This is a genomic window from Saccharopolyspora sp. NPDC045839 (assembly GCF_056431645.1).
Genome location: NZ_JBWKKH010000051.1, coordinates 1 through 49,832 on the forward strand (window position 1 = coordinate 1; position 49,832 = coordinate 49,832).

Here is a 49,832-nt window from a genome sequence, read left to right on the forward strand (position 1 = left end):
GTCGACGATCCATCTACCAGGAGCTTCACTATTTCCCCCGCAACGACACGCCCACCCGGCCCCTCACCTGCACAGACCAGGATGAAAAAGGCTCATTGAAATTGCGGGACACCGGCGTGTCGGGACACGACACACCGGAGGATGTGGACGACTTCTACGGTTTCAAAATGGAAATCGGGCCTTCGATTTCAATGGAAGTTGCGGGGCACCTGGGGTGGACCGGACGCGGACGTGGGCGACCGCGGCGGCGATCAGGAAGCCGATGCCGATCAGCGTGTAGGCGTTGCCGACGATCTGCTGCGAGAACGTCCAGTCCAGCTCGCGGTCCTCGGTGTTCGGCAGGTACCACTGCGGACCGACGAGCACCGTCAGCGCGCACAACACGACCATGAGCAGCACGCCGTGCCAGCGGTGCCGCAGCGACATCGCGAACAGCAGCGCCAACGCCGGCCCGGCCCAGACCCAGTGGTGCGACCAGGAGATCGGCGAAACCAGCAGCACCAGCACTGCGTTGAGCACCAGCGCCAGCGGCACGTTGTCCATCCGCAGCGCGTACCGCATGCCGAGCACCGCCAGCACGAGCAGCAGCACCGAACCGAGCAGCCACAGCGAGTTCAGCTCGAACCCGGTGAGCGACTGCTTCGCCAGCAGGCTCCGCAGCGTGAGGTTGCCGGCGTAGACGGTGCCGAAGGAGTCCCCCGTGGACAGCATCCTGTCCAGCCACCAGTCGGCCGAGTCCTTCGGCGCGGCGATCCACCCGATCAGCACGGTGGCGGCGAAGGTGGCGCCCGTCACGGCCATCGCCCGGTAGTCCCGGCGCAGCAGGAACAGCAGCAGGAAGCCCAGTGGCGTGAGCTTGATCGCCGCCGCGATGCCCACCAGCAGCCCGCGCGGCCACCGGGTGCGCGGCAGCAGGCAGTCGGCCGCGACCAGCGCCATCAGCACCAGGTTGATCTGCCCGTAGTTGATCGTCTCGCGGGACGGCTCGATCAGCGTGAACCACGGCATCAGCACCGCCGTGGCCACCGCGACGTGCCCGGCGCGCGGCGCGAGGTAGCTGGACGAGCGGGCCAGCGAGTAGGCGGTGACGAGGATCGCGATGTGCGACAGCACCGCCACCAGCACCACCGCGCCGTCCACCGACAGCCAGGTCAGCGGGATGAACAGCAGCGCCGCGAACGGTGGGTAGATGAACGGCAACGTGCCGTAGTCCGGCGTCTCCGGCGTCAGGTCTCCGCCGTACACCGGGTAGCCGTTCAGCCACGCGCGGGCACCGAGCCGGTAGATCTCGGTGTCCATGTAGCCGCGGGTGTCGATCCAGTGCACGAACCAGATCGCGAGGATCTCGACGATCACCGCCGAGACCAGCAGTACCCGCCCATCACGTGCGCGTGCCAAAACCGATGCTCACCGCCCCTTGGGATGCGGCGCGGCGCACTCGCGTCGCGCCGGGCGCGATGTTATCGAAGGCACGACACGCCGGCCGGGTCGCCTGACGAGTAATAACATTCGGGAATAGCTGCGAACGGTACTGCCGGAATCACCCGGTGTTGCGAAAAATGCCTGATCAAAGGCGAAAATGCGCCCCGCTGACGCGATATCGACACGCCCCGTAGCCATGCGTAGCCTGGAACGTCAACGCGGTTTCGGGCCGGTGGTTCGTCCCCGCTACCCTCGACGGCTGTGAGCTTCGCAGGCTATGACCTGATCGTTGTTGGTTCCGGATTCTTCGGCCTCACGATCGCAGAGCGCGCCGCCACCCAGCTGGACAAGCGGGTGCTGGTGCTGGACCGACGTGACCACATCGGCGGCAACGCCTACTCGGAGGCGGAGCCCGAAACGGGTATCGAGGTGCACCGCTACGGCGCACACCTCTTCCACACCTCGAACAAACGCGTGTGGGACTACGTGAACCAGTTCACCGAGTTCACGGACTATCAGCACCGGGTGTTCACCAAGTACCAGGGGCAGATTTACTCGTTCCCGATGAACTTGGGCCTGTTGGGCCAGTTCTTCGGCCGCTCGTTCACCCCGGACGAGGCCAAGGCGCTGGTCGCCGAGCAGGCGTCCGAGATCGACACGGCGGACGCGCAGAACCTGGAGGAGAAGGCCATCTCGCTGATCGGCCGCCCGCTGTACGAGGCGTTCGTGCGCGGGTACACGGCCAAGCAGTGGCAGACCGACCCCAAGGAACTGCCCGCGGCCGTCATCAGCCGCCTGCCGGTCCGCTACAACTTCAACAACCGGTACTTCAACGACAGCTTCGAGGGCCTGCCGGTCGACGGCTACACGGCCTGGCTGCAGAAGATGGCGGACCACCCGAACATCGAGGTCCGGGTGAGCACCGACTTCTTCGACGTGCGCGCCGAGCTGCCCGCCGACGTGCCGGTCGTCTTCACCGGCCCGCTGGACCGCTACTTCGACTACGTCGAGGGCGAGCTGGGCTGGCGCACCCTGGACTTCGAGACCGAGGTCGTGCCGACCGGGGACTTCCAGGGCACGTCGGTGATGAACTACGCCGACCAGGAAGTCCCGTACACCCGGATCCACGAGTTCCGGCACTTCCACCCGGAGCGCGACTACTACCCGAAGGACAAGACGGTCGTCGTCCGCGAGTACTCGCGGGCCGCGGAGAGCGGCGACGAACCGTACTACCCGATCAACACCCCGGAGGACCGGCAGAAGCTGGAGGCCTACCGCGAGCTGGCCAAGAAGGAGGCCAAGGAGCGGAAGGTCGTCTTCGGCGGGCGACTCGGGACCTACAAGTACCTGGACATGCACATGGCCATCGGTTCGGCGCTGAGCATGTTCGACAACAAGATCGCCCCGTACTTCACCGAGGGGCGCTCGCTGGACGGCTCGCTGGAGGACTGACGTGACCGACCGGACCCCTCGAGAGGACCGTGCCGCCGCCGCTGGCGAGAGCAAGCTCAGCGACGTGACATCGATGCGCACCGGGACCGCCGACGTGGCGCCCGAGCAGGTGCTGCAGCGCGTCGTGTTCCCGCGCGGCGAGGACCCGCTGGACGTGCGCCCGCTGTACATCGACGAGCCCACGGCGCTGAACAGCTCCGCGACCGTCGTGTCGCGCCGCCGCCTGGTGGTGCCCGCGAACAGCAAGATCTCCCTGGCCTCCTACTTCAACGCCTTCCCGGCCAGCTACTGGAAGCGTTGGACCAAGGTCGACGAGGTCGTGCTGCGGCTGAAGGTCAAGGGGGCCGGTCGGCTCGACGTCTACCGCTCGAAGGCCAACGGCGACAGCGTTCACCTGCAGGGCAGCCCGGTCGACAGCCCGGACTGGACCTCGCTGGAGTTCCGGGTGGCGCTGACGCCGTTCGAGGACGGCGGCTGGATCTGGTTCGACCTGTTCACCAACGACGCCTCGCTGGAGATCGACGAGGCGGCGTGGACCACCGACGTGCCGCTGCCCAAGCAGAAGGTGCTGATCGGCACCACCACGATCCGGCCCGCCGACTGCGTACTCGCCCTGCAGACGCTGGGCGAGGACCCGGATGTGATGGCGGTCGTGGAGCGGGTCGTGGTCGCCGATCAGGGCCCGCAGAAGATCCGCGACACCGAGGGCTTCGACGAGGCAGCCCGCCGGATCGGCGACAAGCTGCACGTCATCGAGCAGGACAACCTCGGCGGCTCCGGCGGCTTCACCCGCGTCATGTACGAGGGCGTGCACAACTCGGACGCCGAGCAGGTCATGGTCATCGACGACGACATCGCGCTGGAGCCCGACGGCGTGCTCCGCGCGAACGCGTTCGCGCGCGCGGCGTCGAACCCGGTGATCGTCGGCGGGCAGATGCTCAACCTGCAGGCCCGCTCGCGGCTGCACACCATGGGCGAGGTCGTCGACCTCGCCCAGGGCGTCTGGCGGGCCGCGCCGGGCGCGGTCACCGACCACGACTTCGCCAAGAAGACGCTGCGCAAGACGGCCAAGCTGCACCAGCGCATTCACTCCACCTACAACGGCTGGTGGATGTGCCTGTTCCCGCGCGAGGTCATCGAGCGCACCGGGCTGCCGCTGCCGCTGTTCATCAAGCACGACGACTCCGAGTACTCGCTGCGCGCGGGCGGGCACGGGTTCCCGACGGTGACGCTGCCGGGCGCGGCGATCTGGCACATGCCGTGGACCGACAAGAACGACGCCACGGACTGGACCGCGTACTTCCACACCCGCAACCGGCTGATCCTGGCCGCGCTGCACAGCCCGGAGGAAGTCAAGTCCAACATCGTCAAGCAGGGCCTGAAGCTCACGCTCCGGCACCTGCTGTCGATGGAGTACTCCACGGTCGCGGTGCAGCAGAAGGCGCTCGAGGACTTCATGGCCGGCCCGGACGGGCTGTTCGAGACGCTGCGCACGGCGCTGCCGGAGGTCCGCGAGCTGCGCAAGGACTACGACGACGCCAAGACGCTGCCGTCGGCCCGCGAGTTCCCGCCGCCGTCGGCGGACCCGATCATGGCCGAGGGCCTGCTCAAGCCGCCGGTGAACCCGGCGGTGATCGCGGCCCGCGCGTCCAAGGCGCTGCTGCACAACCTGAAGGAGCCGACGAAGACGGCCTCCGACAGGCCCCAGCTGAACGTGCCCGCTGCCGCCGCCCGGTGGTTCCTGCTGGGCAACCTGGACAGCGCGACCGTGTCGAACGCCGACGGCAGCGGCGTGGCGTTCCGGCGCCGCGACCCGGAGGAGTTCCGCCGGCTCGGCCTGCGCGCGCTGGCGAACTACAAGCGGCTGGCGCAGGAGTGGGCCCGGCTGCGGTCGGCCTACCGCGCCGCGCTGCCCGAGCTGACCAGTGCGGAGTCCTGGAAACAGGTCTTCGACAAGAAGTGACCCCGACTCACCCGGAGACGATGTGGCAGAGCTGACGACGGCGACCGCCCCCGAAGAACTCGCTGAAGAGGCATCGGCGGCGGCGGTCACCCCCGAGACCGTCGCGCTGCGCAAGGTGCAGGGCGCGCTGGCGAAGCCGGCGGTGGTGAAGACCGCGCGGGCGATGTCGCTGTTCGGCGAGCACGCCGGCGGCTGGCTGGCCATCGGCGCGGTCGGCGCGCTGGTGGACCGCAAGCGCCGCGGCGAGTGGCTGACCGCCGCCGCCGGGGTCGCCGCCGCGCACGCGGCGTCGATCGCGGTGAAGCGGGTGGTGCGGCGCCGGCGGCCCGCCGACCCCGAGGTGCAGGTGCTGGTGGGCACGCCGAGCAAGCTGAGCTTCCCGTCCTCGCACGCGACGTCCACGACGGCCGCCGCGGTGCTCTACGGCGGGATGACGGGCAAGAAGCTGACCCCGGTGCTGGTGCCGCCGATGATGGTCAGCCGGCTTGTCCTGGGGGTTCATTATCCGAGCGATGTGGTCGCCGGCTCGGCGCTCGGCGGTGCCGTGGCGTGGGGCGTGCGGCGATTCATGAGACGGCGGAGGAACCGTGGCTGACAAGAACGAAACCGAGGTCGACACCGGGAAGCCCGATGCCTCGGCCGAGGCCGAGGCGGAAGGCAGCAACGGTGCCGCCGTCGGCGACGCGGTGCTGACCGGCACCGAGAAGCCCGACACGGACGAGTCCGGTGCCGACAAGTCGGATGCCGACAAGGCCGCTGACGTGTCCGGCAGCGACGAGTCCGGTGCCGGCAAGGCCGCGAAGGCCAAGCTGGCCGAGGTCGAGGCGGACGCGGAAGGCACGATCGGCGCCGAGTTCGGCGACGAGGTGCTGGAGACCGCGCCGGTCAAGTCCGACGACATCAAGGACAAGTCGTCGGACGCCTACCACGCGAAGGTGACCGCGAAGGCGGGCACCACGGCGGGGCTGGTCTCCGGCCTGATCAAGGAACTGCGCCCCAAGCAGTGGGTGAAGAACGTCCTGGTGCTCGCCGTGCCGTTCGGCGCGGGCGAGATCCTCAACCCGGGCGTGCTGTGGCACTCGGTCGTCGCGTTCATCGTGTTCTCGATGGCGGCGTCCGGCATCTACTTCGTCAACGACGCGATCGACGTCGAGGCGGACCGGCAGCACCCGACCAAGCGGAACCGCCCGATCGCCGCCGGCCTGATCCCGGTGCCGATCGCGTACGCGGTGTGCGTGCTGCTGCTCGGCGGCTCGCTGCTGATCTCGGCCGTGACCAGCATGCAGCTACTCGCGGTGATGGCGGTCTACATCGCCGTGCAGCTGGGCTACTGCTTCGGCCTGAAGCACCAGCCGGTGATCGACCTGTGCATCGTGGCGTCCGGCTTCCTGCTGCGCGCCATCGCAGGTGGTGCCGCCGCGAACCTGGTCATCACGCAGTGGTTCTACCTGATCGTCGCGTTCGGCTCGCTGTTCATGGTGGCGGGCAAGCGCTACGCCGAGGTGAAGCTGGCGGCGGAGACCGGCGCGAAGATCCGCAAGTCGCTGAAGGCCTACTCGCCGTCGTACCTGCGGTTCGTGTGGGCGATCGCGGCGGCGATCACGATCATGTGCTACGCCCTGTGGGCGTACGCCATCCAGGAGGACGAGTCGTCCCGCTGGGGCCTGATCTCGATCATCCCGATGGTGGTCGCGATCCTGCGGTACGCGGTGGACATCGACAAGGGCGTGGCCGGGGAGCCGGAGGAAGTGGTCCTGAAGGACAAGGTCCTGATGGTCCTCGGCGTGATCCTCGCCGGCTGCCTCTTCCTGGCGTTCTACCTGTAGCCAAGCAGCACAGCGGCGCCCCCGACCGAACCAGGTCGGGGGCGCCGCTGTGTTTCCGCGTTGTTGCCGCGGTGAGGTGCTGGTTGTTCATTTCCTGATCACCCGGTGGGCAGGGTGCCTTCATCGTTCGGGGCGAGAGTTGGGGCGATTCCCGAACGATGGAGGTCGTCTTGTCTGAACCCACCGGCGTCTCGCGGCGCAGCGTGTTGCTCGGCGGCACCCTGGCGGGTGCCGCCGCACTGTCCACTGTGGCCGTGTTGCCGGCGGTCGCGCAGCCGGGTGCCGGCGTCGCCCGGCGGGGCGAGGTCTTCGCGCTCGGCGTCGCGTCCGGCGACCCCGCGCCCGACGGCGTCGTGCTGTGGACCCGCCTGGCGGTGAACCCGCTGGCCGAGGACGGCATGGGCGGCATGCCGAACCGGACCTTCCCGGTGCAGTGGGAGGTCGCCGAGGACGAGCGCTTCAAGCGCGTCGTGCAGCGCGGCGAGGCGCAGGCCGCGCCGGAGCTGGGGCACAGCGTGCACGTCGAGCTCTCCGGGCTGCGCCCGGACCGCGAGTACTTCTACCGCTTCCGCGCCGAGGGCTCGCTCTCGCCGACCGGCCGCACCCGCACCGCGCCGCTGCCGGGCGCGCTGACCAGCCTGTCGATGGCGTTCGCGTCCTGCTCGCAGTACGAGCACGGCTACTTCACCGCCTACCGGCACCTCGCAGAGGAGCACCCCGACCTGGTGCTGCACCTCGGCGACTACCAGTACGAGTACAAGGCCGGCGTCTACGTCGCGCCGGGCGGCAACCCGCGCGACCACGCCGGGCCGGAGACCGAGACGCTGGCCAACTACCGGCAGCGGCACGCCCAGTACAAGGCCGACCCGGACCTGCAGCAGGCGCACGCGGTGGCCCCGTGGGTCGTGGTGTGGGACGACCACGAGGTGGACAACAACTGGGCCGACGAGATCCACGAGAAGCCGGAGATCCCGCAGCCGGACTTCCTGGAGCGCCGCAAGGCCGCCTTCCAGGCCTACTACGAGAACATGCCGCTGCGCCGCGCGCAGGTCCCGCACGGCATCGACCTCCGGCTGCACCGCCGCGTCCAATGGGGACGGTTGGCGACGTTCCACATGCTCGACACCCGGCAGTACCGCGACGACCAGGTCGGCGGCGACAAGTTCCCGACCCAGGACCCGGCCCGGCTGGACCCGAAGCGCAGCCTCACCGGCGCGGAGCAGGAGCGCTGGCTGCTGCACGGCCTGCGCCGCTCCAACGCCAAGTGGGACGTCCTCGGCCAGCAGGTCATGTTCGCCGAGATCGACTACCTCAACGGCCAGGACAAGGCCTACAACCCGGACGCCTGGGACGGCTACGTCGGTTCGCGGACCCGCGTCATGAAGGGCTGGGAGCAGGCGAAGACCCGGAACCCGGTGGTGCTCACCGGTGACGTGCACACCAACTGGGCCAACGACATCCACGACGGCGACAAGATCGTCGGCACGGAGCTGACGACCACGTCGATCACCAGCGGCGGCGACGGCTCGCCGAACCTGACGAACAAGGAGAAGGGCTACCTGGCGGAGAACCCGCACGTCCGCCTGTACAACAACCAGCGGGGCTACATCCGGACGAAGTTCACCGCGGGCGAGCTTCGGGCGGACTACCGAGTGGTCCCGTACGTCTCGAAGCCGGGCGCTCCGGTGGAAACCCTGGCGTCGTTCGTGGTCGAAGACGGCAAACCCGGCCTCAACAAGGCCTGATCCGGAGGTGGCGCGCAGCTCCACCGGGCTGCGCGCCACCTTCATCGGCCGCGTTGGGTGGCGGCGAGCGTGCCGAGCAGGGCGAGGGCTTCGCCGCTCGGCGAGCCCGGCTCGGCGTGGTAGACGACGAGCTCCTGTCCGGGGCTGGATCGAACGTCGAAGGTCTGCATGGTCAGCGTCAGCGCTCCGACGTCGCGAGCTTCATCACCGGAGCCCTCATCGCCGTGGACGGCGGATTCACCGCCCGGTAAGCGCTCCCGCCCCGCCGCACCGGCGGACGTCACCCGGCCGTCAGCCGTGGTTGAGGCCGAGGTGGCGGGTCACTTCGTGGGCCATTGCGATGGCGTAGGACTGGCCTCGGTCCTGGGGGTAGATCTGGGACATCGTCGCCAGGGTCACTCCCGGCATCGTCGTCCGGTGGCCCGGGATCAGGGCGCGGTACTGCGGCGTCACGATCGGCTGGGCGAAGCCCGCCTTGGAGAAGTGCCAGTCCAGGATCCAGGAGCGGTCGAAGTCCGGGTTCAGCTTGCGCAGCCACGGGATGTAGCGCTCCAGCAGCTCGGCCGGATCGGTGGTGAACCGCCAGTCGTCGCGCGGCACGTAGTTGCCGACGTACACGACGTGCCGGCCGCCGTACTCGCCGCGGTCGACCATGTTCGTGTGCTCGACGACCGCCAGGAACGGGAACGCGGTGTCGTTGATGTTCAGCCAGTAGTGCGGGATGACGCTGCGGTCGCACTCCAGGATGAAGCAGGTCGCGCCGAGGTACTGGTTCTGCCACAGCACGTTGTCGTCGTCGATGCCCGCCGCCTTCGCGAACACCGGCTGCGGGACCGTCACGATCAGCCGGTCGAACTCGTAGCTGCTGCCGTCCCGGGCGCCCACCAGCACCGTCGCACCGGGCTGGCGGATCGTCTCGACCGGCTTGCCGAACTCGACCTTCCCGCCGCGCTCGGTCACCGCGTCCAGCAGCGCCCGGTACACCCGCTCGAAACCGCCGTGCACGTAACCGAGTTCGAAGGTGCGGTAGTGGATCCGCGCCCACAGCCAGGCCATCGAGATCTGCTCCGCGTGGGCGCCGAACTTGCCGGTCAGCAGCGGTTCCCAGATCTTCTCGGTGACCCGCGGCCCGGCCCAGCGGTGCATCCAGTCCAGCGCCCGCACCGAGTTGAACCGCTGTCCATTCCGGACGAGCTTCAGCGCCGCCGAGGACGCCCCGAAGCGGAACCGGTCCAGCAGCGAGAACTTCGGGAACCGCAGCATCTCCTGCGGCGTGCCGAAGTCGTGCAGCTCCCCGTCGACGTACACGCCGGTGCTGGGCCGGTGGAAGCGCAGCAGGTGCCCGAGCCCGAGCTCCTCGACGAGCTCGATCATCGCCCGGTCGGTCCGGAAGCTGTGGTGGTAGAAGCGTTCCAGCGGCGTCCCGCCGACCTCGACCGACGCCGCCAGCCCGCCCAGCTCCGCCGACGCTTCCAGCACCGTCACTTCGTGCCCGGCCTTCACCGCGTCGAACGCCGCGGTCAGCCCGGTCGCGCCCGCCCCGACGATGCCCACTCTCATCCGAAGCTCCACTTCTTGTTGATCGTGTACTGGAAGATCAGCACCACCGGCAGCGAACCGGCCTTGACCAGGTTCGGATCGATGCCCAGCCAGCCGGAGAACACCTGCAGTAGCACGAACGTCAGGCCGATCCCGGCGACGCCGACGGCGTAGAACCGCAGGAATCGCACCGCTATCCGGTCGCGCTTGCGGAAGTTGAACAGCGTGTTGAGCACGAAGTTGTTGGTGATCCCGGCCGTCGTGCTGATCGCGTTCGCGAGCTGCTCGTGCAGCCCGGCCGCGTTGAACAGCAGCAGGAACAGCAGGTAGTCCAGCAGCACGCCGCTCGCGCCGATCACCGCGTACAGCAGCAGCGACCGGCTGATCAGCCGGTCGCTGGCCTCGGCGTGCTCAGTCTTCGTCATGCGATATCACGTTCCGCACGATGTAGAGGGGGCGCTGCTGCACCTCGTGGTAGATCCGGCCGACGTAGCTGCCGATGACGCCCAGCGACACCATCTGCAGCCCACCGAGGAACAGCATCGCGACCATCAGCATGGTCCACCCCGAGACGGTGATCGCGGGGAAGAACAGCCGCAGCGCCACCGCGTAGACGATGCCGAGCATCGCCAGGACCAGGGTGATGAAGCCGATCCGGGTGATCAGCTTGAGCGGCACCGTGGAGAAGCTGGTGACCCCGTCGGCCGCCAGCCGCAGCATCTTGCGCATCGGGTACTTGGTCTCGCCCGCTACCCGCTCGTCGCGGTCGAACAGCACCTCCTGCTGTTCGAAGCCCATCGACGCGACCATGCCGCGGATGAACCGGCTGCGCTCCCGGAAGCCCCGCAGCTCTTCGGCGGCCCGCCGGTCGAGCAGCCGGAAGTCGCCGGTGTCGACCGGGATGTCCACCTCGGCGCAGCGCCGCAGCACCCGGTAGTAGGTGTGCGCGGTGGCGCGCTTGAACGGCGTGTCGCGGCGGGTGCGCCGCCGGGCGGACACGATCTCCGCGCCGTCCAGCCACGCGTCGATCAGCTCCAGGCTGACCTGCGGCGGGTCCTGCAGGTCGGTGTCCATCACGATCACCGCGTCGCCGCCCGCGTGGTCCAGCCCGGCGGTGATGGCGATCTGGTGGCCGAAGTTGCGGGCGAAGTCCACCACCCGGACCCGCGGGTCGTTCTTGGCGACGTCCTTCAGGACGCCCAGCGAACCGTCCGAGGAGCCGTCGTTGACGTAGACGAACTCGAAGTCGAACTCGGCCCGCGTGGCGGTGGCCGCGGTGAGCTCCTCGTGGAACCGCTTGATGCCCGCGACCTCGTTGTAGACCGGCAGCACGTACGAGATCAGCGGCGGCGCGTCCTCGCCGGTGGCTCTCCGCTGCTGTTGCGGGACCGGAACCCGGACCTGCTGGTGCATCGTGTCGGCCATGGTCACTCCCCTCGCCAACCTCACCGTGGAACAGGAACGCCCCGCGCGCCGGGGGCGTTGCCCGGCAACGGGTAATCCACCCCGATCAGGTGGTCACGTTCGGCGTAGTCGGGGGTTCTTCCGGCCTCGGACGGCCCGGGCCTGGGCGCTTCGGTGGAATTGCCGCCGGCCGGCCGGATAGACGAGCAGATCGAGATCGCCACCGCTACCCCCCGCTGCTCATGCGCCGATCACGGTGCGAAAACCGCCGTCAGGTTAACGGCCCCGACTCCGCCCGGCGCGCCGAAACGATGCGCCCGATCGGGCGATGTCGACGCCGTTGGAGTGATCGTGATCGACGGCTCCGGGGCCGTGCGCACTTCGTGTCGCTCTGGCAGCACAAAATACGCACGACCCTTGACCAGCGGAAACGGCGTCAGTGTTCTTCGAAGGGGTATGCCGGGTCGCCTGCGGCGCCGCCGATTCGCTCGCGGTGCTGCGTCGTCGCGTACACGTCGCGTTCGATCGGGTAGCGCGCGTAGAGGACGTGGCCCCAGGTGTTGCCGGGGGCGCCGCGCAGGCGGCTGGGCAGCTCGTAGCGCTGGGAGAGCATCGGAACCCCGGCGAACACGCCGCCGATGTCGGGGCCGAACGCCATCGAGCCCTCGCCGAGGGGCGGCGTGATCAGCATCCGCGGGGTGCCGGCGACGCCGTGCGACACCCGCGGGTAGTCGGACAGGCAGGGGAACACGAAGCTCATCGTCCAGTCGATCAGCACCGGTTCCCGCTCCGCGAGTGCCTGCCGCAGCGGCACCACGTCCCGCACCGCCGGGCCGCTGACCGTCAGCCAGCCCTGCTGGTCGGTGGTGCGGTCCTCGGCGAGCACCCGGACCCGGTCGGCCCCGGCCGGGATCTGCCCGGGCTCGACGGTGAGCAGCCGCCAGCCGCGGAAGTTCCGCCAGTCGATCGGCCTGCCGTGGCGCGGGTCGTCGAACGCCAGCTCGGTAGGCGGCGGATCGCGCAGCTCGCGCGTCGCCACCGGCCCGCCCGCGGTGCCGAACTCCAGGGCCAGCGAGTTGCCCTGCTCGGGCCGGCCGGACACCCACACCGACAGCGTCTGGTCGCCGGTGAGCCCGGGCAGGCCGAACCAGGCCGAGGTCAGCGAGCCGGTCGTCTGCGGCCCGCCCGCCGTGCTGGTCCAGGCGAACTGGCTCGCCGCCGTCGTCGCCACCTCGCCCTCGGGGGCCTTCGGGTCGTCGGGCCGCTTCGCCAGCAGCGGCTCGCCCGGGTGCTCTTCGCGCAGGTCGGGCTCCTGCGGCGGCCCACCGGCCGCGGTGAAGCCGTCGAGTTCGGCGGTCCCTGCGATCGGCGCGAGCCGCTCGTCGATCGGCAGCGCCTCGACCTCGTTCTCCAGTCCACAGCCGCTGCCTCGGATGCTCTGCGAGTTCATCCGCGCGATCGAGAAGCGGTCGCCCATCGTCTGCGGCGCGGCGATGAACGATCCGAGCAGCACCGCCACCGACGCCAGCGCGGCCGCCCCGAACACCGACATCGGCATGACCGTCCACATGAGACCGCGGGGGGCGGGGCGCGACAGCATCGCGCGGATCCGGACGAAGCAGAAGGCGAGCACGCCGACCGCCGCGCCGGTGGCGAGCCAGAGCGCCGGGCTGTCCAGCGGCAGGCCGGGCCGGACCGGCGTGTCCGACCACGGCATCGCCAGGTCGGACTGCATCGGCCACACGTTCGGCCCCATGAACGCCAGGGCCGCGGCCACCGACGCGGCGATCCCGCCGAACACGCCGACCAGCCGCGCCTCGCGCCTGGCCCGCTCTATCCTGCCGATCCGCCCCAGCAGCACGACGGTCACCGCGAGCAGCGCCGAGCCGACCCCGGCGAGCGCACCGAAGTGGTGGGTCCACTTCGACGGCGTCAACCACAGCGCGACCAGGACCGCGACGACGGAGCCGAGCACCATCGGCAGGTCGGGCAGCTCGGTCCAGCGGTGCACCTGGCGCATCGCGCACGCCGCCGCGATCAGCACGGCGGCCACCACGAGGAACACGACCAGCCGTTTGGTGGAGGTGCCCCAGATGTTGGTGCCCAGCAGGTTCGCGTACCGGTCGATCTCCTGGTACCAGCCGAGGCTCGGCCCGAACTCGTCGTGGATCGCGGTCGCGCTCCGGACGCCGTTGAGCGTCGAGTCGGCGAACATCGCCACCAGGCCGACCGAGCCCACGCAGCAGAACAGCACGACGCGCGTGGGCAGGCTGACCCACCGCGGCAGGGTGCCGTGCTGCGCCAGCACCCGCCAGATGCGCGGCGCGAACACGAGCACGGTGAGCAGCGCGCTCACAGCGGTCGGCGTGACGGAAATCGTCAGCCCGGCGATCAGCGCGGCGACGCCCAGCCAGAAGTGCGGCGCGCGCGTACGGCCCATCTTCAGCAGCGCCGCGACCAGCGCGGACGTGCCCAGCGCGACGAACGGCTCCGGCCGGATGCCCAGCCCGAACGGCAGCCAGCAGGCCAGGAAGAACACCGCGGTGAGCAGGTGCAGCGGCAGGCGCCGGGTGCCCCGGCACACCGGCAGGACGATGCCGCGGCTGACGACGAGCCAGGTCAGCAGCCCGGCGATCGCGCTGGGCACGCGCAGCCACGCGGGCGCGAGGCTCTCCTCCGACACCCACCGCATCAGGTGCTGGACCAGCGTGAACGGCGTTTCGGAGGCGTTGAACCAGCGGTAGTAGTTGCCGATGTCGCCGGCGTCGTCGTAGTTGCGGACGGTCATCATCGCGAAGCCGTCGTCGTCGGTGAGCGGCCCGATCACCAGCCAGCCCGCCAGCACCGCCGCGACCAGCGCGTCGACCGGCAGGAGCAGCGGCGACACGCGGATCCGACCGAGGGCGGGCGGGGCGTGGACGAACAGCAGGACCAGCGACACGAGCGCGAGCACCAGCGTGGTCGTGATCAAGGTGCTCTTGATGTCGGTCGGCGAGGTGTCGAACCAGGAGAAGGTGCGCGCGGTGACCGAGATCCCGGCGAGCTCCTCGGGTTCGAGGTCGGTGGCGAAGGTGAAGATCTCCGGCGCCGCCATGCCGGGCAGCACGATCGGCGGGCGGCCGCCCGCGGTCACCACGGATCGCGTCGAGTCCGCGTGGATCGACAGTTCGCAGGTGCCGGGCGGCAGCGGGACCTGGTGCTGGTCCAGGACGAGCTCGGGCTTGCCGTCGCGGGTGGTCAGGACCAGGCCTTCGCGGTCGCTGCCCGGCGGCAGGGTGGTCAGCACGGTCGTCCGCGCCGGCCGGTCGAGCGCGGCGCGCAGCACCGGGCACGGCACGAACGCGTCGAACGACGCGGGCCGGTAGGGCGCGAAGAACGCCGTGGTGGACCGGGCCTCCGCGGCCGGCCAGCTCACCTCGGTGCGATCCACCCAGACGGGCGCGAACGGCAGCGCGAGCGCGCAGCCGAGGCCGACGACGCCGATGCAGCACGCCAGGAGGTGCGCCACCCACAGGCCTGCGCGGGATCGCCGCGGGCGGCTGGCACCGGTTCCGTCGGTCTGCGGCTCGGCCGGCGGATCGAGCTGCGCCGGACTGCTCAAGTACTTCACCGCGCTCCTCGCAGATCGGAATCTTCCTCGCCTGCTCAATCCTGGCCAACGCTGCGCGCGACGCACGGCGGCGGCGCGCCGAATTCGTCCAGCCGATTGACGATCGGGGCGCCGCGCAGGTTGCCCGCGGCGGGCAACCCGTCGCCCCGCTCCGGCGTGCACGTGTCGGACAGACAGGAGCGGGCACATGGTGGGCGTTGCGGAAGTTGCGGTCGCGGAGGAGCAGCGGGAGCGGACTCGGCCCGCGGGCTCGTTCTGGATGCCGCTGGTGGTCGGCGTCGTGGCCGGCGCGCTGTTCTGGGGCGTCCACAGCGCGCTCATCGACGACAGCTACATCACCTTGAGCTATGCCCGGAACCTGGCGTTCCACGGCCACTGGGGACTGATCGGCGCCGAGGTCTCGAACTCCGCGACCGCGCCGCTGAACGTGCTGGTGCTCGCCGCGGTCACGGCGGTGGTGCGGCAGCCGGTCGTGGCGCTGGGCGTGGTGTTCGTGCTGGCCAACGTCCTGCTCGCGGTGTCGCTCCGCAGTGCGGCGCGGACCAGCGGTTTTCCCGGTTGGACGGGCGCGGTGGGGGCGCTGCTGGTGGCGGCGAACCCGCTGGTGCTCTCGACGGTGGGCCTGGAGATGACGCTCGCCTCGGCGCTGCTCGGCGTGCTGCTGCTGGCGGCGGTGCAACGCCGGCCGGTGCTGTTCGGCGTCGCCGCCGGGCTGCTCGCCCTGACGCGGCTGGACCTCGGCGTGTTCGTGCTGGTGGTGCTGATCGGCCGGCCGGGCCTGTGGCGCGGCTGGTGGCGCTGGTTATCGGCGGCCGCGGCGATCGTGGTGCCGTGGTTCGCGTTCAGCTGGCTGTACTTCGGCTCGGCCGTGCCGGACACGCTGGTGATCAAGCAGCTGCAGAAGTCCTGGGGAGACTGGGATTTCAGCAACGGCCTGGAGCTCTACCACGGGGTTTTCCCGACGGCCGTGGTGGTTTCGCTGATCCCGGCCGTGCTCGGCCTGGTGTGCTTGCCGATCGCGTGCGTGCTGCGGCCGTTCCGCCGCGCCGTGCCGCTGTGGCCGTGGGCGCTGATCGGGCTCGGCGCGATCGCGCACTACTACGTCTACACGCTCATGGGCGTTCCGCCGTACCACTGGTACTACGCGCCGAGCCTGATCGGGCTGTCGTTGTTGCTGGCCGGAGGCATCGGCGCGGTCGCGGCCCGGTGGTCGTTGGCGGGGTTGGCCGGGTGCGCGGTGCTCGTGGCGCAGCTCTGGTTCGCCGTTCAGCACGGCCTGCCGTGGCGCGAGGCGGCGATCATGACGAACTGGGCGACGGCGGCCGAGTACGAGCGGATCGGCACCGACCTCGGACGCCTCGTCGGCGACCGCACGGTCACCAGCCCGGGCGAGATCGGCGCGCTCGCGTACTTCTGCGACTGCGCGATCGTCGACACCTTCTCCGACCGCGGTTACCTGGCGCCCCAGATCGAGCAGCGGCTGGCCGACGCGACGCCGTTCGTCCGCGCGCTGCTGGAGTTCAACTACCGCCACTTCACCCCGACCGAACCGCGCCCGATCGACGTGGTCCTCCGCCGCGAACCCGGCCCGGGCCCGGACCCGAGCTGGGACATCGGCTCGACCTGGGCGGAACACGCCCACCTGGTCCTCGAACCCCGCTGACGCCAGGTTTCACCGTCCGCGCCAGAACGGCGATTTCGCGCGAAATCGCCACCCGCACGGCACGTCGAAATGGCGGCCTCGAAGTCGGCCACGAATTCGACGCACGCGTGCGGGCAACCGGAAATCGCTCCGCCGATCTCCGGTTGCCCGCGCCTGCTCAGCCCTTCGGGACGTCGACGACCGCGCCGGAGTCGCGGTGCCACTCGATGAAGCCGTGCTCGAACTCGCTCGCCCGGCCCTGCGGGACATCGTGCTCGCCCGTCACCGGATAGCCCAGGTAGGAGCGCTCCCAGCCGAGCTGCGACCAGCGGGCGCGGATGCCGCCGTACACCTCGTGCGCGCCGGTCTGCGGCGCCCAGTAGATCGACGCCCCGCCGGCGCCGGTGAAGTGGTTGAAGCGGCCCCGCCCGTCGGGAGTGCCGAGCTCATCGGTGGTCGGGTAGCCGAGCACGCCCGCCGGGCCGCTCAGCTCGATGTAGCGCTGCGCGATCACGCCCTGCACCGAGTGCGCGCCGGTCTGCGGGCTCCACACGATCCCGGCCGGGAAGCTGCCGTCGCCGTTGAACCGGTTGTAGCGCCCCACACCGTCCGGTGTGGACAGTTCGTCGGTGACCGGGAAGCCCAGCGGGCCGCGTTCCCAGCCGGTGGCCGCCCACTTCTCCCGGATCGCGCCCTGCACCGCGTTCGGCCCGGACGGCTGCGTCCAGTAGATCGACGCGTTCTCGTGCTGGGCGTTCGGCGTCACGAAGTGGTTGTAGGCGCCGAAACCGTCCGGCGTGAGCCGCGTGTCGGTCGCCGGGTAGCCGAAGCGGGCGTCCTCGCCGAGCTCGCGGAAGTGCTCCAGGATCGGGCCCACGACCAGGTGCCCGCCGGTGCGAGTCGACCAGTAGATGGCCGAGTGGATCACGCCGTCGCGGGTCAGGAAGTCGCTGTACCGGCCGCCGCCGCTGCTGGCGAGCTCGTCGGTGATCGGCACGCCCAGCGCGTCGTGCCCGCCGCGCTCCAGGAACCCCAGGTAGATCATCCCGCGCACGACCGTCACGTCGGTGTCGGGAGTCCAGTAGAAGCGGGCGTTCTCGAAGTCCTGCCAGCGCAGGCCCTCGTCCTCGACGACCTCCTGCCCGGCGGGCGCGCCGACCTGCGCCTTCTCCTCGGCGGACATCGATTCGTAGCGCTGCTGGATCGCGCCTTCGCCCGGATCGGCTTCCTCCGGCGTCGAGGTCGTCGGCTCAGCAGGAGCCGATGTCGTCGGCTCGGACGGCGCGGAAGTCGTCGGCTCGACAGGCGCCGACGTGGTCGGCTCGCTCGGGACCTCGGCGGACGTGCTCGGCGCCGAGGTCGTCGGTTCGGTCTGCGCGACCGCCGGTGCGGCGGTGGCCAGCCCGGTGATCGCTGCGGTGGCGGCCACGGCCGCCACGAGTCGTTTGACGTTCACTCGCAACCCTTTCGGTCAGGTCATCCGGTGATCGCCGGAAGACCCCCGCAGGTTGCCCGGATTCGCGGTTTTCCCCTGAACGGCCGACGGGCAGAATCGGTGCGTTCCGTGGGTCCTCCAGACGTTATGGGCAGGTGGAGGACCCACGGACACGGGCACCCGATGAACCCCACTTCGCCGGGCATCCGCGCTTCCTCTGCGCGAAGCGCGTCGGGAAGTCATATATCGGACGGAACGCCTTAACAGCGCCGTCACATCGATGATCGCCGGAGCGCCTCGAAACGTTGCCTCCGGAGCGAAATTTCTGCGCCTATCGTTACCGTCCGGCCGGCTCCGTTCCAACCCGGTGCGCCGGCGCGGCCACCGGCCGCGGTCCACCGCGGAACCGGTAACCGGTCGACCAGGCGTGCCGGTACTCGAAGACGGCGAGCACCAACGTCGAGGCCACCCCGCAGAGGTTCAGACCGAGCCACAGCGGAGCGGGCAAACCCTTGGTGTCGAGGCTGATGATCTCCAGCCCGCTGATCAGCAGCACGAAGAACGACGAGGCGACCGGTGCCAGCAGCGGGTGGATCTCGCTGATCCAGAAGCTGGTGCGAGCGGCCCAGTAAAGCGTGCAGAGGCAGAAGGCCGCGTACCAGCCGATCACGGCCACCACGATCAACGCGACGAACAGCCCTGCCAGCGTGGTGACCTCGTACCTGCCGCCGTCGGTGGCGAAGAGCAAGGCCAGCGGCAGCGCGAACGCTGCCAGTGCGAGCGCCCCTCGGCCCAACATGCGCCGGCCGCCCGGGAGGAGTTCGGAGCGGTACCCGGATCGGGTCACGGCGAGCAGTACCAGGAACGGCAGCGGCGCGGCCAGCATGGCGAATGCCGCGGTGCGCAACGCCTTGGTGTAGTTGTCGCCCAAGACCATGAACGGCGAGAGGTAGGCGTTGGTCGTCACCAGCACTGCGAGCAGGCCGACCGCCGACCGCCAGAACGCCAGCCGATCCAGCACCCGGTCCCGCCGTTGCCGCCCGACGCGCGGTTTGTACACGAACCTGGCGGCGAGCCACGGGAAGACCAGGTGCGCGATCACGCGGAACGTCAGGATCACGTGATCGGGCTTGATCTCGCGGGAGCGTCTCGGTTGTTCGGCGGACATCTGGCCCTCTAACGGTGCGGAATCGGGTTGGCGGTGCCATCGTGGTGCGCACCCGTGCTGATTCCCGATTCTTCGCGACTGCCGCCCTGTTTTCGTGCATAACGGGGAATGCGCGGGATAACCCTCGAAATCGCAGGGGTACCCCTTCCCCCGAATGCTGCGATTTCACACGGACGGCCCCCTGCGGAAGCCGAATCCCAGTGCCGCCCAACGCTCCCGCAACGTCGAAGGGCCGCCGGAAACGATTCCGGCGGCCCTTCGGAAAACCGGTCAGATCGGCAGGCGGCGGAAGATGGCGCGCGGCACGTGCCGCAGGATCGACATCACGAACCGGAACTGCGCGGGGGCGTACACCAGCGGGCTGCCCTTGCGGACGCCGTTCACGATCACCTCGGCGACGCTTTCCGGGGTGTTCGCCATCGGCGCGGCCTTCATGCCCTCGGTGAGCTTGGTGTGGGTGAAGTTCGGCCGCACGACGGTCACCTTGACGCCGTGCTCCTCCAGCGCGTAGCCCAGGCCGGAGAAGAACACGTCCAGGCCGGCCTTCGAGGAGCCGTAGACGAAGTTCGACCGCCGCGCGCGCTCACCGGCGGGGGAGGACATCACCGCGACGTTGCCGTGGCCCTGCTTGCGCAGCTTCTCGGCCAGCAGCACGCCCAGCGACACCGGGGCCAGGTAGTTGATGTCGGCCACCGCGCGGGCCGCCTCGACGTCGGTCCAGCCCTTCTCGTTGTCGCCCTGGATGCCGAAGGCGATCAGCGTGACGTCGACGTCTCCGTCGGCGAAGGCCTTGTCGATGACCTCGGCGTGCGTCTCCGGCTTGCGGGCGTCGAACGTCAGGATCGACACCGTGCTACCGGTCTTGCGCAGCTGCTCGGCGGCCGCGTCCAAGCGCGCCTGCTCCTCCGGGCGGTCCGCGAGGATGATGCGCAACGGGCGCTGCTCGGCGTACTTCCGCGCCGTCGCCAAGGCGATGTCGGAGGTGCCGCCGAGCACGAGCAGGGACTGGGGGTTTCCAACGGCGTCGATCACAGCTCAAGCCTCCGGCTCATGTCTGAAGCGAAAATGCCTTCGGGGTCAACGGATTGGCGAATCTTGCGGAACTCGTCGACTCGCGGATACATCTGGTGGAACGTCTCCGCCGTGGTCCGCGAGTCCTTCGCGGTGTAGAGCCGACCGCCGATGCCGAGCACCATCTCGTCGAGATCGGAGCACAGCCGGGAGAGGCCCGGCTTGATCGGGAAGTCGACGCAGACCATCCAGCCGGGGTGCGGGAACGACAGCGGCGCCCGGTTGCCCTCGCCCATCTGCTTGAAGACGTTGAGGAACGAGTAGTGCCCGGAGTGCGCGATCCGCAGCAGGATCCGGCGCAGGTCCTCGTGCGCGTTCAGCGGCGTGCTGAACTGGTACTGGAGGAAGCCCTTGGAGCCGTAGGCCCGGTTCCACTCGCCGAACATGTCCAGCGGGTGGTAGAAGGCGGTCAGGTTCTCCACCACGCCGAGCTTGCGCTTGGGCGACTTGCGGAACCACGCCTCGCCGAGCGCGCTGAAGGTCAGCTTGTTGGCCAGCCCGTTGGGGAACACGTCGGGCAGCGTCGCCAGCTTGGGCGCGTCGAACTTCAGCGGGTCCGCGCGCAGCTTCGGCGGCAGCTCGTCCAGCTTGGCCAGCGAGCCGCGGCTGAACGCGGCGCGGCCCAGCTTGGGGCCGGTGGAGATGGCGTCGAACCAGCCCGAGGAGTACGTGTACTCGTCCTCGGAACCGTTGCTGACCAGCTCCAACGTCTCGTCGAGGTTGTCGGTGCGCTCGAGGTCGGCCACGAAGTACGCGGTCTCGGTCCGGGTCATCTTGATCTTGGCCCGGATGATGATGCCGGTGAGGCCGATGCCCGCCACGGTCGCCCAGAACAGGTCCGACTCGTCGCCGTCCGGCGTCACCGTCCGGACCTGCCCGTCCGCGGTGATCAGGTCCATCGACAGCACGTGGTTGCCGAAGCTGCCCGCGCTGTGGTGGTTCTTGCCGTGGATGTCGTTGGCGATCGCGCCCCCGATGGTCACCTGCCGGGTGCCCGGCAGCACCGGGACCCACAGGCCGTGCGGCAGCGCCGCCCTCATCAGCTGGTCCAGGCTGACGCCGGCGTCCACGTCCACGATCGCGGTGTCCGGGTCGATGTCGTGGATCCGGTTCAGCCGGGTCATGTCGACGACCACGCCGCCGGCGTTCTGCGCGACGTCGCCGTAGCTGCGGCCCAGGCCGCGGGCGAGGACGCCGCGCTCACCGGCCGTGCGCACCGCCTCGGCGATCTTCCCGACGTCGGTGGTGCTCAGCACGCGCGCCTGGGTCGGCGCGGTGCGGCCCCAGCCGAAGAGTTCCTTGGTTTCGAACGCGGTCATCAGAGACTGAGCCTCCGGGAGAGGTCGGAGCGGAAGATGCCCTCCGGGTCGACCGAGGCGCGGATCTTCCGCCACTCCTCGATCCGCGGGTACATCTGCTCGATCATCTCGGCCGACGTGCGGGACTCCTTGGCCAGGTACAACCGGCCGCCCGCGGTCAGCACCATCTCGTCGAGCTCCCGGCACAACCGGTCCAGGCCCGGCGTGATCGGGATGTCGACGGTCAGCGTCCAGCCCTTGCGCGGGAACGACATCGGCGCCTGGTTGCCCTCGCCGAAGGTCTTGAGCACGTTCAGGAACGACACGTGGCCGGACGAGCTGATCTTGTCGATCGAGCGGCGGAACATCGCCTCCTGCCCGAAGGGCACCATGAACTGGTACTGCAGGAAGCCGTTCGAGCCGTACACCCGGTTCCACTCGCCGACGAGGTCCAGCGGGTGGAAGAACTGGGTGATGTTCTGCACGAGGCCGAACTTCGTCGGTGCCTTGCGGTACCAGACCTCGTTGAACGCGGTGATGGTGAACTTGTTGACCAGGCCGTTGGGGAAGATCGGCGGGGCGGTCATCAGCTGCGGCGCGTTGAACTTCAGCGGATCCTTGCGCAGCTTCTTCGGCAGGTCCTCGATCCGGGCGGAGTTGCCGCGGGTCAGCAGCGCGCGACCCAGCTTGTCGCCGCGGGCAAGCGAGTCGAACCAGGCGACCGAGTAGACGTAGTTGTCGTCCGAGCCGTCGGTGAAGTGCTCGATCAGCTCGTCGAGGTTCTTCGTCTGCACGTTGTCGACCAGGAAGTACGCGGTCTCGACGCGCTTGAGCTTGATCGTCGCCCTGGTGATGATGCCGGTCAGGCCCATGCCGCCGACCGTGGCCCAGAACAGCTCGGCGCCCTCGCCGTCCGGGGTCAGCGTGCGGACCTCGCCGTCGGCGGTGAGCAGGTCCAGTGACAGCACGTGGCTGCCGAACGAGCCCTGCGAGTGGTGGTTCTTGCCGTGGATGTCCGAGCCGATGGCGCCGCCGATGGTGACCTGGCGGGTGCCCGGCAGCACGGGGATCCACAGGCCGTGCGGCAGCAGCCGGCGCATCAGCGTGTCCAACGACACGCCCGCGTCGACGACGACGGTCGCGTTGTCGACGTCGATCTGGTGCACCCGGTCGAGGGCGGTCATGTCGATGACGGTGCCGCCCGCGTTCTGCGACGGGTCGCCGTAGCTGCGGCCCAGGCCGCGCGCGATGACGCCGCGCTCACCGGCCTCGCGGACCGCCTTGGCGATCGCCTCGACGTCCGGGGTGCTGACGACGTGCGCCCTGGTGGGCGCGGTGCGCCCCCAGCCGGTCAGCGTCTGAAGCTCGTCCTTTACCGATCCCACCCAGCCGAGTCTATCCGCGCTGGAGCGGCCGATACGGGCGGGTACATCCGGTCCCCGGCGGTGTGCGATGCGTCATCGCTACACTCTTCTGGGACGTTCGCGGAGTTCGATCTCCCACGTCTTCGGCGTCCAGCCGGGTGCCCCAGGTACCGAATGCCCTGTCGTCGGATCCCGAGGTGAACCAGTGGCCGTGGCCGAACCCGCAGCCCAGACCGAACAGAAGCGCCTAGGCGTCGTAAGCCAGCTGATCCGCTTCATCGTCATCGGCGGCGGCTGCGCCGTCATCGACTTCGGCACCTACTCGCTGCTGCTCGGCGTGGCCGGTTGGCCGGTGTGGCTGTCGAAGTCGATCTCGTTCATCCTCGGCACCACGGCTTCGTACCTGATCAACCGGAAGTTCACCTTCCAGGGCGCGAACACCGGCAACACCGGGGCCAAGGCGGGCGCATTCGCCCTGCTCTACACCATCACGTTCTTCGTGAACATGGGCTCCAACCAGGCCCTGGTGATGGTGTTCAACGCGCAGGAACCTTGGCAGTTCACGCTCTTCTGGGTCATCGCCCAGGGCCTCGGCACCTTGATCAACTTCATCATGCTCAAGGTGCTCATCTTCCGCGACTGACCCACCAGGGACCTGCCACGACACGGCCCCGGCTCCCGGTGGTCCGCAATTTCAATGGAAATCAGAGGTTCGATTTCCATTGAAATTGCGGGAGTTGTCCACAGGCACCGGCGTGTCGAGGTGCGACACGCCGATGTTCCGCAGTTTCAATTGAAACTGCGGAGAACGGTGACGGTGTCAGTTGCGGAAGCCGGTGCCGCGGGCCGGCGCGCCGTAGGCGTCGGAGCGGGTCGTTTCGAAGTGCGCCGTGGCCACGTGCGCGAAGTTCACCGCGAAGCGGCCGCCGTCGGCCGTGATGAGCGACTTCGTGCTGCCGTTGGCCATCGAGTCGGCGAGCACGTCGCGGAGCGCGTCGGCCTCGGCCGGGTCGAGCGCGATGTGCAGCGGCTGGCTGGCTCCGGCGAGGTGCAGCACGAGTCCTGGGCGTGTCTCGGGCATCGGATCTCCCAATCGCAGCCGCCCCGACGACCGCCGGGGCGGAGTTCCCCCGCAGCGCGAGGGCTTCCACGCTCCAGCGGACCACGAATCCCGAGGCCCGAACACCCGATTTCACCCTGAGCGGATCCGAGACCCAGCCCCACCAGTGCTTTTCGCTCACGGCGTATCCGCTGCTGCCGGGCGGAACCGATCTCCGGCGCCTGCGTCGAACGAGTAGGCGCGGACGGTTGTCCGCCCGTGAACTCGGAGGTTCTGGTGGGTAGTCGTTGTCTCGTCGGGGCGTTGCCCCTCCTCGCCGCGTTGCTCGTGGGGTGCGGTGCGCCACCGGCCGAGGAGCCGAACCAAGCCGTTCCGCCGGGACCGGCCGCGCCGCCGACCCAATCGACCGCGCAACCGCAACCTGCCCCGCAGCCAGACCCCTTCGACCTCGCCGCGGCGCTGGCGCTGATCGAGGGACAGGGGTTCACCCCGGATCCGCCGGAGGGCCGGCTCGCCGGGCCGATCCGGGCGATCCACGCCATGTGCACGGGCAGCGCCAACGGCCGCTGCCAGGCCGTCTTCTTCTTCGACGGGCAGCAGTTGGTGCACCGGGTGGACGTCGGCCTGGTGAACATCCTGTCGCAGGACGGCAAGGCGGTGCGGGTGGAGTTCCCGGTGTACGCCGCCGGCGATCCGGGCTGCTGCCCGAGCGGCACGCCGACGCAGCACACGATCACGGTGCAGAACGGCCAGCTCGACGCCCAGCCCCCGGTCGGCTTCGAACCGAACTACCCCGGCGACTACTGATCACCCGGGCTGAGCCGGTCGGTTCACCCCGGAACCGGAAAGCACCAGCCTTCGGCGCGCGGCCGAAGGCTGGTGCTTCGCTCCAGGGACCTCCGCACGGGCAAGCCCCTACTCGGGTTCTTCCTCCGGGGGTTCGAAGGCCTTCACGTCGTTGCGGTCGTCGCTGCTCGGGACGTCACCCGGCAGGTGGACCGTCTTCGACAGCGGGCCCGGCGTCCAGGTGCCCCAATGGGTTTCCTGGTGCACGTCCATCGCCGCCTGCGCGGGCAGCGCGTCCGGCTCGTACGGGTCGACCGCGTACAGCGAGCCCCAGTCCCGGTGGATGTTGTTCTTCAGGTACGTCGGCAGCTCGCGCATGCTGGTGGACACGTTGAGCCAGCCGAACGGCCCGCCCGCGTCCGGCGACGACCAGCCCTGCCCGATGTCGCGCACCTCGGCGCCGGCCGCCACCCGGAACTTCGGGATCTCGGCGATGCCGTTGTGCACGCCCGGCAGCTGCAGGCACGGGTGCACCAGCGCGGCCGTCCACTCCACGAACGTCGGCTGGTCCCGGACGAAGTCGGTCATGTTCACCAGCTGCGGCGCCCGCGGCGCGCTCACCGCGACCCAGCCGTTCGGGCCCAGCGAGTTGTCGGTGGCCACCACGCGCATCTTGGTGGCGCCCTCGGACTTGCCGCCGACGGTGAACCGGAAGTCCCGCCACGCCGGGCCGGGCTGCTGCACCACGTACTTGCGCTCGGTGATCAGGAAACCGGCGTCGGTGTCGTGGCCGAACTCCAGCGCCACCGAGTTCGCGCCCAGCTCCGCGCCCGCCAGCGAGAGCACCACCGGCACCTCGCCGGTCTTCGCCCGTTCCGGCAGGTCGTACCACTGGGTGCGCAGCTCGCCGGTGCCGAGGCCGGCCGCGTCGTAGCTGCCCCACACCGGCGCGTTGTCGTTGCCGAACTGGTGCGGCGGCTTCCAGTCGTTCTCCTGCATGCCTGCGCCGTCGTCGGGCGGCAGGCCGGGCCGGTTGAAGCCGACCATCTTGGCCCGCATGTACTGGTCGGCGTCCTCCTTGCCCTCCAGCCGCTTCGGCGGGATGCCGATGTCCTGGTCCTCCGACGGCGCCGCGGTGCCCGGCTGCTCGCCGGACACCCGCAGCATGCCGGACTGGGGATTGGTCTCCACGTAGACGTAGTCGGACAGGCCGCAGCTGGTGCCGACGATCTGCTTGATGTTGTCCGAGCCGAGGCTGTAGCTGCCCCACTGCTTCTGGATGACCTTGCCGAAGTTGGCGAGCTCGAAGAGCACCAGCAGCGCGCACAGGATCGACAGCGGCGCGGTGCCCAGCCGCAGAGCGCGGCTGCGCTTCTCCTCGCGCCCGAAGCGCTCGTCGACGACCTTCGGGTTGTTCTCGTCGATGCGCAGGTGCTCGATGAACGCCACGATCAGCGCGATCCCGGCGACGACGAGGAAGATCGTGCTCAGCTTGTAGTCGCTGATCTCCGGCGGCATGTTGAACCACGGCACGCCCCAGCCCGAGACGTACCACCAGGCGTTCGGGCCGGTGGCCGTGAACGCCAGGATCACCATGAGCATCGCGAGGAAGCCCGCCCGGTTGCGCCGGGAGCGCAGCACGGTGCTGCTGGTGGCCAGCGCGGTCAGCGCCGCCAGGGCACCGCCGAAGGCGGCGAAGATGCCGAAGTGGTGGGACCACTTGGTGGGGGTCAGGACCAGCACCACGAAGGACAGCGCCGTGACCGCGAGCAGTCGCCGGCTCGGGCCGAGCGCCGCGCCCCGGATGCGGCCGCGCCGCAGCAGCACCACGGCGCAGGTGGCCAGGCAGAGCATCACCAGCAGCACCGGGAACCGGCGGGTCAGCGAGCCGTCCGGCGTCTGGCTGAACAGCAGGTTGTAGCGGCTGAGCTCCTCGTACCAGCTCTGGCTCGGGCCGAGTTCGGTGCGCAGCTTCGTGGCGTCCATGACCGACTGCCAGGTCTGGTCGGAGAACACCAGCGTCAGGATCACGAACCCGGAGGCCGCGATCGGCGCCAGCACCGGCAACCAGCCGAACTCCTGGGCCCGCTTGCGGACCAGCCGGAACAGCGGCTTCAGCGCCGCCACGAACGGCAGCACGGACACCATGCCGTGCGGGTTCGCCCCGACCGACAGGGCCGCGACGACGAGGCCCAGCGCGGCGGGCATCAGCCGGCCGGTCGCCACGGCGCGCTCGACCGAGCACAGCGCCAGCAGCGAGAACAGCACCACGACCGGCTCGGGCCGCAGGCCGTTGTTGTAGGGCAGCCAGAACGCCAGGAACACCGCGGCGGCGGCCCAGCCTGCGGCGTTGCTGCGCCGCACCTGCTGGCCGAGCCGCGGCAGCACCTCGCGGCTGATCAGCAACCAGCTGACGATGCCCATCAGCAGCGCGGGCAGCCGCACCCACGGCGTCGCCGTCGAGACCTGCACCCACAGCGAGTACAGCTCGTAGAACCAGCCGAACGGCGCCTCGGGGACGCCGAACCAGCGGAAGTAGTTGCTGATGTAGCCGAAGCTCTCGCGCGCCCGCGCGATGGTCAGGATGTAGCCGTCGTCCGAGGTCATCGCGCCGATGACCCACCAGACGACCAGCGCGCCGATCACCGAGGCGTCGCGGAACGTCGGCTTCCACCAACCGGCGGGGGCCCACTTCGGCGGGCGCCGGCCGGCGCGCACGTCCAGCCGCCGCAGGCAGACCACGGAGCCGATGAACGCCAGCACCGCGAGCGCCATCGCGACGCCCTTGATCGTGGTCGCCTGGCTCTCGTAGCGGTTGTCCACGCGGGCCTCGAAGGACAGGCCGCGCACGTCGTCGATGCCGTCGTTGAGCCCGGAGTAGATGCCGGTCAGCTGCGGGCGCTGGTCGCCGCGCAGGTTCGCCAGCGACTCGTCGCCGACGCCGGCCGTGGTGCCGTACGCGTCGGAGTGCAGCGAGAACGAGCAGTCGCCCGCGGGCAGCGGCACCGTGCCCACTTGCTGGCCCTTGGTCAGCATCGTCAGATGGCCGTTGTCGACCTGCAGCGTCAGGCCGGTCAGCTTGCCGTAGTCCGACGTCGGCGGGTTCGTGCTCAGCACCGTGGCCGGACCGTTGGTGCGGGCGTCCAGGCTGCGCACGGCGGCGCACGGCACCTCGGCGTTCAGCCACACCGGCGAGTAGCTCACCAGCGGCGCCGACACCGACTTGGTGCCTTCCGCCGTCGGCCACTTCAGCGTCGTGATGTTGTAGTCGACGGGGAGGAACGGCACCGCCAGTGCGAGCACCGTGCCGAGCAGCCCGAAGATCGACGCGAACAGCTTCAGCCGCTTGGCTGAGGGTTGCCGGCGTTCGGTCTCGGATTGCGCCGAAGCATCGTCCGTTCGGCGGCTTTCTTCCTGGCCACTGAGCACGGGTGGAGGATAGTAGCCGCTGGTCCGAGCCCCTTCGCGGCATTCGGCCGGTGTGCAAATCACCACTCGGACCGGTGCCGTGAGCTGCGATCTCAGGTAGCTCTCAGGCCAGTCTCAGTCTCTCGTAATCGTCCGGTGGCATCAGTTTCAATTGAAACTGCCACGGATCAGCGGCGGTAGAACTTCTCCTGCTGGCCCTGGCGGAGCAGACGCAGCCACTCCTTGAACGCCTTCGGGTCGCGCTTCTGGCCGACGAAGTACAGGCCGAAGCGGAGCACCTCCAGCGCGCCGATCTTCCGCATTCCCGGCTGCGACAGGAGGTAGCCGCGGTTGCGGTACGTGTAGTAGCGCTTCGCCGCGTCCGACGGGTCCTGGGCGTGGAACCGGCCGCCCAGCATCGGCTTGAACTCCGCCGAGCCGTCCGGGTGCAGGAACCGGGTCTTCAGCGTGGTGCCGAACGGCAGCCCGGAGCGGACCACCCTGCGGTGTACCTCCACCTCGTCGCCGCGGAAGAACAGCCGGTAGTCCGGCACGCCCACCACGTCCAGCGTCGAGGCCCGGAACAGCGCGCCGTTGAACAGCGACGCGATGCCCGGCAGGAAGTCGTCGCCGCCGAGCTCGCTGACCCGGCGCTTCCAGGTCAGGCCGCGGCGCAGCGGGAACGCCAGCTTGTCCGGGGTGTCGATGTTCACCACCACGGGCGACACCGCGGCGAGCCGCCGCTTCTTCGCGACGTCCAGCAGCGTCGAGAGCGCGTGCTCGTCGGCGGGCCGGCCGTCGTCGTCGCCCAGCCACACCCACTCCGCGCCGAGCGACAGCGCGTGCAGCATGCCGAGCGCGAAGCCGCCGGCGCCGCCGAGGTTGCGCTGCGAGACCAGGTAGGTCGACGGGATCGGGCAGTCCGCCACCACGTCCTGCGCGGGCTGGTCCGGTCCGTTGTCGACCACCACCAGGTGGTCCGGGAGTCTGGTCTGGCTCGCGATCACTTTCAGGGACTCGGCCAGCAGCTCGCGACGGTGCCTGGTGACGATCACCGCGACTACGGATCCGGCGGGCAGCTGCTGTGCGGAGTCGGTGCTCATGAGCCTTCTTTGCTCCCGATCGTGGCCGCGGATTCGCCGATCCGGGCCAGGGTTTCCTCGCTGAGGTGCTCGAAGGGGTCGTAGCCCTTGTAGTGCGTCAGGACTTCGCGCAGCGACCCCTGCTCCCGCATTCCGCCCTTGTCCATCCAGATCGCGGTGCTGCACAGCTCGATCAGGAACTCGTCGGAGTGCGAGGCGAAGACCAGGATGCCCGATCGCTTCACGAGGTCGTTCAGCCGGTCCCGGGCCTTCTCCAGGAAGTCGGCGTCGACGGCGCCGATACCCTCGTCCAGGATCAGGATCTCGGGGTCGATGGAGGTCACGACGCCCAGCGCGAGCCGCACGCGCATGCCGGTGGAGTAGGTGCGCAGCGGCATCGCCAGGTAGTCACCGAGCTCGGTGAACTCGGCGATCTCGTCGATCCGCTTCTCCATCTCTTTGCGGTTCATGCCGAGGAAGAGGCCGCGGATGATGATGTTCTCGTACCCGGAGATCTCCGGGTCCATGCCGACGCCGAGGTCGAACACCGGGGCGACCTTGCCGACCACCCGCGCGCTGCCCCGGGTGGGCTCGTAGATGCCGGCGAGCAGCCGCAGCAGGGTGGACTTGCCTGCGCCGTTGTGGCCGACGAGCGCGACGCGGTCGCCGTGCCGCAGGGACAGGTCGATGTCGTGCAGCGCCTCGATGATCGGCACCCGGCTGTCAGTGCCGATCTTGCCGCCGGCCTTGCCGAGCACGGCTTTCTTCAGCGATCGGGACTTCGCGTCGAAGATCGGGAAGTCGACCGATGCGTTCCAGACGTCAATGCTGACCAAAGTTCCTCAGCTCCCGATCAAACCCAGTAGGGGACGCGTGCGCGGTAGTTGCGCATGACCAACAGAGCCAGCAGCCATCCGCCGACCGTGAACCCGAGCACGATCAACCAGTGGTGCAGCGACTGGTTCGTCCCGAGCATCGGGGCGCGCGCGATCTCGACGAAGTGGTAGATCGGGTTGAGCTGGGCCAGCCAGGCGCGTGGCCCGGCGTTCTGCTCCAGGATGTCGATCGGCCAGACGATGGGCGACATGAAGAACAGCAGCTGCATGAAGCTGTTGATCACCGGCGGGATGTCGCGGAACCGGGTGCTCGCGACGCCGAAGAGCAGCACCACCCAGCCGCCGTTGATCAGCAGGAGGAACAGCGCGGGGATCGCCGTGATGATCGTCCAGGTCACTGGGGGCTGGAAGATCGCCAGGATGACGAGATAGACGACGAGGTTGTGCAGGAACAGCAGGAACTCCCGCCACACAGTGCGCAACACGTGCACGCTGATCGGCGCGGGCAGCTGCTTGATCAGGCCCTCGTTGTGGATGAACACCTCGGTGCCGGACAGCAGGCAGCCCTGGATGAAGTACCAGATCATGAACCCGACGGTCATGTACGGCACGTACTTGCCGGGGTCCTGCCCGAAGATCGTGGAGTACATCAGGCCGAGGCCACCCGCGGTGACACCCATGCCGATGGTGATCCACAACGGGCCGAGTATCGATCGGCGGTAGCGCTGCTTGATGTCCTGCCAGCCGAGATGCGCCCACAGCTGGCGCTGCCCGAAGCCGTCGCTGAGGTCCTTCGCTGCCTTGCGCCAGGACCGCGACGAGGTCTCCGGGGGAGCCGTGGGGCGGTCTAGCGTGCTCGTGGACTGCACAGTGCGTCAGAGTACCGACCTCAGGTGTGCCTCTCCGGCGTGGGCATCACTCGAAGGCGTAGCGCCCGCCTGGAGTCGGGCGCGCAGCCTCCACGGAGCGTCACAGGTACTGGCCGGTGCCCCGGGTGTGACCGGGTTCGACCTCGGCGCCGCTGCCCGCCGGCAGGCCCCGGCGCATCTGCTCCAGCTGGGCGCGGGCGGCCATCTGCTGCGCGAACAGCGCAGTCTGCAGCCCGTGGAACAGGCCCTCCAGCCAGCCGACCAGCTGGGCCTGGGCGATCCGCAGCTCCGACTCGGACGGCGTCGACTCCTGGGCGAACGGCAGCGACAGGCGCTCCAGTTCCTCGATGAGCTCCGGGGCGAGGCCCTGCTCCAGTTCGCGGATCGACGACTGGTGGATCTCCTTGAGACGGGTGCGGCTGGCCTCGTCCAGCGGTGCCGCCCGGACCTCCTCCAGGAGCTGCTTGATCATGGTGCCGATGCGCATCACCTTGGCCGGCTGTTCGACCAGGTCGTTGATGTCCTCGCCGCGCTCCGGCTGCTCGTCGGAGCTCAGGGCGGCCCCGATCGGCTTGCCGTCCTCGCCGACGACGAACACCTGTGGCCGGCCCTCACTCGGATCGTGGGTCATGTCTCCATCCTGGCTGGTCGATGTCGCATCCGTAATTCAGGGTGCCTTGCCCAGCGCCACCGGCGCAGGCGTTTGCGCAGGTAGATAGCCGTGCGTGGTTTGTGCTGCTATAGCGACACAAAGTACACACGGGCCCTGGACGGGCGAAACACTCGCCTCCGAGAGTCGTCGCCGGGCGCGAGTGATGCGATATCTGCCACCCGGCAGCGAGAACGCCGCGCCCCGTACGTAACGTGTTCCCCATGGCGTTCGACGTCGCGGCTGTTCGCGGGCTCTTCCCCGCGCTGGGCGACGGGTGGGTGCACCTGGACGCCCCGGCGGGCATGCAGGTTCCTGAACAAGTGGCGACCGCGGCGTCCACCGCGCTGCGAGCCCCGGTATCCGGTCCGGGCGGGATCTTCCCCGCATCGCAGCGCGCCGAGGCGATCGTGGAGGCCGCCCGTCGCGCTTTTGCGGACCTTATCGGTGCCAACCCCGCCGGGGTGGTGCTCGGGCCGAACTCCGCCGTTCTGCTGCAGCGGCTCGCCGATGCGCTCGGCGACGGCTGGATGATCGGCGATGACGTCGTCGTCTCCCGGCTGGACCACCCGGCCAACGTCGCGCCGTGGCAACGCGCCGCGCAGCGCTCCGGCACCACGGTCCGGTGGGCCGAGGTCGACATCGAGACCTGCGAGCTGCCCACCTGGCAGTACCAGGAGCTGGTCACCCCGCGCACGAAGGTCGTCGCGATCACGGCGGCGTCGGGTGCGGTCGGCAGCCGGCCGGACGTGCGGCAGGCCGCGGACGCCGCGGCCGAGCAGGGCGCGCTGGTGGTGGTCGACGCGTCCGCGGCGGCGCCGTTCGTGCCGCTGGACATCACCGCGATGGGCGCGGACGTGGTGGCGGTGAACGCCTCGGCGTGGGGCGGGCCGCCGGTCGGCGCGCTGGTGTTCAAGAACCCCGCGATGCTCGACCAGCTGCCGTCGGTGGCGCTGGAGCCCGGCGCGCGCGGCCCGGAGCGGCTGGAGCTCGGCCCGCACGCCCATCCGCTGCTGGCCGGGCTGGTGGCCTCGGTGGACTACCTGGCGGAGCTGGACGATTCGGCGGTCGGGCCGCGCCGGGAGCGCCTGCTGACGTCGCTGGGTTCGGTGAAGTCGTACCAGGCGGGTCTGCTGGCGAACCTGACCAACGGGCTGCGGAAGCTGCGGCACGTGATGGTGATCGGCGACGCGATGCGCCGGGTGCCGTCGATGGCGTTCACGGTGAACGGGGTCAAGGCGGAGGACGCGGTGGAGCACCTCGCGGAGCGTGGGGTCTGCGCGTTCGCGGATCCGGGCACGCACGGGGTGTTCGCGGTGCTGGGCGTCGGCGAGGTCGGTGGTGCGGTCCGGGTGGGCCTGGCGCACTACACGAACGCCTCCGAGGTGGACCAGCTGGTCCGTGCGGTCGCCGAACTCGGCTGAGACCGGTCACCACCGCAATTTCAATGGAAATCGAAGGTCCGATTTCCATTGAAATTGCGGAAGTTGTCCACAGTCAGGGCGAGTTGTCCACAGCACGCCGCTCGTGAGTGGTCCTTCCGGTTGAAGGACCACTCACGAGCCGCAGTTCGCCAGTCCTGGGACCGCAGTTTCAGTTGAAACTGTCGTCGGACCGTCAGCGGACGAGGAGGATCTTGCCGCGGACGTCGCCCGCCTCCAGCATCGCGTGCGCTCGCGCCGCCTCCGGCAGCGGCACTCGATCGTGCACCAGCGTCCGCACCTCGCCCGCCTCGACCAGCGGCCACAGCCGCTCCCGCACGTCGGCGACGATCGCCGCCTTGCCCTGCGGCCCTTCCACCGGCCGCCCGCGGAGCCCGAGCACCGACAGGTGCAGTCGCTTGACCAGCATCTTCCCCAGGTCCAGCTCGGCCTTCCGGCCGCCCTGCATGCCGATCACGGCCAGGTGCCCGTCGGGCGCCAGCGCGGACAGGTTGCGGTCCAAGTAGGACGCTCCCATGTTGTCCAGGATGACGTTCGCGCCGCCGAGCTCCTTGACGATCGCGACGAAGTCCTCGTTGCGGTAGTCGATGACCGGGTCCGCGCCCAGGTCGGCGCACAGCTGCCGGCTCGTGGCCGATCCGGCGGTCGCCGCCACGCGCGCGCCGATCGCCTTGGCGATCTGGATCGCGCTGGTGCCGATGCCGCCGGCGCCGCCGTGCACGAGCAGCAGCTGTCCGCTCCGGAGCCCGGCCTCCAGCACCACGTTCGACCACACGGTGCAGTTGACCTCGGGCAATCCGGCGGCCTCGACGAGGTCCACGCCGGCGGGTTTGGGCAGCACCTGCGCGGCGGGCACCGCGACCCGTTCGGCGTAGCCGCCGCCGGCGAGCAGCGCGCAAACCTCGTCGCCCACCTGCCATCCGGTGACGCCTTCGCCGATTTCGGCGATGGTTCCGGAGCATTCCAGCCCGAGGATGGTGCTGGCGCCCTTCGGCGGCGGGTAGTTGCCCTGCCGCTGGCTCAGGTCGGCGCGGTTGACCGCGCTCGCGACGACGTCGATGAGCACCTCACCCGGACCGGGCCGCGGGTCGGGGTGTTCGGTCCATTCCAGCACGTCCGGTTCGCCCGGCTCGCGGATCGAAATCGCGTACATGCCCTGGACGGTAGTCAGCGACGGAGGGTTCGCAGCGCGTGGTGCGGGAGTCCGAAGTCGACCGGACAACTCGGGAAAAATGGGAAATAGTCCCCGCTTCTTAACGCTTCCCAGAGCGGTCTTGACTTCGTTGAGTGATCCTCTCAAGGCTAGCCAGCACAAAGTCCATCCGAAGCGGGGAGCATGATGAGTTCGCGAACCATCACACCCAAGCGCTCGGCGGCGGCCTTGGCCGCGACGTGCGCCGCCGCGTTGCTGACCGTCACCCCGGCCAGCGCGGCGCCGGCCGACCTCGGCTCGACCATCAACGCCAACGCCGTGAACCGTCACCTGATCGCGTTCCAGCGGATCGCCGACCAGAACGGCGGAAACCGCGCGTCCGGCCAGCCCGGCTACGAGGCGAGCGTCGACTACGTGGCGGGCAAGCTCCGCGGCGCGGGTTTCGACGTCACCACGCCGGAGTTCACCTATCAGGCGTACTTCCTGGACTCGTTCAGCCTTGCGGTGGCCGGTCAGCCGGTCGAGGGTGACGCGCTCGAGTACTCGCCGGCCACCCCGCAGGGCGGCATCACCGCGCCGCTGGCCGTCGCGCCGGTCGACGACACGCCGGGCTGCTCCGCCAGCGACTACGACGGGCAGGACATCACCGGCAAGGTCGTGCTGATCCAGCGCGGCGCGTGCACTTTCGGGGAGAAGGCGAAGTTCGCCGGCGAGCGCGGGGCGGCGGGCGCGATCATCTACAACAACGTGGACGGTGCGCTCAACGGCACGCTCGGCGACCCGGACATCTCGAAGATCCCGGCCGCCGGGGTCACCAAGCAGGTCGGCGAGGCGCTCGCCGGGCAGGCCGGCGCCGAGGTGAAGCTGGACGTCCAGGCTCGCCTGGAGACGGTCACCACCCGCAACATCGTGGCGCAGACCCGCACCGGTCGCACCGACAACGTCGTGATGGCCGGCGCGCACCTGGACAGCGTTCCCGAGGGCCCGGGCATCAACGACAACGGCACCGGCAGCGCGGGCCTGCTGGAGGCGGCGCTGAAGCTGGGCGGCAGCCCGAAGGTCAACAACGCCGTGCGGTTCGCGTTCTGGGGTGCGGAGGAGTCCGGCCTGGTCGGGTCGACGCAGTACGTGCAGGGCCTGAGCTTCGAGCAGCAGCTCGACATCGCGCTGTACCTGAACTTCGACATGATCGGTTCGCCGAACGCCGGCTACTTCGTCTACGACGGCGACGGCTCCACCGGTGGCCCGACGGGTCCGCAGGGCTCGGCGCAGATCGAGCAGGACTTCGCCGCCGCGATGGCCGAGCAGGGCGTCGAGGTGGAGGGCGACGAGTTCGACGGCCGTTCCGACTACGGCGAGTTCATCGCGGTGGGGATCCCGGCGGGCGGCCTGAACACCGGCGTCGAGGAGCTCAAGACCGAGGAGCAGGCGGCGAAGTGGGGCGGCACCGCGGGCGTCGCCTTCGACCCGAACTACCACGCGCCGGGCGACAACCTGTCCAATGTGGACCGGGTTGCGCTGGAGCGGAACGCCAAGGGGCTGGCCGCGGTGATCGACGGCTACTCGAAGAGCACCGAGGCGGTGAACGGGATGCAGAGCCGCGCCCAGCGCGCGCAGCTGCGTGCCGCGCAGGTCACGATGATGGCGCAGCACGACGCCCCGGTGCTGCCCAAGGCCGGTCACCACAACCTGGCCTGACCGACACCTGCGGGAAAGGTTCGAACAGCGCGCGGGGCACTTCCGGCCACCAACCTGCCCGGAAGTGCCTCGCCCGCTTCCCGGTGGTCCGCAATTTCAATGGAAATCAGAGGTCCGATTTCCATTGAAATTGCGGAAGAACTCACCGGGTGGGGTGGTTGTCGTAGTCCGATCGGAGGGGATGTCGTGAAACGTGCCGTTCTTGCGGTCGCCGCGGTCGCCGCAGCTCTGGTGGTGCCTGCCGCCGACGCGGCGCAGCCGGTGCGCTTCGCGACGTTCAACGCCTCCCTCAACCGCGCCACCGAGGGCGAACTGCTCGCCGATCTGTCCACACCGGACGATCCGCAGGCCCGCGAGGTGGCCGAGGTGGTGCAGCGGGTCCGCCCGGACGTGCTGCTGCTCAACGAGTTCGACTACGTCGAGGGCGGCGCGGCGGTCGACGCCTTCCGCACCAACTACCTGGCGCACGGCCAGGGCGGCGCCGACCCGATCGACTACCCGTACGCCTACACCGCCCCGGTGAACACGGGCGTGCAGACCGGCATGGACCTGGACAAGGACGGCACCGTCGGCGGCCCGGGCGACGCCTACGGCTTCGGCGCGTTCCCCGGCCAGTACGGCATGGTGGTGCTGTCGAAGTACCCGATCGGCGAGGCCCGCACGTTCCAGCGGTTCCGGTGGGTGGACATGCCGGGCGCGCAGCTGCCCGACGACCCGGCGACGCCGCAGCCCGGCGACTGGTACTCGCCGGAGCAGCTGGCGGCCCTGCGGCTGTCGTCGAAGTCGCACTGGGACCTGCCGATCGAGGCCGGCGGGCGGACCGTGCACTTCCTGACCTCGCACCCGACGCCGCCGGCCTTCGACGGCCCGGAGAAGCGCAACGCCCTGCGCAACCACGACGAGATCCGCTTCTGGGCGGACTACGTCAGCCCGGGCCGGGGCGGCTACATCTACGACGACGCGGGCGCTCCCGGCGGTCTCGCGCCCGGCGCCCGGTTCGTCATCGCGGGCGACCAGAACTCCGACCCGGTCGACGGCGACAGCAACGGCGCCCGCCAGATCCTGCGCGCCCCGCGCGTCATCGACCCGCTGCCGGGCAGCGCCGGAGCGGTCGAGGCGAGCCTGACCCAGGGCGGCGCGAACGCGGATCAGCGCGGCAACCCGTACTTCGACACCGGCGACTTCAACGACAAGGCGCCCGGCAACCTCCGGGTGGACTACGTCCTGCCGTCGGCGCCGCTGATCCCGTTGCGCGCCGGGGTCTTCTGGCCGGGTTCGCACGACGAGCTCGCTCGCCTCAACGACGCCTCGGACCATCACCTCGTCTGGGCCGACCTGCTGGCCTGAGCCCCGGCATCACGTAGCCGCACTCCACGCTGAGGCCGGACCTGGGGCCGTGTTCAGGGGCGAACAAGGGTTTTCGCCGGACGCGCCCGGTACGGCCGTTGCCCGAGGCTTGGCGGCATGAAAACTCTGATAGCCGCGGTAGCGGCAGGCGTCCTGCTGGCCCCGGCGGCGGCGGCCGAGCCCGCGCCCCTCGCGCTCCCCGAACCGACCGGCCCGCTCGCGGTCGGCAAGACCACGCTGCACCTGATCGACCACGACCGCCCCGATCCGTGGGTGCCGCAGGAGAACCGCGAGCTGATGGTGTCGCTGTTCTACCCGACCGAGGACCGCGACGGGCCGCGCGCCGAGTACGTCACGCCCGAGGAGTCGCGCCTGATCCTGGCGGGCCTGCGGGTGACCGGGGTTCCCGAGGAGATCCTGAGCACGACCCGCACCCATGCGGTGGCGGATGCGGAGCCGCTGGACCGGAAACTGCCGCTGGTGGTGCTCTCGCCCGGACACAGCTTCTCGCGCTCGTCGCTGACCGGGCTGGCCGAGGACCTCGCCAGCCGCGGCTACGCAGTCGCGGCCGTGGACCACACCTACGAGGCGAGCGCGATCACGTTCCCGGACGGCCGGATCACCGAATGCCTCATCTGCGAAACGAAACCGGACGGGCCGACCATCGCGCGGAACCGCGCGATCGACGTCTCGTTCGTGATCGACGAGCTGGCCGGAACGGGCCTGATCGACGCGGACCGCATCGCGATGGCCGGCCATTCCCTGGGCGGCGCGGCCGCGGCGCACGCGGTGCGGGAAGACCCGCGGATCCGCGCCGGGGTCAACATGGACGGCACCTTCCATCCGGAGCTGACCGAGGACCTCGACCGCCCGTTCCTGATGCTGGGCGCGGACAAGCACGGTCGGCCGGGCGCGGACGAAACCTGGGACGCCAGCTGGCCGCACCTGACGGGCTGGAAGCGCTGGCTTTCCGTCGCGGGCACGGCACATTCGTCGTTCACGGACTACTCGATCCTGGCGGAGCAGCTGGGGATCGACGTGGGGAACGAACCGATGACCGGCGATCGCACGGCCCGGATCACCAGGGACTACGTCGCCGCGTTCGTGGACCTGCACTTGCGGGACCGGCCGCAGCACCTGCTGGACGGCCCGTCCCCGCGCTACCCCGAAGTCCGCTTCGAGAACCCGTGACGGCCCAGATTCCGGACGCACGCTGAAGATGCCCGATTTCAGGCAAAATCGCGAGGCCGGTAGGGGGCACCCGACGAGCGTCGAAGGCTCCCGATTTTAGGCAAAGTCGCGAGGCCTGCGGAGCGCCGACATGGGCGAAGGCTCCCGATCCAGGGGGTTGGAAGGACTCCGGGCGCGGTGCCTGCTGGGGTGGCGATTTCACGCGAAATCGCCACCCCGCCCTCACGCGGAGCGGTGATTTCGCGTGAAATCGCCCGCCCTCGCGTTCCCGTCTCGCGACGTGCCCGCACCCCTTTTGAAGCACCGGCATCGTCGATGCGGCCTGCGTCCGCCTGACCGTTCCGCGCGGCGCCGTCGGGCCCGACGAGACGATCGGGGATCCGCAGGTCCGCGAGGGGCTGCGAGATGTCCTGCGCACGATCGCGAAGCACGTGGCGGGGTGACCGAAAGCGGGCGTCGGTCCCGGGACGAAAACCGACGCCCGCCCCGATCGCCGCTGGTGCGTCAGCGCCAGGTGGCGATGGCCTCGGTCGCCCCGATCGGCTGGTACTTCAGCACGAATCCGGTTGCGTCGGCGGGCACGTCGAACACGACCTTGCCGCTTCCGGTGTCGCCCTTGGACAGCAGCGTCGCGAACAACATCCCGTCCATGTTGGTGCCGTTGGGAGCGGCGTTGGGGTACTCGGTGCCGGAGGCGTCGGCCAGCATGAACGACGTCGCGGCCACGGCCCCGCCGTCGCCGCCGAGGAGTTCCGCTTGGACGTCGACGACGACGTACTTGCCTTCCACCGGGGCTTCCGAGAATTCGGTGAAGTCCTTCGGCGTGCTAGCGGTGATCGCGAATTGGCTGCCGTCGTTGGTCGCACCGGCCTTTTCCCCGAAAGCGGCCTCCGGGGGCAGTTGTTCCGCGGGTTGCTGGGGCTCCGCGACCGCCTCGGCGGTGCTTTCCGCGGGCGCCGCTGCGTCGGGGGCTTCGCCGCTTCCGCAGCCGACCAGGCCCATCAGCAGCAAAGCGGAAAGCGGGGCGATCAGTTTCTGCACTTTTCCTCATAAGTTCGAACGAATGCGAACGTTGGCATGGTGCCAGTCGCTGGCACCCGCAACAACGAGATCAACTAACTGATCCGGAATTCATTTGAACTGAACCGGAGATGCCCGTTCGCACTATTCGGCGAGGATCTGATCGAGCACCGCGGCGACCTCTTTCCGGGCGGCCGGGTCGAGCCCGCGCAGCGGCCGGGGCAGGTTCGGGCCGGTGATGAGGCCGAGGTGTTCCGCCGCGGCGGAGACCACGCGAATGCTGCCGTACTGCCGAAACAGAGTCCACAAAGGATTCAGCTGGTCGGACAGGGCGGTGGCCTCGCCGCTGTCGCCCTCGGCCGCGACGCGGGTGATGGCGAGGCACTGCTCGGGCAGCAGCCCGCCGAGGACGCTGAACCACAGGTCGGCGCCCCCGCTCAGGCCGCCGGCGGCGAACTGGTCGCCGCTGACGCCGACGGCGACGTCCCGGGGGAGCTTGCCGCGGAGCGCGGCGATCCGCTCGCGCGCCTGGCCGGCGAAGATGCCCGGGATCTTCACCGCGGCGACGTTCGGCAGCGCGGCGATGCGCCCGTGCAGGTCGTCGCTGAACGTGAAGTGCGTGGTGCCAGGGTTGTCGTACACGCACAGCGGAACGCTCAGCTCGCGGCTGACGTCCTCGAAGAGCCCGAAGACCTCGTCGTCGTTGAGCGGCTGGTAGGACACCGGCGCGAGCAGCACCGCGGACGCTCCGGCGTTCTGGGCGTCCTCGGCGTGCGCGCGGACCTGGGAGGTGCGCAGCGCGCCGATGCCGACCATGACGGGCACGCCGCCAGCGGCGTCGACGGCGATCCGTGCGGCGCGGGCGCGCTCCTCGCGGTCGAGGTAGGCGTAGCCGCCGGTCGAGCCGAGCGCGCCGATCGAGTCGACGCCCGCCGCGGAAAGCCGGGCGACGAGGTTCGCGAAGCCGCGTTCGTCGATGCCGTCTTCGCTGGTGGGAGTGAGTGGGAAGGCGCTCAGGCCGGTGAACATGGCGGACGTTTCCTTTCGGCGTGCGGACGACTCTCAGCCTGCCGCAAGAAGTGGCCTCCCCGAAGAGCCAGTCAACGCCTCCTCTGAGATGCCACTTCAGTGACCATGAGAACGGATGACGATCAGTGGACGACTGACCCCGGTTTCAATTGAAACTGACGTCGACGGGCAGGGCGGTCCTCGTACTGTTCCCGCGTGGCTGCGATGGATCGGGACCGGCTGCGCATGACCTTCAACGAGGCGGCCGAGCTGTGGACGTCCTGCAGACCTACTCCGGTCCCCGATCAATGCCGCCGACCGCGCGCAACGGGTTGCTGGAGTGCATCGGAAACCTGATCGACAAGCACCACGGCGGCCGCATCACCAAGCGGTACCTGACGGAACTGAGGGTCGTCCACGCCGAACCGATCAAATAGTCCACAAAGGACTTCTGGACGCGCATGCGTCCGATCCGGGTACACACGCGCATCCGGCGTGCCAGACTCGCCGGATGTCGATCAACAACGCAGAGGCGGCCCTGGGAGAAGCCGCCGCGCCTACCTCAAAGCCCGCCGCTGGCTGTGGATCGGAATGGCCGTGGCGGTGCTGGCCGCGGCAACCTGGTTCGCGGTGACCTTTGGAGGGCTGTTGGCGGGCCCGGCGCCGGAGACGATCGAGTTCTGGCAACAGGCCTGCTACTGCGTCGCCTTGCCCGCGGCGATAGCGACATCCAGCGCGGGCGGCAGCCGTCAGACGGCGGAAGCCTGGCTGCGCAGCCTCCAACACCGCCTCGCCCCGGGCTCGTACAGCAGTTCAGCATTTGCCGACGCCCGGAAACTCGCCAACCGTCCATAGCCACTTGCGGCGAACGAGTCGGGACAAGATCGCCCCTGACGTACTTTGTCGCAGGTCAGGGGCGGTGCAGCGGAAGCGGGGGGATTCGAACCCCCGGTCGCTCTCGCGACGCTCGCTTTCAAGGCGAGTGCATTCGGCCGCTCTGCCACGCTTCCACGCCGCAGCGTAGCCAACCGGACGTGATCTTCCTACAGCCGGTCCGGGTCAGTCGAGGGTTCTCAGGTGTGCCGTCAGGCGCTGGAAAACCCCCGCCAGGACCTTCAGCTCGTGGGGCTCCAGCAGGTCGATCATGTGCTCCCGGACGCCCTCGACGTGCGCCGGTGCCGCTTCGCGCAGTTTCGTCATGCCCTTGTCGGTGAGCACCGCGAGCACACCGCGCCCGTCGTCGGGGCACTCGTCGCGGCGCACCAGCTCGGCCGTTTCCAGGCGGCGGATCTGGTGCGAGATCCGGCTCTTGGAGTGCGCGACCTCCATGGCCAGCTCGCTCATCCGCATTCGCAGGTCGGGCTGTTCGGACAGGCAGACCAGGATCTCGTAGTCCGCGATGGAGAGCCCGTGCGTGAGCTGCAGCTCGCGGTTGAGGCGGTAGTCCAGCAGCGCGCTGCCGACGATGTAGGACCGCCAGGATGCCATCTCGCAGTCGTCCAGCCACTTGGTGCGCTGCTCGGTCATCTCGGTCACGCGGCCAGGCTACCGGGAGGTTCGTGGTCCGCGGAGGCGATTCGGGTCCAGAAAAAACAATTTGCTTCCTAACCGTTCGGCGTGAGTACGATCGAATCCGTGCCCGGCTTCGTGGAACAAGATCCGCAGCGCATGCCGCTGACCCGGCTGGTGGGCCTGGCCGGCCGGCGGCTGGCGCACCACTGGGAGCGAGCCGTGGCCCAGAGCACCGATCTGAGCAAGACGGCGCTGATGGCGCTGACCACGATCGACGAGCAGGACGAACCGACGCATCGCGAGGTCGCCCAGCGCTGCTGGGTGCGACCGGCGACGCTGACGCCGGTCATCGACGCACTGGAGTCCGACGGGCTGCTGACCCGGCGGCGCGACACGACCGACCGGCGCGTGGTCCGGCTGCGCATCACCCCGGCGGGGCGGGCGGCGCTGGACGCCGCGTGGCGGGGTGTCAGCGCGGAGTTCCGGCGGATCGAGCCGAGGACCGACCCGGCGGAAGCGGCGGTGGTCCGGAAGTACCTGCTCGCGATCCTCGGCGAACTGAGCGAGGAAGAAGGCGGATGTGACCACAGCGGTTGAAGTGACCGACCTGGTCAAGCGGTACCCGAAGGCCAAGGGCAACGCGGTGGACGGGCTCGGCTTCGAGGTGGAGGCGGGCGAGGTCTTCGGGCTGCTGGGCCCGAACGGCGCGGGCAAGACGACCACCGTCGGCATCCTGACCACCAGGGTGCTGCTGACCAGCGGGACGGCGCGCGTCGCGGGCGTCGACGTGGCGGCCGACCCGGTCGCGGCCCGCAGCAAGGTCGCGGTCGTGCCGCAGCGGGTGAACCTGGACCGGTCGCTCAACGCCCGGCAGAACCTCATCTGGCACGCCGCGTACCACGGGGTCTCCCGCGGTGAGCGGAAGCGGCTCGCCGACGAGCTGCTCGGCCGGATGGGCTTGGCGGAGAAGGCGAAGGCCCGCGTCGACGACCTCTCCGGCGGGCAGGCGCAGCGGCTGATGATCGCCCGCGCGCTGATCCACAAGCCGGAGGTGCTGTTCCTGGACGAGCCGTCCACCGGGCTCGACCCGCAGGCCCGGCTGTTCGTCCACGACCGGATCAACGACCTGCGCGCCGAGGGCGTGACGGTGGTGCTCACCACGCACGACATGGACGAGGCGGAGAAGCTGTCGGACCGGGTCGGCGTGGTCGACCACGGCAAGCTGCTGACGCTGGACACGCCGGAGGCGCTGATCAAGTCGCTGCCCGGCAGCGGCACGGTGGACGCCACGCTGCGGCCCGACGGCCACGATCCGGCCGGGGTCGCCGAGCTTCTGTCCAATGTGGATGGAGTGCAGCGGGTCGAGCAGGTCGGCGCCGGCACCACCGCGGACGGGGCGGCGGAGCTGCGGCTGCGGCTCTACGTGGGCGAGGAACCCGCGGCGCTGCTCGGGCCGGTCGCGCAAACCCTGCACGAACAGCGGGTTTCGGTCAGCGACCTGTCGCTGGGTTCGGCGACGCTGGAGGACGTGTTCATCGATCTGACCGGGAGGGAGCTGCGATGAGTCCGGTTCGCGCGTTCACGGCGGTGCTGGGCCGCGACGTCTTCGTGACCGGTCGGGAGCTGCCGAGCTTCCTGGCGCAGGTGCTGGTGCAGCCGGTGGCGCTGCTGTTCATCTTCGGCAAGGTGCTCAGCGAGCTCGGCTACGCCCAGCCCGGCTACGCGCAGATCCTGCTGCCGGGCATGATCGCGCTCAACGCGTTCCTGGTGTCGCTGCAGAACACGTCATTCCCGCTGGTGCTGGACTTCTCGTTCTCCCGGGAGATCGAGGACCGGCTGCTCGCGCCGCTGCCGATCAGCTGGGTGGCGGTGGAGAAGATGCTCTTCGGCGCGCTGCGCGGGCTGCTCGCGGCGGTGCTGATGGTGCCGATCGGCATGGTGATGCTGGGCGAGATCGGCTGGAACCTGGCCGGCCTGGCGTTCGCGCTGCTGTGCATGGTGCTGGGCTCGCTGGCCGGCGCGGCCGTCGGCCTGACGGTCGGCGCGGCGGTACCGCCGCGGCGCATCAACATCATGTTCGCGGTGATCCTGGCGCCGCTGATGTTCACGGGTGCGACGCAGTTCCCGTGGGCGCAGCTGGAACACCTGCGCTGGTTCCAGATCCTGTGCGCGATCAACCCGCTGACCTACGTCAGCGAAGGCATGCGAGGAGCCCTCCTCCCGGAGGTCCCGCACATGCCGCTGTGGGTCTGCGTCCTGGCGCTGCTGAGCGCCACGGTGATCTTCGGAGCCCTCGGCATCAAGTTCTTCCTCCGCCGAGCCCTCGACTGACGGCTGCGATGGGCCCGTGCGTACTTTGTGCCGCTATAGCAGCTATAGCAGCACAAAGTGCACACGGGTCCTGACCAGCACGGATCGGTCACCGGTCGAAGCGGCCGGCCTTGACGTCGCCGAGGAACCCGGCCCAGGCGCGCTGGTTCACGCGCAGCGTGCCGCCGTCGCGGTCCTTGGTGTCGCGGATGTGCGTCGCCGACTCGCCGATGGCCAACTCGACGCAGTTGTTCGTGCCGCTTCCGCTGCTCTTGCGCCACTTCAGGTTGTTCATCCCCACGCCTTCGCCTGTGCGCGGATCAGTTCGGCCGACTTCTCGGCGCTGAGCCCCGATCCGGCGATCTCGGCGAACATGTCCGCGAAATGGTTAACGTCGCTCACATTCTCCACCCGCGAACCGCCACCGACGTACTCCAGATAGACGGCCGGCGGGTCCAACGGCACGATCTGGATGATCACGTTGTCGTGCTTCAGCGATGGTGACCAAGTGGTTCCCGCCAGACGCTTTCGAGCCTCTTCCGCAGGAGCTCCAGCGGGGCGTCCGGTGCCATCCGAACCCGGCTCGATGCCGATGCCCCGACCTCGCCCGCGCCTCAGGCGTGATCATGCGTGGCAAAGCGGGTTCTGGCCCGGTTGCGCACTCACGAAAGCTGCATGAGGTAGGCCACAACTCAGACACGGGGATCGATATCGCTCGGCCCGTGGCGGCCGAACTCGGCGGCGTAACCCCTGGTCGTGACGGTGTTCTCCGGGTGTGTCGGGCAACGAATCCGGAGTTCAGCCCAAGTGTCCTATAGGACATTTGTCATTCCGATTGTTCCGTCTGGGTGCTTGTGGGAAAGTTCCGCGCGTTGGAGTAGGCCTGAAGTACCTTTCGTGCTAGCGAGGAAAATTGAAGAGGCTGATTGCGCCGTTATCCGTGGCGCTGTTGATCACCCTGTCCGGTTGTGGTGTCGGTTCGAAGCCGAGCACGTCCGACGGAGGGGACACCAAGTCCTCCTCGTCGAGCAGCAGCACCGAGAGCGGCGGCGAGTCCGAGTCCACTGGTCCGCAGAGCGTTTCCTTCGGACAGGCGGCCACGGTTTCCACCGACAAGGGCACCCAGCTGAAGCTGACCATCGGTGCGCCGAAGGACTTCACCGGCACCGCGGACTTCGAGCCGGAGAAGGGCAAGTACGTCGTCATCGACGCGTCGGCGGAGCTGGCCAAGGGCGTCGCGGGCAACGTCAGCGAGGACGAGTTCGTCCTCGTCGACGCCAACGGCAACCGGTACGAGCCGGCCATCGCCTCGATGGAGATCTCCGGTTCGTTCATCAAGCTGCTCACCGACAAGGGCAAGGCCGAGACCGGCCAGATCATCTACGACGTGCCGGCGGACGCCACCGGCTTGACGGTCGAGTACTCGCCGACCGACGTCGACAGCAAGCCGCTGGGCATGCTCGCCACCTGGAAGTGAGGTCGCGAGGCCCCCTGGGCCGGGTTGTCCGAGTCGCCCCTCGACGCGGACAACCCGGCCCTTTTTGTCGCTCAGTAGAGGTAAAAACCCGACACGATCGTGCGATCTGGTTTCAGTAACGCTCCGCACCCGATGATCGCGCTGGCCCGTTTGCACTGATCAGGCCATGCGCGCCGGTGATCGGACACCTGCCAGCCCGCTTCGGCGCTCCCGGCACCCGCGTTAGCGTCCCGGCGGCACTTGATCTCTTGGATCAGGTCGCTGCCGCAGGCTTCCCGGCCATCGCCGGACGCTGCCGACAACAGGTACGCCAACGGGCCAGGAGCTGATCATGAGGCTGCGCACAACAAGTACCAGACGCCGCGCACGCGTCGCCACGGCGGCCACGCTCGGCGCGCTCTGCCTCGGCCTCGCCGGTTGCTCCGGCGCGTCGCCGATCGAGCCGGCCACCGCGATGGCGCGGGCCGACCTCGGCATGGAGGCGGCCGCGACGACCTTCGCCGATTTCCCCAAGGCGCCGCAGGATCCCGCGCCGAACGCGGAAACCGAGGGCGTCGTGCTGCGCGTCAAGCAGGACGTCGCCGTGCACACCGCGCCCGGCGGCCCCGTGTTCGCCAAACTCCCCGCGACGCAGCTGGAAAACCCCACCTGGGTGCCGGTGATCGCGGAACGCGGGCCGTGGCTGCAGGTCCTGCTCCCGTCCCGGCCCAACGGCTCGGTCGGCTGGGTGCGCACCGGCGGCGAGGTCGAGCGGGCGCGGTCGCCCTACGCCGTGGACGTCGACATCGACGCGCGGCGGCTCGTGGTCCGCAAGGACGGCGCGCCGGTCGGGGAGTGGATCGTCGGCGTCGGCGCGCCGAACACCCAGACGCCGCGCGGCCGGACCTTCATCATGGCGGCGATCGAGGAGACCGTGACCCGGTTCAGCCCGATCATCCTGCCGCTCGGCACGCACTCGGAAACCTTCAGCACCTACGGCGGTGGCCCCGGAACCGTCGCGCTGCACGGCTGGCCCGACCCCTCGGTGTTCGGCCAGGCCGGCAGCGATGGATGCGTCCGGGTTCCCGACGACGCGCTTCGGCTGCTCATGACCCTGCCGTTGGGCACCATCGTCCACCTGCGGTGATCGCCACGGGTGGGAATCCCCCCTCCCGAAGTACGACAGAAAAGGAAATGCGAAGTATGCGCAAGACTGCTTGCCTCGCCGGGATTTTCGCCGCCGGCACAGGGATCCTGGCCGGCGCCGCGCCGGCCTTCGCGGACAGCGCCGACAACGACGGCATCAACATCGGCAACGACAACAACCTGAGCGTGCTGCCGATCCAGCTGTGCGGCAACAACATCGCGGTGCTCGGCGCCGTGGTGCCGATCCTGTCGCCGCAAGCCAACGACTGCGTCAACGCGCCGATCGTGGACCACCCGACCGTCCCCGAGAAGCCGAAGCCGCACACCCCCACCCCTGAGCCCTGCCCGCCGGGCGTTCCCGGCGGGCCCGGCTCTCCTGGCGTCCGCAACCCCGGTGGCCCCGGTGGCGACCCCGGCTGCGACCCCGGCGGGTGGACCCCGCGGCCGATCGAGAGGGAGACCCCGCGCCAGCAGGCGGTGTCGGACCCCGAGTCGCTGCCGACCGCGCCGACCCCGGTCGCCGTCCGCGGGCACCACGCCGTCACGGGCTGAGATCGTCCGACCGATTGGTTTATTTCACTCGAATGGGTACATGCCTAAGTCGCCGGCTGGCCCGTTCCGGTTGATCAGCACTAGATTCCGGTGCTGCGTAGATCACTACGCACTCCACGTGGTCGTTTCGGCTCAAACGATCACACCCCCGGTGGTGGTGCCCGACGAAGTACTCCCCCTCTCTTCGTCGGGCACCACCGCTGTTCTTCCAGCCGTACCGGGAGATTCCGGTCAGCCGCCGATCCGGCCGAACGAGCGGGCCGCGGCCAGGAACGCGTCGTTCTCGTCCGGCTGACCGATGGTGACCCGCGCGCCCTCTCCGACGAAGGCGCGGACCACGACCCGGTTCTCCAGGCAGTGCTCGTTGAACTCGGTGGTGCGCTCGCCCAGCGGCAGCCACACGAAGTTCGCCTGCGTCTCGGGCACCTCGTAACCGATGGCCACCAGCTCGCGGTGCACCCGCTCCCGCTCGGCGATCACGTTCGCGCACCGCTTCTGCAGCTCGTCCTGCGCCTCCAGCGAAGCGATCGCCGCGACCTGGGCGAGCGCGTTGACGCTGAACGGGATGGACACCTTCCGCAGCGCGGCCGCGACCTCCGGCGGCGCGACGGTGTAGCCGACGCGCAGCCCGGCGAGGCCGTAGGCCTTGGAGAAGGTCCGCATCGACGCGACGTTCTCGCGCTGCTTCGCGATCTCGACGCCGTCCGGGCCGTCCGGGTCGCTGACGAATTCGAAGTACGCCTCGTCGAGCACCACCAGCACGTCCGACGGCACCCGGTCCAGGAACGACTCCAGCTCGGCCCGCCGCAGCAGCGTGCCGGTCGGGTTGTTCGGCGTGCACACGAACATCAGCCGGGTGGCCGGGGTGATCGAGGCGAGCATCGCCTCCAGGTCCAGCGCGTGCCCGGCGGTCAGCGGCACCCGCACCTGCTTGGCGCCCACGACGTGCGTGATGATCGGGTAGGCCTCGAACGACCGCCACGGGAAGATGACCTCGTCCTCGGCGGTGCAGGTGGCCTGCACCAGCTGCTCGCACAGCGCGACGGAACCGCAGCCGACGGCGATCCGCTCCGGATCCACGTCGAACCGCGCGGCCAGCGCCTCGGTCAGCAGCCCGACGCCCATGTCCGGGTAGCGGTGCACCTCGCCGGCCGCCTGGTTGATCGCCGCCACCGCGCTGGGCAGCGGGCCCTCGGAAACCTCGTTGCTGGCGAGCTTGATCGAGCCGGGGATGGTGCGACCCGCGACATAAGCGGGCAACTGGTCGAGGTCGGCACGAGTGCGCACGGTCATTTACGACTCCTAGCTCAGGTCGGTCACCTGGACGTTAACGCTCCTGAGCGAGGAATTGGCGGCACGGGTCATTTTGTGCAGCGGGAGTGGCCGATGAGCGCTGGAGACTGTGCAAGTTGTGAGCGTGACGAGGTTCACGGATGGGGGTGTGCTGCGGATGGCCCAATCGGGTGCCTCATATTGGTGACCATCCGTTGAATTCACTCGTCCGACCGGTTGAAGTCGTTGACTCATGTTCACTTCGGCGTGATTACCTGCACGGCATGACCCAAACCCGGACCGAGACGCTTGCGCTCACCGACGGCACGCAACTCCGGCTCACCATCGCCGAACCGGACACCGTGGTACGCGGCGGGCTCGTCGTCCTGCACGAGGCCCGTGGTGTCACGGAGCGGGTGCGCCGGTTGAGCAGCGCCCTCGCCGAGGAAGGCTGGCTCACCGTCGTGCCGCACCTCTACCACCGCGACGGCACCGACGAGTTCCACGACCACCACCCGGACGAACACGTGCTCGACCAGGTGCAACGCCTGTCCGGCGACACGATCTTGGCCGACACCGACGCGTCGTTCCTCTGGCTCTCCGACCGCGGCGTGCCGGCCGACCGGCAGGGCGTCATCGGGTTCGACATCGGCGGCTCGGCGGCGCTGGTGGTGGCGGCCAGCCGCACCGTGGGTGCCGCGGTGAGCGTCGGCGGGCAGGGCATCCTCGAGCCGCTGTCGGCCGGGCTGCCGCCGCTGGTGGAGATCGCCGGCGAGCTGTCCTGTCCGTGGCTGGGTCTCTACGGCGACAACGACGAGATCGAGGCCGGCGAGGTCGAGAAGCTCCGCGAGGTCACCGACGCCGCGCCGGCGGTGAGCGACGTGGTCCGCTACGAGGGCGCCGGGCATCGCTTCGACCGCGACGCGGAAGCGGCGGCGGAGGCGTGGCGCCGGGCCCGCAACTGGCTGGACCTCCACCTGCGCTGACGTCGGGCGCGTTGTCGGTTTCGCGCAGTGATGATGTGGGTGGTGATCGTCCGGGGCGTCTGACTCGGTTTCGCGCTGACGCCTGTGGGTTGTCTTGGTTTCGATCTGTC

General features: G+C 69.5%; 46 protein-coding genes and 1 tRNA gene. 21 read left to right on the forward strand and 26 right to left on the reverse strand.

Annotated features, from left to right (window positions below):
- Nucleotides 1–162 precede the first annotated feature (162 nt).
- Complete coding sequence (locus AC07EQ_RS40265; protein WP_478393055.1) at nt 163–1,398, reverse strand: glycosyltransferase 87 family protein; 1,236 nt, start codon at nt 1,396–1,398, stop codon at nt 163–165.
- A 285-nt stretch (nt 1,399–1,683) separates the two neighbouring features.
- Here AC07EQ_RS40265 and glf point away from each other — a divergent pair, with 285 nt between their 5' ends.
- From glf to AC07EQ_RS40290, 5 genes are all read left to right on the forward strand, one after another.
- A complete protein-coding gene (glf, locus tag AC07EQ_RS40270) occupies nt 1,684–2,874 on the forward strand; it encodes a UDP-galactopyranose mutase (RefSeq protein ID WP_478393056.1) in 1,191 nt (396 codons plus the stop codon).
- Nucleotide 2,875: 1 nt separating this feature from the next.
- Entirely contained in the window at nt 2,876–4,837 is a 1,962-nt protein-coding gene (locus AC07EQ_RS40275; RefSeq protein WP_478393057.1) for a glycosyltransferase, read from the forward strand.
- Between the two features lie 22 nt (nt 4,838–4,859).
- Nucleotides 4,860–5,432: a phosphatase PAP2 family protein gene (locus tag AC07EQ_RS40280; protein WP_397527406.1), complete on the forward strand. Its 573-nt coding sequence runs from the start codon at nt 4,860–4,862 to the stop codon at nt 5,430–5,432.
- 274 nt (nt 5,433–5,706) lie between these two features.
- The gene (locus AC07EQ_RS40285) at nt 5,707–6,663 is read left to right on the forward strand and encodes a decaprenyl-phosphate phosphoribosyltransferase (protein WP_478393097.1); all 957 of its coding nucleotides are present in this window, start codon (nt 5,707–5,709) and stop codon (nt 6,661–6,663) included.
- A 158-nt stretch (nt 6,664–6,821) separates the two neighbouring features.
- Nucleotides 6,822–8,408, forward strand: coding sequence for an alkaline phosphatase D family protein (locus tag AC07EQ_RS40290; RefSeq protein WP_478393058.1), 1,587 nt, complete (start codon nt 6,822–6,824; stop codon nt 8,406–8,408).
- Nucleotides 8,409–8,449: 41 nt separating this feature from the next.
- On the opposite strand, the gene AC07EQ_RS40295 is transcribed toward AC07EQ_RS40290, so the two are convergent.
- The 5 genes from AC07EQ_RS40295 to AC07EQ_RS40315 all read right to left on the reverse strand — a co-directional run bounded on the left by AC07EQ_RS40295 (nt 8,450) and on the right by AC07EQ_RS40315 (nt 14,961).
- The gene (locus tag AC07EQ_RS40295; RefSeq protein WP_478393059.1) at nt 8,450–8,692 is read right to left on the reverse strand and encodes an MmyB family transcriptional regulator; all 243 of its coding nucleotides are present in this window, start codon (nt 8,690–8,692) and stop codon (nt 8,450–8,452) included.
- A gap of 7 nt (nt 8,693–8,699) precedes the next feature.
- Complete coding sequence (locus AC07EQ_RS40300; RefSeq protein WP_478393060.1) at nt 8,700–9,968, reverse strand: NAD(P)/FAD-dependent oxidoreductase; 1,269 nt, start codon at nt 9,966–9,968, stop codon at nt 8,700–8,702.
- Nucleotides 9,965–10,372, reverse strand: a complete 408-nt coding sequence (locus tag AC07EQ_RS40305) for a GtrA family protein (protein WP_478393061.1) — start codon at nt 10,370–10,372, stop codon at nt 9,965–9,967. The genes AC07EQ_RS40300 and AC07EQ_RS40305 overlap by 4 nt, the downstream gene beginning before the upstream one ends.
- The gene (locus tag AC07EQ_RS40310) at nt 10,359–11,372 is read right to left on the reverse strand and encodes a glycosyltransferase family 2 protein (protein ID WP_478393062.1); all 1,014 of its coding nucleotides are present in this window, start codon (nt 11,370–11,372) and stop codon (nt 10,359–10,361) included. Before AC07EQ_RS40310 ends, AC07EQ_RS40305 begins: the two co-directional genes overlap by 14 nt.
- A 415-nt stretch (nt 11,373–11,787) precedes the next feature.
- Entirely contained in the window at nt 11,788–14,961 is a 3,174-nt protein-coding gene (locus AC07EQ_RS40315; RefSeq protein WP_478393063.1) for an arabinosyltransferase domain-containing protein, read from the reverse strand.
- A 187-nt stretch (nt 14,962–15,148) separates the two neighbouring features.
- Between AC07EQ_RS40315 and AC07EQ_RS40320 the strand changes: the two genes are divergently transcribed.
- Complete coding sequence (locus AC07EQ_RS40320) at nt 15,149–16,624, forward strand: hypothetical protein (protein WP_478393064.1); 1,476 nt, start codon at nt 15,149–15,151, stop codon at nt 16,622–16,624.
- A 157-nt stretch (nt 16,625–16,781) separates the two neighbouring features.
- Here the strand turns inward: AC07EQ_RS40320 and AC07EQ_RS40325 are convergent, their stop codons facing one another.
- From AC07EQ_RS40325 to AC07EQ_RS40345, 5 genes are all read right to left on the reverse strand, one after another.
- A complete protein-coding gene (locus AC07EQ_RS40325; RefSeq protein ID WP_478393065.1) occupies nt 16,782–18,059 on the reverse strand; it encodes a hypothetical protein in 1,278 nt (425 codons plus the stop codon).
- Nucleotides 18,060–18,375: 316 nt separating this feature from the next.
- Nucleotides 18,376–19,206: a hypothetical protein gene (locus AC07EQ_RS40330; protein ID WP_478393066.1), complete on the reverse strand. Its 831-nt coding sequence runs from the start codon at nt 19,204–19,206 to the stop codon at nt 18,376–18,378.
- 270 nt (nt 19,207–19,476) lie between these two features.
- Nucleotides 19,477–20,238, reverse strand: a complete 762-nt coding sequence (locus AC07EQ_RS40335) for a decaprenylphospho-beta-D-erythro-pentofuranosid-2-ulose 2-reductase (protein WP_478393067.1) — start codon at nt 20,236–20,238, stop codon at nt 19,477–19,479.
- Complete coding sequence (locus AC07EQ_RS40340) at nt 20,235–21,596, reverse strand: FAD-binding protein (protein WP_478393068.1); 1,362 nt, start codon at nt 21,594–21,596, stop codon at nt 20,235–20,237. The genes AC07EQ_RS40335 and AC07EQ_RS40340 overlap by 4 nt, the downstream gene beginning before the upstream one ends.
- Nucleotides 21,596–22,960, reverse strand: coding sequence for an FAD-binding oxidoreductase (locus AC07EQ_RS40345; protein ID WP_478393069.1), 1,365 nt, complete (start codon nt 22,958–22,960; stop codon nt 21,596–21,598). The genes AC07EQ_RS40340 and AC07EQ_RS40345 overlap by 1 nt, the downstream gene beginning before the upstream one ends.
- Nucleotides 22,961–23,144: 184 nt before the next feature.
- On the opposite strand from AC07EQ_RS40345, the gene AC07EQ_RS40350 reads away from it, so the two are divergent.
- On the forward strand, nt 23,145–23,582 hold the full coding sequence (locus AC07EQ_RS40350) for a GtrA family protein (protein ID WP_478393070.1): 438 nt from the start codon (nt 23,145–23,147) through the stop codon (nt 23,580–23,582).
- Nucleotides 23,583–23,759: 177 nt separating this feature from the next.
- Here the strand turns inward: AC07EQ_RS40350 and AC07EQ_RS40355 are convergent, their stop codons facing one another.
- On the reverse strand, nt 23,760–24,020 hold the full coding sequence (locus AC07EQ_RS40355) for a hypothetical protein (RefSeq protein ID WP_478393071.1): 261 nt from the start codon (nt 24,018–24,020) through the stop codon (nt 23,760–23,762).
- A gap of 255 nt (nt 24,021–24,275) precedes the next feature.
- Between AC07EQ_RS40355 and AC07EQ_RS40360 the strand changes: the two genes are divergently transcribed.
- Complete coding sequence (locus tag AC07EQ_RS40360; protein ID WP_478393072.1) at nt 24,276–24,806, forward strand: LppP/LprE family lipoprotein; 531 nt, start codon at nt 24,276–24,278, stop codon at nt 24,804–24,806.
- Between the two features lie 108 nt (nt 24,807–24,914).
- Here the strand turns inward: AC07EQ_RS40360 and AC07EQ_RS40365 are convergent, their stop codons facing one another.
- The 5 genes from AC07EQ_RS40365 to AC07EQ_RS40385 form a co-directional block, all read right to left on the reverse strand.
- Nucleotides 24,915–28,214, reverse strand: coding sequence for an arabinosyltransferase domain-containing protein (locus AC07EQ_RS40365; protein ID WP_478393073.1), 3,300 nt, complete (start codon nt 28,212–28,214; stop codon nt 24,915–24,917).
- Between the two features lie 167 nt (nt 28,215–28,381).
- A complete protein-coding gene (gene glfT1, locus AC07EQ_RS40370; RefSeq protein WP_358567828.1) occupies nt 28,382–29,296 on the reverse strand; it encodes a galactofuranosyltransferase GlfT1 in 915 nt (304 codons plus the stop codon).
- Nucleotides 29,293–30,111, reverse strand: a complete 819-nt coding sequence (wzt, locus tag AC07EQ_RS40375) for a galactan export ABC transporter ATP-binding subunit Wzt/RfbE (RefSeq protein WP_478393074.1) — start codon at nt 30,109–30,111, stop codon at nt 29,293–29,295. The genes glfT1 and wzt overlap by 4 nt, the downstream gene beginning before the upstream one ends.
- Before the next feature lie 17 nt (nt 30,112–30,128).
- A complete protein-coding gene (gene wzm, locus AC07EQ_RS40380; protein WP_478393075.1) occupies nt 30,129–30,980 on the reverse strand; it encodes a galactan export ABC transporter permease subunit Wzm/RfbD in 852 nt (283 codons plus the stop codon).
- A gap of 100 nt (nt 30,981–31,080) precedes the next feature.
- Nucleotides 31,081–31,611 (reverse strand): bacterial proteasome activator family protein, encoded by a 531-nt coding sequence (locus tag AC07EQ_RS40385; protein ID WP_478393076.1) that lies wholly within the window; start codon nt 31,609–31,611, stop codon nt 31,081–31,083.
- A gap of 242 nt (nt 31,612–31,853) precedes the next feature.
- On the opposite strand from AC07EQ_RS40385, the gene AC07EQ_RS40390 reads away from it, so the two are divergent.
- Nucleotides 31,854–33,053, forward strand: coding sequence for a cysteine desulfurase-like protein (locus AC07EQ_RS40390; RefSeq protein WP_478393077.1), 1,200 nt, complete (start codon nt 31,854–31,856; stop codon nt 33,051–33,053).
- A 193-nt stretch (nt 33,054–33,246) separates the two neighbouring features.
- Here the strand turns inward: AC07EQ_RS40390 and AC07EQ_RS40395 are convergent, their stop codons facing one another.
- Nucleotides 33,247–34,224, reverse strand: coding sequence for an NAD(P)H-quinone oxidoreductase (locus tag AC07EQ_RS40395; protein ID WP_478393078.1), 978 nt, complete (start codon nt 34,222–34,224; stop codon nt 33,247–33,249).
- Between the two features lie 186 nt (nt 34,225–34,410).
- On the opposite strand from AC07EQ_RS40395, the gene AC07EQ_RS40400 reads away from it, so the two are divergent.
- The 3 genes from AC07EQ_RS40400 (at nt 34,411) to AC07EQ_RS40410 (ending at nt 38,460) form a co-directional block, all read left to right on the forward strand.
- A complete protein-coding gene (locus AC07EQ_RS40400; RefSeq protein WP_478393079.1) occupies nt 34,411–35,922 on the forward strand; it encodes a M28 family metallopeptidase in 1,512 nt (503 codons plus the stop codon).
- A gap of 186 nt (nt 35,923–36,108) precedes the next feature.
- Nucleotides 36,109–37,269: an endonuclease/exonuclease/phosphatase family protein gene (locus AC07EQ_RS40405; RefSeq protein ID WP_478393080.1), complete on the forward strand. Its 1,161-nt coding sequence runs from the start codon at nt 36,109–36,111 to the stop codon at nt 37,267–37,269.
- 117 nt (nt 37,270–37,386) lie between these two features.
- Nucleotides 37,387–38,460, forward strand: coding sequence for an alpha/beta hydrolase family protein (locus tag AC07EQ_RS40410; protein ID WP_478393081.1), 1,074 nt, complete (start codon nt 37,387–37,389; stop codon nt 38,458–38,460).
- Between the two features lie 504 nt (nt 38,461–38,964).
- Here AC07EQ_RS40410 and AC07EQ_RS40415 read toward each other — a convergent pair.
- Together AC07EQ_RS40415 and AC07EQ_RS40420 are read right to left on the reverse strand one after the other, a co-directional pair.
- On the reverse strand, nt 38,965–39,501 hold the full coding sequence (locus tag AC07EQ_RS40415; RefSeq protein ID WP_478393082.1) for a DUF4352 domain-containing protein: 537 nt from the start codon (nt 39,499–39,501) through the stop codon (nt 38,965–38,967).
- Between the two features lie 123 nt (nt 39,502–39,624).
- On the reverse strand, nt 39,625–40,509 hold the full coding sequence (locus tag AC07EQ_RS40420) for a dihydrodipicolinate synthase family protein (RefSeq protein ID WP_478393083.1): 885 nt from the start codon (nt 40,507–40,509) through the stop codon (nt 39,625–39,627).
- Between the two features lie 251 nt (nt 40,510–40,760).
- Between AC07EQ_RS40420 and AC07EQ_RS40425 the strand changes: the two genes are divergently transcribed.
- Both AC07EQ_RS40425 and AC07EQ_RS40430 read left to right on the forward strand, forming a co-directional pair.
- Nucleotides 40,761–40,925: a hypothetical protein gene (locus tag AC07EQ_RS40425; RefSeq protein ID WP_478393084.1), complete on the forward strand. Its 165-nt coding sequence runs from the start codon at nt 40,761–40,763 to the stop codon at nt 40,923–40,925.
- Nucleotides 40,926–41,085: 160 nt separating this feature from the next.
- Nucleotides 41,086–41,343, forward strand: a complete 258-nt coding sequence (locus AC07EQ_RS40430) for a hypothetical protein (protein WP_478393085.1) — start codon at nt 41,086–41,088, stop codon at nt 41,341–41,343.
- Nucleotides 41,344–41,413: 70 nt separating this feature from the next.
- Here the strand turns inward: AC07EQ_RS40430 and AC07EQ_RS40435 are convergent.
- Nucleotides 41,414–41,498: transfer RNA gene (locus AC07EQ_RS40435), tRNA-Ser, on the reverse strand.
- 49 nt (nt 41,499–41,547) lie between these two features.
- On the reverse strand, nt 41,548–42,015 hold the full coding sequence (locus AC07EQ_RS40440; RefSeq protein ID WP_478393098.1) for a MarR family winged helix-turn-helix transcriptional regulator: 468 nt from the start codon (nt 42,013–42,015) through the stop codon (nt 41,548–41,550).
- A 90-nt stretch (nt 42,016–42,105) separates the two neighbouring features.
- Here AC07EQ_RS40440 and AC07EQ_RS40445 point away from each other — a divergent pair, with 90 nt between their 5' ends.
- From AC07EQ_RS40445 to AC07EQ_RS40455, 3 genes are read left to right on the forward strand one after another with little or no spacing between them, the layout of a single operon-like run.
- Nucleotides 42,106–42,597 (forward strand): MarR family winged helix-turn-helix transcriptional regulator, encoded by a 492-nt coding sequence (locus AC07EQ_RS40445; RefSeq protein WP_478393086.1) that lies wholly within the window; start codon nt 42,106–42,108, stop codon nt 42,595–42,597.
- Nucleotides 42,581–43,564, forward strand: a complete 984-nt coding sequence (locus tag AC07EQ_RS40450) for an ABC transporter ATP-binding protein (RefSeq protein ID WP_478393087.1) — start codon at nt 42,581–42,583, stop codon at nt 43,562–43,564. Before AC07EQ_RS40445 ends, AC07EQ_RS40450 begins: the two co-directional genes overlap by 17 nt.
- A complete protein-coding gene (locus AC07EQ_RS40455) occupies nt 43,561–44,331 on the forward strand; it encodes an ABC transporter permease (protein ID WP_478393088.1) in 771 nt (256 codons plus the stop codon). Before AC07EQ_RS40450 ends, AC07EQ_RS40455 begins: the two co-directional genes overlap by 4 nt.
- Before the next feature lie 88 nt (nt 44,332–44,419).
- On the opposite strand, the gene AC07EQ_RS40460 is transcribed toward AC07EQ_RS40455, so the two are convergent.
- Entirely contained in the window at nt 44,420–44,605 is a 186-nt protein-coding gene (locus tag AC07EQ_RS40460) for a DUF397 domain-containing protein (protein WP_478393089.1), read from the reverse strand.
- A complete protein-coding gene (locus AC07EQ_RS40465) occupies nt 44,602–44,790 on the reverse strand; it encodes a hypothetical protein (protein WP_478393090.1) in 189 nt (62 codons plus the stop codon). The genes AC07EQ_RS40460 and AC07EQ_RS40465 overlap by 4 nt, the downstream gene beginning before the upstream one ends.
- A gap of 433 nt (nt 44,791–45,223) precedes the next feature.
- On the opposite strand from AC07EQ_RS40465, the gene AC07EQ_RS40470 reads away from it, so the two are divergent.
- The gene (locus AC07EQ_RS40470) at nt 45,224–45,787 is read left to right on the forward strand and encodes a DUF4352 domain-containing protein (protein WP_478393091.1); all 564 of its coding nucleotides are present in this window, start codon (nt 45,224–45,226) and stop codon (nt 45,785–45,787) included.
- A 71-nt stretch (nt 45,788–45,858) separates the two neighbouring features.
- Here AC07EQ_RS40470 and AC07EQ_RS40475 read toward each other — a convergent pair whose 3' ends face one another.
- On the reverse strand, nt 45,859–46,101 hold the full coding sequence (locus AC07EQ_RS40475) for a hypothetical protein (RefSeq protein ID WP_478393092.1): 243 nt from the start codon (nt 46,099–46,101) through the stop codon (nt 45,859–45,861).
- A 17-nt stretch (nt 46,102–46,118) separates the two neighbouring features.
- On the opposite strand from AC07EQ_RS40475, the gene AC07EQ_RS40480 reads away from it, so the two are divergent.
- Together AC07EQ_RS40480 and AC07EQ_RS40485 are read left to right on the forward strand one after the other, a co-directional pair.
- Nucleotides 46,119–46,913: a L,D-transpeptidase gene (locus AC07EQ_RS40480; RefSeq protein ID WP_478393093.1), complete on the forward strand. Its 795-nt coding sequence runs from the start codon at nt 46,119–46,121 to the stop codon at nt 46,911–46,913.
- Between the two features lie 56 nt (nt 46,914–46,969).
- Nucleotides 46,970–47,464 (forward strand): hypothetical protein, encoded by a 495-nt coding sequence (locus AC07EQ_RS40485; RefSeq protein ID WP_478393094.1) that lies wholly within the window; start codon nt 46,970–46,972, stop codon nt 47,462–47,464.
- A gap of 231 nt (nt 47,465–47,695) precedes the next feature.
- Here the strand turns inward: AC07EQ_RS40485 and hisC are convergent, their stop codons facing one another.
- Nucleotides 47,696–48,757, reverse strand: a complete 1,062-nt coding sequence (gene hisC / locus AC07EQ_RS40490; protein WP_478393095.1) for a histidinol-phosphate transaminase — start codon at nt 48,755–48,757, stop codon at nt 47,696–47,698.
- Between the two features lie 263 nt (nt 48,758–49,020).
- Here hisC and AC07EQ_RS40495 point away from each other — a divergent pair, with 263 nt between their 5' ends.
- The gene (locus AC07EQ_RS40495) at nt 49,021–49,722 is read left to right on the forward strand and encodes a dienelactone hydrolase family protein (protein WP_478393096.1); all 702 of its coding nucleotides are present in this window, start codon (nt 49,021–49,023) and stop codon (nt 49,720–49,722) included.
- The last annotated feature ends 110 nt before the right edge of the window (nt 49,723–49,832 follow it).

Bases quoted from the DNA above. Each gene is read 5' to 3' on its own strand.
- AC07EQ_RS40290 (WP_478393058.1), top strand. From the start codon at position 6,822: ATGGAGGTCGTCTTGTCTGAACCCACCGGCGTCTCGCGGCGCAGCGTG.
- AC07EQ_RS40300 (WP_478393060.1), bottom strand. From the start codon at position 9,968: ATGAGAGTGGGCATCGTCGGGGCGGGCGCGACCGGGCTGACCGCGGCG.
- AC07EQ_RS40305 (WP_478393061.1), bottom strand. From the start codon at position 10,372: ATGACGAAGACTGAGCACGCCGAGGCCAGCGACCGGCTGATCAGCCGG.
- AC07EQ_RS40310 (WP_478393062.1), bottom strand. From the start codon at position 11,372: ATGGCCGACACGATGCACCAGCAGGTCCGGGTTCCGGTCCCGCAACAG.
- AC07EQ_RS40320 (WP_478393064.1), top strand. From the start codon at position 15,149: ATGGTGGGCGTTGCGGAAGTTGCGGTCGCGGAGGAGCAGCGGGAGCGG.
- AC07EQ_RS40330 (WP_478393066.1), bottom strand. From the start codon at position 19,206: ATGTCCGCCGAACAACCGAGACGCTCCCGCGAGATCAAGCCCGATCAC.
- AC07EQ_RS40340 (WP_478393068.1), bottom strand. From the start codon at position 21,596: ATGACCGCGTTCGAAACCAAGGAACTCTTCGGCTGGGGCCGCACCGCG.
- AC07EQ_RS40355 (WP_478393071.1), bottom strand. From the start codon at position 24,020: ATGCCCGAGACACGCCCAGGACTCGTGCTGCACCTCGCCGGAGCCAGC.
- glfT1 (WP_358567828.1), bottom strand. From the start codon at position 29,296: ATGAGCACCGACTCCGCACAGCAGCTGCCCGCCGGATCCGTAGTCGCG.
- AC07EQ_RS40385 (WP_478393076.1), bottom strand. From the start codon at position 31,611: ATGACCCACGATCCGAGTGAGGGCCGGCCACAGGTGTTCGTCGTCGGC.
- AC07EQ_RS40390 (WP_478393077.1), top strand. From the start codon at position 31,854: ATGGCGTTCGACGTCGCGGCTGTTCGCGGGCTCTTCCCCGCGCTGGGC.
- AC07EQ_RS40395 (WP_478393078.1), bottom strand. From the start codon at position 34,224: ATGTACGCGATTTCGATCCGCGAGCCGGGCGAACCGGACGTGCTGGAA.
- AC07EQ_RS40400 (WP_478393079.1), top strand. From the start codon at position 34,411: ATGAGTTCGCGAACCATCACACCCAAGCGCTCGGCGGCGGCCTTGGCC.
- AC07EQ_RS40410 (WP_478393081.1), top strand. From the start codon at position 37,387: ATGAAAACTCTGATAGCCGCGGTAGCGGCAGGCGTCCTGCTGGCCCCG.
- AC07EQ_RS40420 (WP_478393083.1), bottom strand. From the start codon at position 40,509: ATGTTCACCGGCCTGAGCGCCTTCCCACTCACTCCCACCAGCGAAGAC.
- AC07EQ_RS40440 (WP_478393098.1), bottom strand. From the start codon at position 42,015: ATGACCGAGCAGCGCACCAAGTGGCTGGACGACTGCGAGATGGCATCC.
- AC07EQ_RS40455 (WP_478393088.1), top strand. From the start codon at position 43,561: ATGAGTCCGGTTCGCGCGTTCACGGCGGTGCTGGGCCGCGACGTCTTC.
- AC07EQ_RS40460 (WP_478393089.1), bottom strand. From the start codon at position 44,605: ATGAACAACCTGAAGTGGCGCAAGAGCAGCGGAAGCGGCACGAACAAC.
- AC07EQ_RS40480 (WP_478393093.1), top strand. From the start codon at position 46,119: ATGAGGCTGCGCACAACAAGTACCAGACGCCGCGCACGCGTCGCCACG.
- AC07EQ_RS40485 (WP_478393094.1), top strand. From the start codon at position 46,970: ATGCGCAAGACTGCTTGCCTCGCCGGGATTTTCGCCGCCGGCACAGGG.
- hisC (WP_478393095.1), bottom strand. From the start codon at position 48,757: ATGACCGTGCGCACTCGTGCCGACCTCGACCAGTTGCCCGCTTATGTC.
- AC07EQ_RS40495 (WP_478393096.1), top strand. From the start codon at position 49,021: ATGACCCAAACCCGGACCGAGACGCTTGCGCTCACCGACGGCACGCAA.